Genomic DNA, 57671 nt, shown 5'->3' on the forward strand with positions numbered 1-57671 from the left:
AATCAATAGTTCAGACAATAATTCTGAATTTTGTTAGGTTGAGCGAAGTCGAAACCCAACCGACACACATCAAAAAATGTAGGGTGGGTTAGGCGGGTTTTAAACCGAAGCGATAACTATTTAATCAACGCTCCGCCGTAACCCACCGATGTTAACTGGGCAAGATATTATTCAATCAATAGTTCAGACAATAATCCTGAATTTTCTTGGGTTGAGCGAAGTCGAAACCCAACCTACAACTCCTAAAATTCAGGAATAGATGGCACGGTTAAATCGGGCGCACGCCATGCGCCCCTACAATTTCTAAACCTTTGATAGAACAGGGTTTGTGCTACTGGCTATCATGTTGCCTACCCCTTCTTACCGGAAGAACTTCAGTGCGTTGCCGAACCTGTGGTTAAATGTTATGGTAGCTCCTTTATTGAGGATTACAAGGGACTCTATTACATTGGCTGGGGACTATCCTCACTTTGAGAACCGTCCACTCCCGGCTAAACATTGACCGAATAAAAGTAGATGGTTCCAAATGATTTATCCTCAATTGTAGGGAAAAATTTAGCCAAATTGTAGGGGCGGGTTTAGGGATTAAATTCAGCTATTCAGAAATAAATGAACAACAAAACCCGCCCTGATTAAGTTATCACTTAACCGGGATTTGGTATAACAAGTTGTCAATATACTCAGAGGTTAACGTATGGTTTATACTTCATCTCAACTTCTAAGTTTTGAGGAATTTATCGCCCACTATAGCAACAACCCTCGCTATGAATTGGCGGATGGAGAATTAATTGACATGGAACCCACTGGACTTCATGAAACAGTCGCGGGAAAGTTAGCCAGTAAACTTAGTGTTGAGTTAGAACGACAAGGACATCCTTGGTTTATTCCGCGCACCTGTATTGTTAGACCTTTTACAGATGCGGCTACGGCGCGTCGTCCTGATGTCGTGGTTTTAGATGAGACAGCATTAGTGAATGAGCCATTATGGGAGCGAGAACCTGTGATTACTTTGGGAACTTCGATTAAGTTGATTGTTGAAGTTGTCAGTACAAATTGGGAGACAGACTATGCTCGTAAAGTGGAAGAGTATGCTTTATTGGGTATTCCAGAGTATGGGATTGTTGATTATCGAGGCTTAGGCGGCGTTGCTTTCATTGGCAGACCCAAGCAACCAACTATTACAGTTTGTCAGTTAGTCGGTGAAGACTATGTTAAACAGCAATATCGACTGGGAGAGTTAATTGTTTCATCGATGTTGCCCAGGTTAGCGTTTAAACTTGATGATGTGCTGCCAAGATGATGCTGTGCGATTAACTTTATGTCCCAATGGTGAGACATGGTGAAACGCAAGTGCAGCATAATTATTTACTACCGCCAACTGAGTGAAAAGTTAGACAATACCTTACAACAACACGAGGAAAACTGGGAGATAATTGCCGCCGAATTCATCCGACTCGCTCAAAACGTCCGCGCCGATGAAACCGAAACCAGCGATAACCAACCCAGTGCCAAAATTCGCCCCTTTTACAACGCCTTAATCGATGCCCTTGACTCCCCCTCAGAGGAGATGATATGATGTCTGGAAAATTACCCTTAATAAAAAAAAGCCCGAAACCCTTGCTGTTACAGCATTGTTATTATGGTTAATTCACCGGACTTGATATGAAAACTCAAATCCCAATCTTAGCCACAGAATTGGTGGAGTTTACAGCGTTTTCTACTCTGGTGAGGTACAGTAACAGCAATGAGTGAACCATCCTTATTCCATTACTCGTACCTCATTAGCCTGAAAAACGCTGTATTAACCAAGAAACCCAAGTCGTCAGCTTCTGGAACAATTTAGCGCTGAGGGAGGAACTGCGTAAGCGAATTTGGCTCAAGTTTGAGTGTACGCTATTGTTTGCTGATGAGGAAGTAGACAGACTTGCTGACGATATCACTCAGTTAGCGGAACGACACGCTTAAGGGAAAGGTTGAGGTAGGTTATGTCTTGATTGAAGGATGCGATCGCGTCATTGAACGGCTTTTGACCACCCCCATAGAGAGTAGTATGTATTAATGAAAGCAAACGCGGGTTATAGTGCAGCTATTGACGCTATAGAACGCGACCTCTACCCTAGAGGTAACGTTCCGCAAACAATTATCGAGAAATTGGATTAGTTGAACAAATTAGGAGTTAAAAAAATGAATGATATTACAGTTATTATTAAAGGTTTATTACAGCAAAAAACAGCACCATCTTTACATCAGTATATAATTAATAACCCTGAATTATTGAGCAACCAAGTTGATGCATACTTAGTTAGCATACTTGATAATCTTCAAGAGAAAGATAGGGGCTTAGTGTCTTTTTTCGCTAATCATATTAGGACGCTTCGATTATGCAGATTAATAGGAGTTGATCAGGCTTTAAAGCAAGAAATAATTGAAAAGTTTATTTTGATTGGTTATTTCCTTGATAAAAAAACTTGGGAAGAATCACAAGAGTTTTTGGAAAGCCATCCGGAGTTAATCCAAGAACAAGTTGAGATGTTACTTGGTTATCTAGCTCAAGTTCAACTAGATCAAAAAAGTCGCGAACTTGTCCAAGAACATCGTGAATTACTTAAACGTTGTCGAGAAGTAGGGATTGATGAAGCCTTTCAGGAAAAAATTAAAATTTTAGACCAGGAATATAATAGATCACTTCATCCGATCGAGGTTACTCTATCAGAAGTTAAAGTAGATGTTGAAACGGCAATTACAAGAGACAATAATGTATCATGGCTAGATAAAATTAGTGCCAATGTGACTAATAATAACAAAAACTTATTATCTTCAGAAGAGTATTTTTTTATAAAAGGTTTACAAATTAGTTGGAATTATTATAATGAACATCCGCAAGTTGTAATTAAGTTTTTAGAAAAAAATATAGGTAGCTTAAATAATAATTTAATTCAGTTTTTACGTAATTTTAACGAAAATATTTTATCTAGTCTAAAAATAGAAGAACTAGCAAATTTTGCCAAAACAGCCCTAGATTTTTTTGGACTAATTGAACACTACTTTTATAACAAGAAGCAAATTGATAAATATAATAACAAGGAAGAGGATAATAATAAAAAAGAGGAAGAAATTAATAAAGAAATTGCTATTGCAGGCTATGAAATAGTAACAAGTTTAATTATTCGTGAAGCAGCTCTAGAGGAATGGGTCAGATCACAAGTTTATCTGGCAACTGCTTACAGGGATAGAATTAGAGGTGATAAATTTGAGAATCTAGAAAAGACAATTTTAGCCTGTCAAAATGGTTTACAAGTCTGTAATAACGGAGCTTTCCCAAAACGAAGAAATAAGCTTCAATATGAATTAAAAAAGGCACTTAGTAAAAAGAATTATGGCAAAGAAAAAAGCCCTGAGCAAATAATCTCTGCTTATTCAGGTATTTGGTTTGCATATTCTCATCGAGAAAAATATCCTAACCTTTTAGAAGAAACAATAGAATTCCACTTTCAAGAAACACCTTATTTGTCTGTTAAAAATATATCAAAATTTGATTTCTTTGTAGGGGCGCTACTTGAACTAAGTTCTGCTTATTCTACTAGTGTTATAGGTAATCATTCAGAAAATCTGGAAAGGTCAATTTCTTGTTCTAAAGATATTTTAAACATCGTTAACTGTAAAACTAATCCCATAGACTGGGCAAAAGCTCAAAATACCTTGGGATTTGCATATACTGAGCGTATACAAGGAGAACATGCAGAAAACGTAGAAAAAGCAATCAGGTATCATTTTGCTGCTTTGGATAAGTGTACCCGTGAAGTTTGCCCTGAAGAGTGGGCAAGAGGTCAATCCGATCTAGGAGTAGCTTACAGAGAAAGGATTTTAGGAGAGAGAGCAGAAAATTTAGAAGCTGCAATCCAATGCTACTCTTCAGCATTAGAAGTATATAGTCGTGAAGTTTATCCTTTTGAATGGGCAAAAACCCAGTACAATTTGGGGGTTGCTTATAATTTTCGTATCCGTGGAAACAAGGCAGAAAATTTACGATCTGCTATTCAATGCTTTTCCTCAGCAACAGAAGTGTATAACCTTGAAAATTATCCCCAGAAGTGGGCGACTACAATGCAAGCTTTAGGAGGCTCTTATATTAGTCTTTCCTCCGTATCAGAAAGTGCAGAAATGATAGAAGCTGCTATCCAGTGCTTTTCTTCAGCATTAGAAGTATACAATCGCGAATTTTCTCCTTTTGAATGGGCAAGAATCCAGTTTAACTTGGGTAATGCTTATACGGTATTAAGTGTGCAAAAAGATAAAGCAGAAAATTTAGAAACTGCTATAGAATTCTTTTTACGATCATTAGAAGTACGCCTTCGCAAAACTGACCCGAATCGATGGGCAATGACTCAATCACAGTTAGGTCAGCTTTATAGTATACGAGTTAATGGAGAAAGAACTAGAAATCTCCAAGTCGCAATTCAATATTTTTCAAATGCATTAAAAGTACATACTTATGAAGCTTATCCTTTGAACTATGCAAAAAATCAATATCTTATTGGAACCACTTATCAGAAAGCCGATCAGGTTGAAAAAGCTTATACGGCTTTTAAAAATGCGATCAACAGCATAGAATCTATACGTGAAGAAATAGTTACGGGAACTGGAATGGAGGTAGACAAACAGAAGCTAGCTGAAGAGTGGAATGACCTTTATCAAAGTATGATAAAAGTCTGTCTAGAATTAGAGAAACCTGTAGAAGCCATAGAATACGTTGAGCGCAGCAAAACCCGCAACTTAGTTGAACTTATTCTCAGCAACGAGTTCGATGTCATCTTTTTTCCAGATGTGGTGAGTAAACTAAAAGAACTCCGAGACAAAATCGCCAGTGGTCAGTACGAACTTCAAAATGCCAGAGCAGAAGATCCAACTACATTAGCCCAACATCTGCAACAGCTTCGACAGCAGCGCAACGAATTACAAGATCGATACCTGCCTATCGGTTCTGGCTTTCAGTTTGAGCCATTCCGATCAACTCTCTCGCATCGCACCGCAATTGTTGAGTTTTACATGGCAAGCGATAAACTGCTTGTTTTCATTGTTACCAAACAAACCAAACAACCTATCGTTTTATCACCCAATTTAATAAACCTAAAGAAAATAGAAAATTTAGTAAACAGCTATCTGAAAGCCTATCGTAAAAACCACTCTCACTGGCAGCGCCGCTTAACTACCCGTCTGCATGTGCTGGCAAAAATTCTGCACATTGATGAAATTATTCAACAAATTCCAAAAGAGTGCAACCAGTTAATTCTAGTTCCCCATCGCTCTTTGCATTTGTTACCACTACAAGCTTTGTCACTTGCGGGAGAATCCCACCTTTTTGATAGATTTCCTGGAGGAGTCAGCTATGCGCCAAGCTGTCAACTGCTGCAACTCGCTAAAACTCGACAACGCCCCAACTTTACCCACCTGTTTGCCATCCAAAACCCCACAAACGACCTTGCCTATACCGACTTGGAAGTGCAAGCCATCACAGGCTACTTTAACCCCGTTAATATCTTCAAACACAAAACCGCTACATTAACAGCCATCAATCAGGCTAACCTAAACGCAATCCACTGTGCCCACTTTAGCTGTCACGGCTACTTTAACTTAGAAAATGCCCGCAAATCTGCCCTCATACTAGCCGATGCCCCCCTCACTACCGTACCCACCAATGCAGACACAAAACGATATCTCAACGTGCGCGAGGGTGAAACCCATGACTTGGATAAGTGCCTTACCCTCGATGCTATCCTCAGCCTCAACTTAGAACAATGTCGCCTCGTCACCCTTTCCGCTTGCGAAACCGGATTAATTGATTTCAAAAACACCAGCGACGAATACATAGGCTTACCCAGTGGCTTCCTCATCGCAGGTTCTGCCTGCGTCGTTAGTTCCCTCTGGAGAGTAGATGATATCGCATCAGCATTTTTGATGATTAAGTTCTATCAAAATCTCAAATCCGGCTCAACCGTCGCCCTTGCCCTCAACCAAGCCCAAACCTGGCTCAGAGATGCTACAAAAGAACAATTGGAGCAGTGGGCAAGCCAACTCCCCTTGGATGATGAACAGGAACTGCAATTGGATACTTTATTCTATAATTTACAACCAAGTAGCAAACCCTTTGAATCCCCCTACCACTGGGCAGCATTTTGTGCCATCGGTCAATAACCCGTGAAAACTGATAGCATCTTCTACAACCTGTTCCAAGCCTTTCCCAGCATCTTCTTTGAACTCATCAACTTTTCCCCTGAAGAAGCCGCTAGCTACGAATTCACTTCCCGCGAAGTTAAACAATTAGCCTTTCGCCTAGATGGTTTATTCCTACCCAAAACCAACGCACCTGACAAACCGTTCTACCTCGTGGAAGTTCAGTTTCAGCCCGACGCCTCCTTATACTACCGCGTATTTGCTGAACTCTTCCTCTTCTTAAAACAATACCAACCCCCTCACCCGTGGCAAATTGTTATCATTTATCCCAACCGCTCTACTGAACGAGAGCAACCCTTACATTTTGGCAACCTCTTAGCCCTAAACCAGGTGAGACGAATTTACCTGGATGAATTAGGAGAAGCCGCCGAACGCTCATTAGGGGTAGGAGTTGTTAAGCTTGTAATCGAGCCGGAAGAAACAGCCGGACAACTAGCTCGACACTTAATTGAACAAGCGCAGCAACAGCTAAGGGATGAACTTGTTCAGCGTGACCTGATTAATCTCATTGAAACGATTATTGTCTACAAATTACCACAAAAAAGCCGCGAGGAGATTGCCGCCATGTTGGGATTAAGCGAACTAAAAAATACCAGATTTTACCAAGAAGTCTTTGAAGAAGGGAAACAGGAGGCAAAATTAGAGACAGTGCCAGCATTGCTCCAGTTAGGATTAACTTCAGAACAGATTGCTGAAGCGCTCAAATTACCGTTGGAATTAGTCCAGCAAACTGCACAACAAATAACCAGTCAAGCCATGTCATTCTCTGAACAAAATGTTGCTACTTTAATTGAACTACTAAACCATCAACGTTCCCTATTTACCCCAGAAGACTTAGCGGAATTGGAGCAGGTAGTCGAGCCGTTACCAGATGATATTACAGAAATATCGAAGGCATTGTCATCATGGTTAAAAAAACACCCAATAATTCGCGAGGCGCAATTAAAACTTCTCCCCGACAAGTCAGGACAGAGAACACAAGGTAGCAAAGAAGACGTGGTTAAAACTCCCAACTACGAACTCAATAAACAAACCCTAAAAAATGCCATTCAGCAAAGCTCTTCTTCCCAGGATTCCCAGTCGTCAAACTCTAGCTCATGAAGGCTGCTAACCCCAGACTGACACTCTATGCCTTTCATCTACGTAACAATTTAGCTCAAGGTGAAGAACAACCCGTTGATGATGCGAATCACCTGTGGGAGCAATGTCAACAATTGGGTAAAAAGCTTAATGTTCCTAGACTTGAATCTTTGCTTGAGCGTCTCCAAGATAACCAGGGCAAAATTGCGATAAGTCCAAGTTGGGATAACCGAAAAAACGACTATATAGAATTACTCCAATCAGAACGTTGGTTAAGTTTTTCCGCGATTCCTAACGGGAGTGTACTACAACTCAGAGGCGCAGTTTATCCCCTCCAAATCCACGATACCTATGCCGTTGACATTACCTTGCGCTATCCTTATCCTCATGTTGAAATTGACCAATTGGCAGGATTAAATCCTCAAGGTTGTCTAAAAATCGCTCAAAGCAACTCTTTACTGGGGCAAACTCTAGTCCTTTTTGCCCAGCCAGAGGGGAAACTCAACGACATTCAAGCCTTTACGGATAACTGTCTGAATGCAATTGTGCCAGAATTAGACAGACAAAATTACAGGCTTTCTGCTCAAGGTAAATTTTTAGGTAGTCCAATTTTTGAATATAACAATATTCAAGAAAATCTGGCTCAACTCAGCCATATTCTCATCTGGCTCAATTACCACCCTCAAACGGAAACCTTAGAAACAGCCGTAGATTACGGTCAACCTCTGATTAATCTACTGTGCTGTCGCCATAAAATAATTTATGCCTACTCTCAATCTCGATGGTGCAATCAGCAGGAACGAAAGCTCTACAGACAATTAGATGGTAAAGCCAAAGGATTGCAGCACTTGCCCTCGGAGCCTACTCAAAGGCTAAAAAAACTCAAAGAATGGCTCACCGAACTTTCTCAAACTGCCTTTGACTACGCTAACCACCTGCGAGATTTAGAACTTCATCGTACCACCATTGAAACGAATAACAAAAACTATCAATTTTGGCTGAATCAGCTTAAGGTTATTAGCCTTTATAAAGAGGATAATCTGGAATTATGGCAACAATTTATTAGCCAAAAATCGGAAAAATTTATTGAACAAATCAACACGGATTTATCTTATCTTCTCCCCAGTCAGCAACTATTCCAGCAGATGATAGAGACAATCCGGGGAATTGTTGAAACAGAACAGGCTGAGAGCGATCGCGCTACAGAATCAGCGGCTCAAAAACGACAACAACGCTTAGAACTGATCATTACCGTTGTCAGTACAGGTTTAGCCGTTAGTGGAATCTCGTCTCAAGTCACTTCTGAACCTGTAAAAACGCTCATCACTAAAAATCAACCCTCGGATAGCCCTGAAGCTGCCATTCCCCTTTATCTTTCCTACTACAATTTCCTTGACGTGCTGTTTCACATAATCGTGGGAGTTCTCATAGCGCTTCCTGTAGGTCTAATAGTTTGGTGGATGCAAAAACGCTCAAATCGCATTCGTTAACTTCGTCCGCTGACCCTAAATAGGATTGCTATAGACAGCTTGCGGAATAATGATGGTTTTATAGAGTTACCGCAATAAATCGAGCACTATCCATTCTATGCACCATCCCTTCCTCATCCTCTCCTTGTCAAGGGGAGAGAACTCGAATGGCTTTATCCCCATCTCCCCCACACCATAAGCCAGATGCCCGGAATTATGAAGTAATATTAAGAAGAGATGTTAATCCTATCAATATTGTGAAGTCTAATCTCGCATTCCCCTTCAGCAAAACTCTCAAAGGCAGTCAATGGCAAACCATCCTAGCCGATAGCCTCACCGTATTCTGGGGCGAGTGGTTAAAGCTGCGGGTGAGAATCCTGCAAGTCGCGGCGGCTGGACTCATCTCCCCAGTGATTTACATTATCGCATTTGGGTTGGGATTAGGTAGCGCCCTCGATTCAGCAATGGAACCTGCGGCGGGTGACAACTATTTAGAGTTTATCCTACCGGGAATGATTGCTCTATCGTCAATGACGATTAGCTTCAGTGGAACCACCTTTTCGATATGCGGTGAACGGCTTTACACCAAGACATTTGCTGAAACACTACTGATGCCTGTACACCCGTTAGCACTGTATTTGGGTAAAATTCTAGCTGGAATCGTGCGTGGGTTGATGACATCCGGTTCGGTGATTATTGTAGCGGTTCTGTTTACAGGTAAAGTTTTCAGCTTTATCAATCCCTTATTTTTGCTAGTGTTACTGCTGAATTGCGCCGTATTTTCTGGTTTAGGGGTAATTGTGGGATTGAATGTCAAGTCTTTAGAATCCGTGGGACTGTACAACAATTTTTTGATTGTACCGATGTCATTTTTGGGCGCAACGTTCTTTGATCCGAGAACGTTACCCTTGGCATTAAAAGTTATCGTTTACTTGTTACCCCTCAGCTATGCCAGTACCGGATTACGGGCGGCTGCTTATTTACCTCTATCCCAGTTTCCCTGGTATTCTATCCCAGTGTTATTAGCCTTCGCGATCGCACTATCGTTTATCGGGGCTTACAAATTCGCCCACCAGCAGGATTAGATCTAAATTTTAATTCCCTGTTCTGTGTTCCCTAAGTAGTCGGACAAAAGAAAACGGCACGCTCATTAATTTATGTAAACAGCCCTCAAACTCTTACTGTTGCCTGTTCCCTAATCTCAACCGTTAACTTTAATTGTGTCTTGTGTTCTAACGTGTCATTCTGAGCCAAGTTAGCTACTCACCAGCCGCTTGGGCTCTCCCGTACTTGTGGTGGAAAAGCCTATATTAGTGATAGCTTCCCTAAAAACATTGTTTTGAAAGTCTTGCCCCACAAAGTTTCCAAGAATAATCAGGTTTGCTTATCACCCTAGGTACGGGAGAGCCAATCGAGCCGACCAATTGCTGCCAGATTGGTGATGGGTGAGGTATCACTGACAACAATCATAGTAAGCCCATTGACTGCAAGGTTTGAATATCTGACTGAAAATCTTCTACATCATAGTTGATACAAAGTCCTCGTTTCCCTAATTCGTGTTGGAACTCAATTACGCTCAGTCCAGTCCAGGCGCGGACTTTGCCACTGCTGATTTTTTCTTGTTTGTACAGCATGATGGCAATCTCTAGCTTCAGTTCATCCTCAGTCATCTTGGTGGCTTGGAGGATGTCATTCGGTATGACTAGACTCATCGGTTTCGGTTGGAGGACATTGAATTATTCTGATTCTAAGGATAAGCGATTCTGCATCACAAAGGTTCTGGGGTTTGGCTCAGTGTCCACCCACTTATCCCAATCTCCCCCACACCATAAGCCAGATTCCCGGAATCATGAAGTAATATTAAGAAGAGTTTCCCTGGTATTCTATCCCAGTGTTATTAGCCTTCGCGATCGCACTATCCTTTATCGGGGCTTACAAATTCGCCCACCAGCAGGATTAGATCTGAATTTTAATTCCCTGTTCTGTGTTTCCTAAAAAATGACAAATGACTTCATTACGTTAGAACTGCGATGGTTCAATCGGGGTATTTTACCAACACAGGTAAACGATTGGTTTGCCACAGATTGTCCAGGCGAGACATTAGGATTGCCCGAAACAAGGGAGGATATCTATCTTTATATCCCCGATTGTCCTTATCTGAATATTAAATTTCGGCAAGGCAGTTTAGAGGTTAAGTGGCGTAAGGCGGAATTGGGTATGCGGCAATTTGGTGGCTTCGGGGAAGGCAGTATTGAACAATGGATTAAGTGGAGTTGTCAAGACTCAACGTCTGAGAGTCTAATGCCCAAAGGCGGCTTGATGCAAGGATCATGGGTGCAGGTGAAGAAAGCGCGATCGCAACGTTTTTACCAAGAGATTACCTATGAATTAACCCAGCTTACAGTTAACAATGAGAATTGGTGGACAATTGCGTTTGAGGCACTTGTTGAAGTTGACACTATGAATTTGGAGGAATTTGATCAGGGTATTAGCGAAATAGGTCAGACTTATCAGGGATTATCCTTACAAAATCACCAGTCTTGTGCCTATCCTACTTGGCTGAATCAGGTTGTTTAGAGGTTTAGTATAAACATTCATTTGTAGGGTAGTAGGGGTTTGGTAACCAAACCCCTACTGATTTACATCATTGATCCGCGATGTGACAAATCGATCCATCCAATTTTCCAAATATGCCCGATTTTCTGCCTGTTGTTCCGGTTGCGTCGTATCCAAGGGATGAGGCGCTAAACCTAAAATTGCCGCCGTTGTGACACAAAACATTGACTTCTGAAACGTTTGGCAAATCTGCACCCGCAAGTCATCCTCTCCCCGACGCGATCGCTGATACACTTGATGCAGATAGTCGGGTAAGTAATGACGCATATCCTGCATCAATAATGTCGGTGGAATCCCCGCCCCCCCAATCGGTAACGGATCAGCATATAATGCTCCATAAGTAAACTTACCTTGTTCTGGCGGAATCTGATTAGCTTGGGCGTTATAGGAAACTGTCCCCAAAAACGGCGTTCCCCGAAAGAAAATCGCCTCCACATAGGGTACCGCTGTATCCATCAGAAACGTTAACCCAGCGGATTTAGGAATTATCTCATACTCGCGATCGCGAATTTTCACGCTGTATGTAATCGGTTTATTCGCCGCCGCTACTAACCCATTTAAAATATGTTCGACAACTTGCGGAATTGTCTTAATTTCCCCATTGTCATAGCGATTAGATAACTCCATAAACATATCACTCATCACCCGCCAGAATTGCCCCAAGCCACTGTAATATGCCATCTGACGCACTTGTTCGGTGAGAAAATCGGGAAATAATTCATTTATCCCTTGAACAAAAGGATTCCGCTGAAACTTTGCCTGAATCGCAGCGGCACAGTGTTGCTCAAATTCTGGCGTATCTAGATAAGCATCTAATTTTCCACCCCCATGCCAAAACATGGCTTTCATACAGTATTCCGCATATTCAAAATTAATCCGATCATGCCACCAGTGCTGCAATAGCTTCTGGACAGAAACCTCCCCGTTGAAGTATTTAAAAAAGGGAAAAAAGACTAAAAACTGATTCTCAGAAATATAAATTAGATTGCGGGAATAGGCATCTAGGACAATACCATAACTATGTAAAATACCCACAACCTCTAGCACATTCTCCGGTGAATCTACTAGCAGGGCTTGACCTGAATTCAGGCGTTTAATGTAAGGTTCTAGGGGATGATTTTTAAGTTTATTTTGACTAATAACCATAGCAATTACTTTTGAGTGTGTAGGGGCGGGTTTTACTCTTATCATTTCTGACTTAACCCAGATGTAACTAAACCCGCCCCGACTGATCCGTTAGAATGACGAATGACATAATACAACTGACCCAATTATTATCGACTCACCTCGACGCCTAAAGCCATTGTTGGTGAATTCGTCACCATCGTCGCTGTGGTTGTTTCACTCAACCGCACTAACCATCCCGGTTGAATGCCAAAAATTACAATCAACACCGCTAAGACAATCGCCGGTATCCGTTCACTCCAATAAACACGGGGTAAATCAATCACCTGCGCCGAGAGACGACCAAAAAAGGTGCGATCCAGCAAAATTAAGAAATACACTGCCGTTAAAACTGTCCCAATCATACACAGAAGGGTTTGCACCGGAAACGCTGGAAAACTACCCCGAAATACCAGAAATTCTGAAATAAATCCTACCATTCCCGGAATTCCCGCACTCGCCATCACCGCTAATACCATGAAGCTACCAATCAAGGGTAATCCCCGTTCCCGATTCAATAGTCCATTGAGAACATCTAAATCCCGCGAACCCGTCTTCTTATAAACCACCCCCACCAGGAAAAACAATAACGCCGAGATTAACCCATGACTCACCATTTGCATCACCGCCGCCACCAGCGAAATTGATGTCCCTGCGGCGGCTGCCAGTAGAATATAACCCATGTGCGCCACTGAACTAAACGCCACCATCTTCTTCATATCCCGTTGCGCGATCGCATTAAACGCCCCATAAAGCACACTGACAACCGCCCACGTTGCTAACCAGGGGGCGACGACTGTCCAAGCTTCTGGAAATAATCCTAAACCAAAGCGCAATAATCCATAAGTGCCTAACTTCAGCAACACCCCCGCCAACAGCATGGAAATCGGCGTAGATGCTTCAACGTGGGCATCGGGTAACCAAGTATGAAAGGGTACTAAAGGAATTTTAATCCCAAAGGCGATCAGAATTCCGCCTAATAACAGCAATTGACGACCTACAGGCAATAATGAAGCTAAGTTTTGCACATTACTGTAGGCAAAGGTATTTGCCCCACTCAAAAAGACCAAGCCTAAAAAGACAGCCAAAACCAGCGCCCCAGACGCTGCTGTATATAAGAGAAACTTGGTTGCTGCATAGCCGCGCCGTTTTCCGCCCCAGATGGCAATTAACAAATATAAGGGAATTAATTCCAATTCATAAAACAGGAAAAACAGCAATAAATCTTGTGCCAAAAACGCCCCAGCCACCCCAGCATTTAATAACAGAATTAGCGTGTAATAAAATCGAGGGCGTTCTAAATCCTCATCGGTACAGTAAACCGCCATCGCGGTAAGTAAACCATTCAACACCAGCAAGGGCATTGACAACCCATCGATGCCTAAACTGTAGGTTAACCCAATCGACTCAATCCAAGACCAATTCTCTTGAAACTGAAGACTCATCTCACCCGGATTAAACTGCGCGAGTAGCACCAGTGACCAAATAAATAGACCACTGGCAACGATGAGTGTAACTTGACGCGCCCCTTTTGCCATCAGTCTAGCGGGCAAAAATCCTACGACTAGGGCTGTTAATAGCGGGACTAAAATTAAAGCACTTAGCATAATTTGGTCAGTTGTCTTATGTCATTCGTCATACTCGCTTCCCTTGAGAAGCAAACCAAATCATTTTCATTGGTCATGATCCTCTGCGTACCTCTGCGTTAACCTCTGCGTACCTCTGCGTTAAAAAAATATAACTTTTGATACCAACAAATCAATCAGATCAGGTTTAGCCACACTTGGGTTAAGTCATAAATAGTTAAACCCACCCCTACAACCGACAACATTTTTATTGCCCATTCAGAAACAACCACCGTTCCCAGGACCACTGACTGAGGGGCCAACTCATTAACACTGCTAATACGCTGACGCCGATGAGAATCGTTAACAGGTAAAACTGGGATTTCCCCGAAACACTATATTTCAATGATTGACCGCCAACGACAGTAGCCAGACCAACTAAATTCACCGCACCATCGACAATATGACGATCAATCCAAGCGGTCAGTTTAGAAAATAGGTCAACGGCAAATACCACAGTCAGGTTGTAGAGTCGATCGACGTAAAAATCATAAGCTAAAAGGTCTTGCAAAAATCTCACGGGTAAGCTAATAGATCTTAGTCCAGTTCTGGGCAGATCAATTAAACCCCCGATCGCACAACCGACTACGCTGGAACCCAATAGTAATAGTTGGGGTACTTTAACCAGGTACTCATACCTATCAGGGGGTAACAAGTTTAATTGTTGCAGCAACAAAGGCATAATCAGAGTAATCAGAGTTAACCCCACCATCGGAAACGCCATGGGCCAGGCGACTTCAGGAGTGCGGCGGGTTTTTGGTTGGGGAGTGCCTAAGAATATTAAGCGAAAGACGCGGGTTAGTCCTAAGGCGGTAATTCCATTCACCACGATAAAGGTGGCGACTAATCCGGGTGAATCAGTCCACAGGGAGTTAATACCTTTACTTAATGCCCAATACCCCCCTAGGGGCAATAGCCCAATCATCCCCGCCGTTCCGACGACAAAGGCAGTGGTTGTCGCGGGCATCCGTGACCACAAGCCGCCCATCTCGGTGAGATTTTGGTTACTGGTGGTGAGAATAATCGAACCGGTACTCATAAATAATAGGGCTTTGGCAAAGGCGTGGGCGAGGAGTAACGCCGCTGCAATATCAGCGCGTCCGGTTCCGACGGCGATAAACACCAATCCTAAATAGGCACTGGTGGTATGGGAGAGCGATCGCTTAATATCAACTTGGGCAATAGCGACTAAGGATGCACCAATTGCCGTCACTGTGCCAATCACCACTAACACGGATAAGGTGACTGAGGATAGGGCTAAAATCGGCAGCAGTTTAATCAACACATAAGCCCCACAGCAGACAACCAACGAATTCCGCAAGACGGAGGCGGGGTTTGGTCCTTCCATTGCTTCATCTAACCACAAATGCAGGGGAAATTGAGCGCATTTCCCCAGGGGTCCAGCGATTAAGGCGAGTCCCAGTAACGTGGCGAAGACGGGGGAGAGGGTGGCGGTTCCTGCCCAATCATATAGGTTATTAAAGTCTAAGCTACCGGCGAGGCTTGCCAGTGTCACCACCCCCATTAACAGCAACATGTCTCCCACCCGTTTAGTGAGAAAGGCATCTCGTGCAGCGGTAACCACTAAGGGTTGAGCATACCAAAAGCCGACGAGTAAATAGGTGGAGAGGGTGAGCGTTTCCAACAGGGCGTAGCTTAAAAGTAAGGAATTACTCAACGCAATCCCACTCATCGCCCCTTCAAAGAATCCCATTAAGGCAAAAAAGCGAGCTAATGCCCAGTCTTTTTCCAAGTAGCCTAGGGCATACAGCTGCGCCAATAGGCTGAGGCTGGTAACCACTTCTACAGCGCCTGTACTCACGGGAGACACTTCTAGGGCGAAGGAGAAATTGACGCCGCCGACTTGTAGCCAGTCGAACACAAACTCGTTCACCATCGGCTGATTTACGGCAGACCGAAAAATCACTCCGCCGTGAATACAGGTAACAATCGTCATTAATATGTTAAAATAGGCAGCCGGACGGGGACCTGTGCGACGAATCACACCTGTTGCCCAAGGTAGGGTTAAAATTGCGCCAATTAACCCGTAAAATGGTACTAACCAAATTGTCTGATTCAGAAACTCTGTCATCCCGCTTGCATACCTCGTTGGTTGATCATATAGATACAGAATTTTGCTTATTAACAGGGGGATTCTCTTCTCGTGCTCACCGTTTGAGTCCCTCTATTTAAAAGTCAGCTTAATCAAAGTGATAAACTGAGCTTATACTAGAGACGCTTGACCTTCTCTCCCTGCTTCGGTTCTTCTGTCCTAACCCGTTGCCCCAGCTTGAGATGAGGTGATTACCACGACGCCTGGAAATAAATCATTCAACTTATAGAAAGATTATCAAAAAATTATAAAACAAAGCCAACTTTTGGCAAAAGCTGAGAATTTTGCCTAACCTCTCGATTATTATCGCGCTAACGTTAAGTTTTATTAAACAGTTTGATTAAGAATTATCATAATAATTTATATTGTCAATTGTGCCAAGCTTCTCTATGCTTGATTTTGGCTAGTAATTTATGGCTAGAATTCGGCATTCCCGTCCAAATTTTTGCCCAACCGGGATGGGCTGACTCATCGTCAACGTAGTTGCAAGGAGAAAATCAACGTGCCAATTGCTGTAGGAATGATTGAGACAAAAGGCTTTCCGGCTGTCGTCGAAGCCGCTGATGCCATGGTGAAAGCCGCCCGTGTCACCTTAGTGGGGTATGAAAAAATTGGCAGTGCGCGGGTCACGGTGATTGTTCGGGGCGATGTCTCAGAAGTCCAAGCCTCCGTCGCCGCTGGCGTAGAAGCGGCTAATCGGGTCAATGGGGGTGAAGTCGTATCAACCCACATCATTGCCCGTCCCCACGAAAACTTGGAATATGTCCTACCGATTCGATATAGCGAAGCCGTGGAACAATTCCGAGCCTATTAGCGATACCTCTACGCTTAGATTGGGCTAAATCCTGGCGCTGCTTAGGCGTCAAAACAGACAAACCCCTAGATTTTGGAGAAACGTTTATGTCAATCGCCGTTGGAATGGTAGAAACCCTTGGCTTTCCGGCTGTCGTCGAAGCCGCTGACGCCATGGTAAAAGCCGCCCGCGTCACCTTAGTCGGGTATGAAAAAATTGGTAGTGGTCGGGTAACGGTTATCGTTCGGGGCGATGTCTCGGAAGTCCAAGCCTCCGTCGCCGCTGGTGTAGAGAACGTCAAGCGCGTCAATGGGGGTCAGGTTCTATCCACTCACATTATCGCCCGTCCCCATGAAAACCTAGAGTACGTGCTGCCGATTCGGTACACTGAAGACGTGGAACAGTTCCGGGAAAGCACCAATGCTATCCGTCCGCTTAACCGTCCTTAATTATCCTTAAGTATAAAGAATGGGAAAGGCTGATTGGGAATTGGGGGAGCCGCAAGACTATCTCCCTTGAGGGCCGAAACTCAATCTGCCAAAATCCAACTATCCAAAATCCCAGCAGTGGAGGATAAATGCAAATTGCCAGAGTGCGGGGTACAGTGGTCAGCTCTTGTAAAGAACCTAGCCTAAGAGGTGTAAAATTTCTCTTAGTACAGTTTATAGACGAGGAGGGTAAACCTCTACCCAACTACGAAGTGGCAGCAGATATCGTCGGTGCGGGTACGGATGAGTGGGTTTTGGTGAGTTGTGGCAGCGCAGCACGTCAGGTGGGTGAAAGTGATAAGCGTCCTATTGATGCTATGGTAGTGGGGATTATCGACACGGTTAGTGTAGATAATCACATTCTCTACAGTAAGAAAGATCAATATCGATAGTGTGGGGTGAGAAGGTAATCCGAAATCGTTAACACCAATTACGAGCAAGCTCTGAGTCGGACTCACTTGTCGGTCTAAGATTACTAACCGCCAAACAGAGGACCCAAACCCTGATTTGGCGGGGAAACCCAATAAGTATTCTACGATCTTTATCTTCCCATTTGGGCAGACATCCAAGGGATTTGGATGAGCAATTTGGATGAAATGCTCTTGGTTCAATCCCAGAAAACAAAACGTTGATATACGTTGTCAAAGGCAGGAAAATATTATCATGGTAGTTCGTAGCTACGCGGCACCCCCGACCCCTTGGTCAAAAAGTTTGGCGGAACCCCAAATTCACGAAAGTGCCTACGTCCATTCGTTTTCTAACATTATCGGAGATGTCAAAATCGCCGAAAATGTCCTGATTTCTCCGGGGACTTCCATTCGAGCAGACGAAGGTGGACCATTTTACATTGCCGCTGGCTCGAATATTCAAGATGGAGTGGTGATTCATGGCTTAGAAGATGGGCGAGTGATGGGAGATGACCAAAAATCCTACTCGGTCTGGATTGGCAAGAATACCTCTATCACTCATCTATGCCTAATTCATGGTCCAGCTTTCATTGGAGATGATTGCTTTATTGGCTTTCGCTCCACCGTGTTTAATGCTCGCGTCGGTCATGGCTGTATCGTTATGATGCATGCCTTGGTGCAAGATGTGGAAATTCCGCCGGGGAAATATGTACCTTCTGGAGCAGTGATTAATAACCAGCAGCAAGCGGATCGACTGCCCGATGTCCAACAGGAGGATCTCACGTTTGCTCACCATCTTATCGCATGTAATGAGGCATTGCGATCGGGGTATCAGTGTGCAGAGGATGAAGCTTGTATTGCGCCAATTCGCAATGAGAGGGTTCAGCCGTCTGAGTCGGATACCGAAAATGGAAATCAATCTTCTCGTCGTTCTTCAAATTATTCTTATAGTTCCATGCCTTCCTATACAGCCATAAGTTCAGACCTTCAGAAACAAATTCGTCAACTGTTAGCTCAAGGATATCGGATTGGTGCCGAATATGCAGATGAGCGGCGCTTTCGGACGAGTTCCTGGAAAAGTGCGATCGCGATTCACTCAGATCGAGAATCAGAGGTACTCGATGCTCTGAGCGATTGCTTAGCCGAACATGAGGGTGAGTACGTGCGCCTGATTGGGATTGACCCGAAAGTCAAACGGCGGGTGATGGAAGAAATTATCCAAAGACCAGGTGATCAACCATCCAAGTCCACCCCCTCTAAAGCGTCTTCGAGTTATCGTTATAGTCAACCTGCGGCGAGCAAAAACCGTCAAGTTTCCAGTTCACAACCCCAATTAGAGTCTGATCTTCAGCAAACGGTGGCGGGACTGGTCGCTCAAGGTTATGGGATTGGCTTAGAATATGCCGATGAGCGGCGCTTCCGCACCAGTTCCTGGAAAAGCGCGATGTCGATTCAATCGACTCGGAAATCGGAGGTGATGGCGGCGATTACCGAGTGCTTAGCCGAACATGAGGGTGAGTACGTGCGCTTGATTGGGATTGACCCCAATGCGAAACGACGGGTGATGCAAGAAATTATTCAACGACCTGATAGTAAAGCCTTGACAACAGGGACATCGGTATCCTCCAATGGTCGCCGCGCCAGCACCAGCACTCCGGTATCCGCACCCGCAAAACCGGATTCTGTATCACTAGGAGACACCTCTTTGAGCCGAGAGGCGATTGATCAAGTCCGGGGTTTGTTAGCTCAGGGCTACAAAATTGGTACCGAACACGCTGACAAGCGTCGCTTCCGCACCAGTTCCTGGCAAAGCTGTTCTCCTATCGAATCCAATCAGGTTTCTGAGGTGATTGAGGGGTTAGAAGGCTGTATGGCTGAACATAGTGGAGAATATGTACGTCTGATTGGCATTGATCCAAAAGCCAAGCGGCGTGTTTTGGAAACCCTGATTCAAAAGCCAGAGTGAGCAACCATTACCTCAGTAACTGTTAGAAGTCCGCTTGCCGAGAAAGGGTTATTTTCGATTGGGGATTTGAGATAGGGTAAGATTTCCTAGGGATTCTTTCTCCGGAATTGTTCAATTATAAATTGACAATCTTTAATCCTCAATCCCTTTCTTTGGCAGGAGAGGTAATCCGAAATTGCCTGTTTTACAATCGAGAAACTTCTGATTCTATTGACTTGATTATCTTCACGTTTATAATGTCTATAAATATAAAATGCATTTGCCCCTGCCACTAACATTGAGCAGTAACTCTCATGTCTATGTTCAAGGTGATGTAACTATTGATCCGAGTGCTGTGATCTCATCGGGAGTAATTTTACGGGCTAATCCTGAGAGTAAAATTATTATCGGGGCGGGTGTTTGTATTGGGGCTGGTTCAGTTATTCACGCTTACCAAGGAACCTTAGAGGTAGAAACCGGAGCTAGTCTGGGTGCTGGTGTGTTGGTCGTGGGTCAGGGTAAAATTGGGGCAAATGCCTGTGTCGGTCCATTGACTACGATTTGGAATGCTTCGATTGAGCGATTACAAGTTGTTCCCGCAGCGTCTGTCATTGGCGATTCAGGGCGTCAAGTTGCTGATGTATCCTTAAGTGCGACTCCTCCGGTTAGCCCCAATCCTCCAGAAGCGGTGATCCCATCTCCTCCATCTCCTCCTAAACAGCAGGAGGTCAAGCCGCCCGTTGATTCACAGATAGCATCTAGTGAGTCCACGACGGAGGAGAAACCTGAATCTGCCAACTTCCAGGAGGAAAAGTCAGTCTACGGACAAGGGAGTGTAGACCGGATTCTCAAAACTCTATTTCCCTACCATCAATAATTTGCACGTCTTTGTAGTTTAAGATCAGCGCACAGATGGGTCATACCGATAAGTTGTTAGGGTTAAGGTGTTGGGTTTCTTAGACTGGATGAGAGGCAACACTTAACAGCCAACAACGAAATGGAGAGCCGAGCTATGGAGTCATACAACCCTGGGATTGTCCCCCACGCCCCCTCTACTCAACGTAATCGCTTTCGTAACTCCTCTTTGGGTTTGGTGTCTACGCTCAGTTTCCCTGTGATTGTGAGTACGGCTGATGCGATGCTCAAGGCGTCTGGAGTGACGTTGGTAGGATTTGAGAAAATTGGCAGTGGTCATTGTACAGCAATTGTGCGCGGCGCTACAGCAGAAGTGCGGATTGCGGTGCAAGCTGGGGTTGAACATGCTAAACGAGAAGGTCGGTTACTGTCCTCTCTGGTGATTCCTCGACCATTTCCGAACTTAGAGGTTGTCTTACCCCTTGGCTCTCATTTGTTGGAAGAGGCGCAACAGCCGACGCGATCGCGCCATAGTTCCCAAGCTCTGGGACTTTTAGAAACCCGAGGCTTTCCCGCGATCGTTGGTGCAGCGGATGCTATGCTCAAATCAGCAAATGTAGAACTGACGGGATACGAAACCATTGGCGCGGGCTTATGTACTGTTATTATCCGGGGTCGGGTGGCGGAAGTCGCCATGGCGCTGCAAGTGGGGATGGCAGAAGCACAACGGATTGGGGAACTGGTTGCTGTTACCGTGATTACTCGACCCCTAGAGGATCTCGAACAAGCCCTACCCTTGGCAAGTTACTTCATTGAAGAGGAACAGACGCCCGAACCTCTAAGATTGCCTGTCGAGGTCAAAGAAACACAGAAAGAATTAGTCGAACTCCCTGATTTAAATAAATTGCCCGCGCCGACTAAAGAACTTGACTTGTGATGTTTGACCGATAAAAAAAGCGTTGCACCCAATGCCAACGATGACAGGATTAAGCTTCCTGTAGGGTACAGGCTAAAACCAAACCGCTTATTCCTGAACATACAACTGGGTTAGGGGGCAACGCGAGATGGAAGGAAGACTGTCACTTGTTTGGTGTTATTTGAAATCTTAACCCAGAGTTACCATAGGTAAAAATACATTGTTTTAATATAAATCATAGACTATAATCTATGCATTATTCGCCTAAGGAGGAGTTATCGTTGAAGCAAGCCACGCTGCATCAGCTCAAAGTATTTGAAGCCGTTGCTCGACATAATAGCTTTACTCGTGCTGCCGAAGAACTATTTCTCACCCAACCCACCGTGTCAATGCAGGTGAAACAGCTTACCCGAGCAGTTGGTGTTTCCTTATTTGACCAAGTAGGCAAACGTCTCTATCTTACCCAAGCCGGAGAGGAACTCGTCAAGACCTGCCGTGCCATATTTGAGAATTTAGAAAAATTTGAGATGACAGTCGCTGACCTGCAAGGGTTGAAACAGGGACGTTTGCGGGTTGCTGTGATCACAACAGCCAAATATTTTATTCCCCGGTTACTCGGTCCATTTTGTCGGCGTTATCCAGGAATCGATGTGTCGCTACAGGTGACCAATCACGAACACATCATTGGTCGTCTAAATGACAATGCTGATGACTTGTATGTCATGAGTCAACTACCAGACTATCTGGATATTACCTACGAAGCCATCATGGAAAATCCCCTGGTCGTGATTGCGCCTGCGGATCATCCCTTAGCCAATGAAACCAATATTCCCCTGGAGCGCTTGGGGGATGAACCCTTTATTATGAGAGAACCGGGGTCAGGAACGCGCAAGGCGGTGCAAGAACTCTTCGATGCCCGTGATATTACCCTAAAAGTGCAGCTTGACTTGGGCAGCAACGAAGCGATTAAACAAGCGATCGCGGGAGGGTTGGGTATTTCGGTTTTATCCCGTCACACCCTAGCATTAGAAGGCATCTGCAATGAACTGACGATTTTAGATGTCGAAGAATTCCCAATTGAACGATACTGGTATGCCGTTTACCCAAACGGCAAACAACTCTCCATTGTCGCTCGCACATTTCTCGACTATCTGCTCACGGAAGGCAAAGACTTTGCCCAAAAAACTGCCCCACGCCGAACCTCGGCACAAATACCATCTAATGGAAACCCTCCCCCTAGCGCTGCAGACTCCGAGGATCAAGGGCATCCCGTAGACCATCCCCCAGCAAGTTAAAGGCTAAAACCGTCAAAATAATCAGTACGGCGGGGGGCCAAATTAACCAGGGTTGTAGCACCAAAATCGAAGCATTGGTTGCCAAGGACAGCAAATTTCCCCAAGAGGGGTCAGGTTGCTGAATTCCCAGACCGATTAAACTTAGCACCGACTCCGCCACAATAAAACTAGGTACAGCCAGAGTCGCCGAGATAATCACATAAGTCGCTGTTTGGGGCAGAACATGACGCACAATAATGTATAGCGGCTTAGCCCCCATGGCTTGGGAGGCTTGGACAAATTCTCGTTCTTTAATCGACAAAACCTGTCCGCGAATCACCCGTGCTAATCCAGCCCAGCCAATAAACGACGTAATCAAAACAATTAATAAAAATCGTTGGGCGCTGGTTAGTCCTGGTGGTAACACGGAAGCCAGCGCCACGAGTAGGTATAGGGTGGGAATCGTCATCATAACTTCAACTAGGCGCATAAGAATGCCATCGAGCCACCCCCCGAAATAGCCAGAAATTCCACCAACGATTAAACCCAGAGGAAAAGAGATCGCAATTCCCACTAAACCGATACTGAGACTAATGCGCCCTCCATGCACCAAACGACTAAATTGATCGCGACCTTGCTCATCAGTACCTAATAGATTCAGTTTACCTTCACCAATCGTACCGAATAAGTGCAAATTCATCGGAATTCCGCCAAAGATCTCCACCTCTTCAAAGTTGGGGGGTAAGGGGAAACGAAGTTGGAGAAACTGGTAAGCCGAACCTTGAACAAATAAGCGGATGGGGGATGGATTTTGCCAATCCACAATGAGTTCTCGTTCCCCTGTCTCTAAATCCGTTGGTCCTTGGGTGGTTGGATAGACGTGTGGACCAATAAACCTGCCCTCAGGAGTGCGCCAATAGACTTGGGTTGGTGGCAACAGGGAACCATTCGGTTGGGAGACATAAGGGTCATAAGGGGCTACAAAATCAGCCGCAATCACGGCAATGTAGAAAATCAATAGCACGATCGCGCCAAACCGAGCTAGGGGGTTCTTTTTCAGTTTTTGCCACCAGTTCATAGGTTAGGGGTTAAGAGTGAAGCTGTTGTGCGAGTTGTCGGTGTTCTTCTTCGTTCTTTTCGTGTTCCACCACAAACACGTTGGAGTAGAGGTTGGCGGTGATTTGCTTACCCTCTTGAGTTAGGGAAAGGTAACGCAGAGCTTCCTGAATAAAAGGAAACACTCCATTCCAGTAAAACCGAGAATAACCAGCGCGAAGGTCACCAGGATGCTCATATCCTAAGGCTTGATTGACACCTGTTTCTTCAAACTCGTAATATAGAGAACTAATTTTCTTGAGATAGCGGGGATCAGAAAGCTGACCAATTAAGTCAGAGGCACGAATCAAACCGGGATAGTTCAGGGTATCTCGATGATCCCCTTCTTTGGGAACCGGGAAACGAGTCAGTTCAATATTGAGCTTAATCAGTTCAGCGTCAATCAGTTTGTGACCGCCAAATCGCTCATCAATAAACAGTTTCGCCCGATCAACATGATGAGGCGTTAGGGATGCATCGGTAGCGCCAGGGGGCAGATGCACCATCTCACCATGTTTGCCCGTCGCGTACAGTCGTTCAGTTTCGCGATCCTGACGACAGACTCCTTTAACATAGCCAATGTCGTGGCAAACCAGAGAAATGATAAAGTGCAACCAATCTTCTGGAGTGACGCCACCTTCACGGATATGCTTGCCTCGGAGAATCTCCTGACCCACTAAGGTGACGAGGATAGAATGCTCGACATTATGATAGAGGGCGTCGCTGTTGGCAATATTTTCCATTGCCATACTGCCTGCCCAAGCAATAATGTCCTCATAGTCAGTTTTCAGCCCTCCATAAGTCCGGTGGTAGCCTTCCCGGAGTCTTTGGACAAATGAGTTTATGAGAATTTCTGTTGCGTTAAACATCCTGGGTAATCCCTGCGGAGTGCAATGGTTTGAGGATTGATGGAACAGTTACAACTCTATACTTTACAGGATGCAACGAAATTAGGCTGATTGCCATCTAAAGATTCACAACCTCAGAGTGTTTTTGGTCATTTGCCATCGCCAAAACTTGATATTCCGTAGGGTGGGCATTGCCCACCAAGCTTCAGTCAGTACCATTCGGGTTCAGCTTTTGTGTCCAGAAGCAGGCAGATATAAGACAAATTTATAGAAGGCGATGGTGAAAGCCTTCGTCCTGAGCTGGCGAAGGATCTATCCGAGGGATGAAACCGAGCAAGGCGTTTCAGCCGAGTAGGGATTTGGTATGCCAAGCCCCTACTTTAGTTGCCTAGTACTCTGAATATATCCTTTAGACGGTTAGACGGTCATAATCTGAGCTTTGTTAAAAGTCTGAAAGCCTAGGGTAAGCAAGGAATCCAGATCTTGTTGATGTGTGAGGTGTGCCTGTTCGATAAAAGAGGAGATAGCGATCTTGAACTGCGAAAATCCAGGCTAATATAATAAAATCACACCACTGATGACAACAAAATACATTGATTCTAGAGGTGGAAAATCAGAAGCTTTTAAAGCAACCCGAACATCAAGACAGTACCAAATAAAGTACCAAATAAAATTGCTAGAATATACTCTTGATTTTTATCAGCAATTGCAAGTTCAAATTGAAAATTATTTAAAATCACGAATAAAAAATAATAATGTAGTGATCGAGTTGGCTCTCCCGTACATAAGGTGATAAATTTTCCTTATGTGTGTGGCGATTGGCTTGATTTGAAGAAAACCTAGCTTAATAGCTTGATTCGTTGGGAGTCCTTGGTCAACCCTCTACAGGGAAGCTCTTGACGCACTTGGGATGAACGCGGGTATAAACATACACTGCTAAGTTTTGTCCGATTGTTCCAGTTTTAGGGACATTTTTTCGGGTTTTTAAAAGCAGTATCAATGATATAATATTCTGTAGGTTCTCGTTGAGAGCTACTTGCGGGTGTAGTTCAGTGGTAGAACGTCAGCTTCCCAAGCTGGATGTCGTGGGTTCGAGTCCCATCACCCGCTTTGTCTAAAACCTAATCATATCAAGCTTTTCCGGCATTAAGTCGTGCCGCGCAGCAAAAAGAAACTATGGCAACGTGTTCATGAGTGTCAATCACCGGAGCAGTAAGCATTAAGATTATCAACTAATTGCTTTTCTGGGGTCGTTGCTTGCTGCAAATTCATCTCTGCCGCTTCCGCCGCTTGGCGGTCTTTCTGCTCAAACGCCACGGCGAAATCACGCATAGCTTGACTTGTATCGCGATACATATTAGAGAAACTGGTTTGATAGTCCTGTAACGTCTCATCGGTTACGTCTATCGCGTTCATTTCTGTAGATGCCTTATCCATGACCGCCGCCGCTTGTCGCATTGCCTCGGCTTGCGGATTTTCCTCTTGAACACCATTGGTCACAACTTTGGCATCACTAACCGCCTGATTCGCTACCTGAATCATTTGGTTACACTGAGAAACCTTGCTCTGACCACAGCTTACCGCTAATAGGCTAATCACAGCCGTGACAAAGAGCCTGAGGAAATTTCGCTGAGGACAATACATAAATGCTCTGGGTTTCCCTGGGGGATGTTGTCCATTTTTTCTCGACTGGCACGTCGATGTCGTTTGAGAAACGCTCATAATTTAGGATTAAGCCGTCCAAAATTGTAACGCTACTTCTAGCTTACTGACTTCTGCTGAGCTTCGATGGCAGCAGCAAGGCGTTGGAGTGTTTCCGTGAGTTGTCCAAGTTCTGCGAGTGACTCATTTTGATTTTCGGCTAAGGTTTGCACCGCATCACTCAAAGCGAAGAGTTGGTAACCCTGTTGTTGAACTTGATGCCCTTGGTGTTGTACCTGCACAGCCAAAGCATCAACCCGCTTTCCGAGACGGTCAATAGTCTCAGTTGTGGCAAGCACCGCCTCACCAATTTGTCCAACAATGGATTCCAAGCGGCTGATTCGAGCTTCCAGGGAAAGAGTCCCTTTGTTGGTAGAGTTGAGGTTGTTTTTAGCCTTTCCAGTCTGGGTGTTTCTATTCACCGATAATTGTTTCACTGCTTCTGCTTCAAAAAACTGACGTGAACTCCGAGTTTCTTAGAAAATAGCAGATGAACTACCCAGCCCTACTTCATTGAGGGCTGTATTTGAGCATCCAGCCCTGTAGAACTGCGTTTTCGACGCTTCACTTGCGGACATCGGCGATTAGGTTGTCCATACTGTACTAATGATGACGCCGTTGATGCCACTGCCAAGCATCGCTGATAATTTTACTTAGCTCCGGGTATTTGGCAGACCAACCCAGAATTTTTCTCGCCTTGTCGCTACTACCGACCAAAATGGGTGCATCACCAGGGCGGCGATCGCACTCAATGATTTTAATCTCTTTTTGGGTGACTTGCCTTGCTGTTTCAATCACCTGTCGCACGGAGAAACCGTTGCCACTGCCTAAATTAAAGATTTCACTCTTACCGCCACCTAACAAATACTCTAGCCCCAAGATATGGGCATCTGCCAAGTCGCTGACGTGAATATAGTCCCGCAAGCAGGTTCCGTCTGGGGTGGAGTAGTCTGTTCCCCAAATAGCGATCGAGTCTCGTTTGCCTAATGCTGTCCACAGGACTAAGGGAATCAGATGGGTTTCTGGATAATGGTCTTCACCCAGTAGTCCTTCAGGATTCGCCCCAGCCGCGTTGAAGAAGCGAAACACAATTGAACGTAAATTATAAGCGCGATCAAAGTCGGCTAACATGCGCTCCATCATCCACTTACTCGTCGCATAGGGATTGATCGGATTTTGAGGATGGTCTTCCGTCATTGGTACGTGCTGAGGCATCCCGTAGACAGCACAGGTGGATGGAAACACTAAGGTTTTCACATCAGCGGCGACCATGGCTTCTAAGAGGGTCAGAGTGCCACTGACGTTATTGCGGTAGTACTTGGCGGGGTAGGTAACCGACTCACCCACGGCAATATAGGCGGCAAAGTGGAGTACAGCAGCAATGTTGTGGGTGGCGAAGATTTGGTCTAACAGGGTGCGATCGCCCACATCCCCGATCACCAATTTTGCTTTCAGGATCTCTTCTACGAATTCTCGATGTCCACAAACCAGGTTATCCAGTACAACGACGTTATAACCTGCCCGTTGTAGGGCTAAGACTGTGTGAGAGCCGATGTAGCCAGCTCCGCCAGTTACTAGAATTTCGGGTTGGACTTGCGACACACTCAAACTGCCCCTGTTTCTTTTTATAGACTAACTTTACAAATATTTTTCCTCTTTGTCTTTGCCTGAGAAGCAATTTTGCTCAAAACTGCCTCGAAATTGGGGAGTGGTGATTAGTGAGGAGGGGATTGGGGAATAGGGGAATTCTCCCCCTGCTCTTAGAACTCCTCGCTCCCAGAGTTCTCTTACCTTATACCCCTCTTGTGGACAAAAGCACACAATTGCGTTCTACGCAGGGGTTGCTCAAACCCAAAGTAGGTAGTTGACAGGTTTGCATAAGTTTGACTGTCCGAAATGGAACTATAATGCCCGTGTTAGGGTAGTTTGAACCGTGGTTCTCCCTAGGTGATACGTTACACAAAACTTGATCCCAATCCCCCCTAACTTGTTAATGGTTATTTTGGGGAGTCAGACGAACCCGTCACAATTCCTCGCTCACCATCAAAACGTTACACCCTCAAAACACAATGTTTTTACTATTGACTCGAGTCCTACTTTGGCTGCTGATTGCAGTTATTCTTTACAACCTGTTTAAGAAGGTAATCCCCAAGGAGTATTTTACCTTGCTTGGGGGTTTATTTCTGTTTGGCTTCATTGTTGTGGCGTTTTTCTCTCCCAACAATGATGTGGTATCAACGATTTGGGAGGTTCTCTCGTTTCCCTTAAAGCCTGTTGGTGCGACCATTGTGCTGTTGAGTTTTGCCCTGCGCCAAGGGCTGGAGAAGTCAAAGAACCAGGTTTTGGCAGCCTTACTAATCTTACTTATAGCCAGCACGCCTTTTTTCTCGAACCTGTTGGCGGCGACTACAGAACAAGCAGTGGTTACACCTGAAGCGGCAGGGGCTCAAACCGCCTCAGCGATTGTGGTACTCGGACAAGGAACCACCCAACCTGATGAACCACCTCGAACCCAAATTCAACTTACCGATACGGGCGATCGCATTCTATATGCGGCTCAACTGTATCGACAATCGGGGAATAACCCTTTAGTCGTGGTTAGTGCTGGTCCTCGACCTAACCTGCAAGGAACTCAAGAGCAAATTGTCGAAGCCAATGATATCCGCGCCTTACTGGTTCAGTTTGGGGTTCCCCAAACTCGGATTGTGGTTGAACCGACAGGGACTAATCTCCGCACCAGCGCCGAAGAGGTTGAGGATATTTTACGCGATCGCGGAATAGCGGACAATCGCGTTTTTCTGGTTACTTCAGCCTATAACAGCCGTCGCGCTCAACAGGTGTTTAGAAGTGTCGGTTTAACCAATGTCATTGCTAAACCGACTGGCTTCTTTACTGTTCAACCGGGTTCAAGATCCACAGTTGACCAGTGGATTGCATCCTTTATCCCCTCTGTAGAATCACTGGCTATCACGACGCAAATTGTGGAGGAATTTTACACTTCGGTTTACTATTATTTGCGCGGTTGGCAAACTCCCACCATTATTTAACCCTTTCAAGAATCGGAAAAATCCGTGAGGAGGGGAAGTGCTGCGTTTTTCCGAAAGTAGGGGTGGGTTTCTATCATTTCTTCCCTCATCCAGATGCGGAGAAACCTGCCCCAATCTAGAGTTTTAGCTGGCGTTATCCCAGGTAGCTGTCAAAAGAAGTAATAAGTCATAACCTGAAATATTTGGCAGTTTAGGTTATCTGTTTAATCGAAAATGTGACAGTTTCTATTGATGGGTGCATACTGATTCGATTACTGAACTTATGTTCTAGTGCCAGAATTAACTCCCCTTCCCCATTTCCCCTATCATTCGATACTTTATGGATAATTCGATAATTTGGCGGATAAGCTGAAACATTATATAACCTAAGGTCGATGACAAGTCAACTCAGTGAGCCAGACACTGGAGGTTAAATGTTGAATGCCCAACTATTTCTCATCGATTATGGAAACGCTCAAAGAACACAGAGACCTTTTAGAGGTTGCTGAATTTTTTTTTGATGATGGCAAATTAATACAGGCAATTAGTTATGCTACAGCTTCTCTTGACTTGACGATCAGCTTTGCCAAAGGAATTATTTTAGAACTGCAACCCAATGAGGCTTCCAGCCTTGAAGAATTTGACGGATTTATTGTTCAGGATGAATTTGGCAAACAAAAAGTTAATGTTCAAGTTTCTCAAGAATTGCAAAAAATGCAGGAAATCTTGCTATGTTATGCTATACAAATAGATTATGAGAATTACTTGAGATATAGAAACTGGGTGGGTTATGCACTTATAACTGGAGCAAATACCCCTGAGGAAAAAGTCCAACTTTCCTTGGATATTAATAATATAGAACAGGCTCAGGCGAGAGCAGCTTTAGATTACTGCCAGCAGCTTGTTCAAAAAATTGAAAACAAAATTGATAAATTTCAAATGAGTTTTATTTAAGGTTTTAAGTATATAAATGGACAGAATACGGCAATAAAAATCGCCGTGGTTCTTTTCCGCTTTAGATCCCCCTTCCGTCCCCCTTTAGATCCCCCTCCCGTCCCCCTTAAAAAGGGGGAAGCCAGAGGATGCGGGAGCTTTTTTCTATCCGGAGTAACAGCAGTCCCACTAGACTAACTATGGGTGCAAGCATAGTCTAAAACGGGTTCTTGAAATCGGTTAGCTTTAAAATAGTTTTCATCCACGGACATAGTATCCGTTACTTGACCATTTTCCACATCGCCAACTTTAATTCTAGATAACAACTCGCGTTGGCAATTCCCCGAATATCTGACATATTTGCCATTGGCGTTCACATCAAAGTTAATCGCGTCTCCATTACGACTAATGGTATTAATCCCGACTTCCCAAGGTTGGGGATTGACCCTACCTAATTCACCCCCAGACGAGGCTTTAGTCCCAGGAACGGGTCGCCATACGACACCTTCAATGGAATTTAAGCAGGCATTTTTACCACTCATATCTTTAAAGCAGTCGCCGTTCTTGTTGAAAATAACCACTTGATCAACACTATTAAACTGTTTTAGTGTGTTGGTTACCGCTTTTTGGATTACCGCATCTTCGCCAATTCCAGCCGTAGGGACTGTCCGACAAAATTGGAGTTGGGCAATTCCATTGGAGATATTAATAGTAAAGTTTTTCCCACAGGTGGATTCGCCTCGGAAGTCAACTATATTAGTAAATCCTTGCTCTTTTTCGGCGGACGTTGGTCCTTGAATAATTTGCTCAATTGCAAATTCGGCAACATCGACGCGGGATGTGGCTCGGTTAACAGGTTCAACGTAGCCTATCGTTTGATTGTTGGCGGAAGGCTTGGGTAAAAAGACTTGAATTTGCCTGAGATCATCTGCATTTTGGCTAATTTGCGATTGTGAGGTGGCTGGAGAGTTCTCTGGAGGGGTTATTGAGGTACTCTGGGCTTCCTTAGTCGCTGCGGTGGTGAAGGATAGCGCCAAGACAGCACTCATCAATAGGGATTGGTGTTTCAAATTGATTTTACTCCGATTCATAAAGTCAGTCGCTCCTTAGTCGCCTACTGTTTTATGATCAAAGTCAATTCAATTTTATTCATCTTGCTAAAGTAATACTATTGTTCTGATAATGTTTTTAAAGTCCTGGTTCCGTCAAGTAACCGCATAGCCAGTCATTGGACGTACTTCAGGAGGTTTAAACCCCAATACAATATGATCTTTCGGAATTCCCGCATTTTCCAAATCTAGTGCAATTCCATCTTCCGTTCCATCTCGTTGAATCCACACTTTATTACCAATAATATCAATCGTTAACTTTAATTGTGTTCACCTCCTCTCAGTATGCCGCAAGCTTGATGGCAGCAGCTATACTTCTCTGACTTTTCACGGGAAGTCTAGAAACCTGAGTCGGGGCGGGTTTAGTCACATCTGGATACAACCGAAAAGATAGTAGTGAAACCCGCCCCTACACACATTGCCCCAAATACCGTGAAAAGTCTGATACTTCTGCTTTTTTTCACTAGGATTAATTTGGCTCGCCTGCTGATTTTCTCAGATCAGGTGCTGATTTTGGGGTTTGGTTCAATTGCTGCAAGATGCTTTCTAGTTCTTGTTGATATTGACCATATTTTTCCCAATTGCCTTGACGCATGGCTTCCTGTGCTTTTTGATAAGTTTCTAAAGCAGATTGGGCGAGTTTAGAAACTCCTTCTTTTGGTGGAGCAGATGGTGGAGCAGAAGTAGGTTGTTGCACCTCTGGTTGAGTTCCACCAAAGATAGTAGCTAAGGCTTGCTCTAAGGTTTCCTCCATGACCACTTCTTTAGCATAAGCAACAATCACGCGCTTCAATTCCGGAAGTTCCCCTTGTTCGGCTCGCAGATAAATGGGTTCGACGTAAAGTAATGATTGATCAATGGGAATCACTAATAAATCGCCGCGAATTACCCGCGAACCTTCCTGACTCCATAGGGTTAATTCTTGGGAAATTTGCGGATTTTGGTCAATGCGAGCTTCAATTTGTGAAGGACCATAGACAAGTTCTTGTTTAGGGAATTCGTACAAAAGCAATTTGCCGTAATTTTCCCCATCAGAACGCGCTGCCATCCAAGCAATCATGTTATCTTTATTGACGGGTGTAAAGGGCAGAATTAGAATAAATTCTTCCCTCGACTCTTCGGGTAAGCGCATGATCACATAGTAAGGCTCCATGATCCGCTCATTCCCTTCATAGATTTCTGTCGGAAAACGCCACAAATCCTCCCGGTTGTAAAAGACTTGGGGATTATTCATGTGGTAAGACAGATACATCTGCGCCTGAATGGTGAACAGATCCAGGGGATAGCGAAAATGAGCTTTTACATCTGCTGGAATAGCCTCCTTGGCGGTAAACAATGTGGGGAATATTTTGCGGTATGTTGTCAGTACAGGGTCATCCTCATCAATGATAAAAAACTGCATTGTGCCATTAAACGCATCAACGACTACCTTAACGGAGTTGCGAATATAATTGATATCGCCTTGGGACATTTGGGCGATATTCCCGCCTTGGAATATGGCGTTTGCATTATGACTTTGGGAAACGGGTTCAGAATAAGGATAGCGATCGCTAACGGTATAGGCATCGATGATCCAGTGTAATCTACCATTAATTAGGGTAATGTAGGGGTCATTATCAAACCGCAAAAAAGGTGCAACTTGGTTCACCCGTTCCTTAATCTGGCGGTGGTAATGAATGCGGGAGGTGTTGATAAAGTAATTGGAAATTAAAATTTTGAGATCGCCCAAATCATAAGCATACGCCAATCGCTGCCAAAAAGAAGGGATTGGTACACCACCTTTCCCGTCGTAGGTGGTGAAGGCATTTTCATCGCCACGGGGATAATCAAATTCTTGGGTATTTGTACCTGTAAAGATATAGTTATCGGTTTCTTCGCCGTAGTAAATGGCGGATTCATTCACTTGGAGATCGATTTGGGAAATCGGTGGAATATCTTGGATAAACAGTTCAGGTAAGCCATCCTCTGTGACGACATTGACTGGACTCATTACCAAACCATAGCCATGGGTATATTTTAGCCTTTGGTTGACCCAAGTCTGAGCGCGATCGGGAACTTGAGAATACAATAGTTCCCGTGGTGAGAGCATGACTTGTCTATAGTTATCGTCAATGGTATAACGATCAACATCGACATCATTGAAGCGATAGTAAAGACGAATTTCTTGCAGTTGGCGATAGGTACTCAATAAAGGTCTATAGTCCCACAAGCGAATGTTACGAATCGTAGATTGGTTCTCTTGTAACGCTTGGCGACTTAATTGTTCTTCCGCTGGATAGTCTTGTGTTGGTACTTCGTCTAAAGCGTAAGCCTTGCGAGTATAGGCGATATTATGTTCAATGTAGGGTTTTTCTTTTTCTAACTCATTGGGTTCGACAATAAATCGTTGTTGAAACCAGGGAAAAAGACCACTGAAAACGAGCCAAGCAATGAGATAAATCCCGATTCCGTAGGTGGGTAAGGTAATATTGTTTTGCCAAATTGCCAGGATAAACGACAAGCCTAGCATTAGTGATACAATGCTCATAATCCAGAATGCCAGACGCTGAGCATGATCATCGGTATACCCAGCACCATAGACGACACCATCGGTTGTGTAGAGTAATTCATAGCGTTCTAGCCAGAAGCCGATCGCGACAACTAGGGCAATCCCTGCTAACAGTAGACTGAGGTGAGTTTTTACGTCTTTGGTTATGAAATTTTGCCAGTAACGATCTAACCTTATTTTACCTTTTAAAACATAAACAGCAACGGATAATCCAAACCCCCAGAACAAAAGATTCAATAACCAATCTTTTAGCCCTTCATAGAAAGGAAACTGAAACAGGTAAAAACCAATATTTTGTTGATAAATGGGGTCAGTCAGATTAAAATCTGTGGCATTCAGGTATTTTAATATTGTCTCCCAAGCTGATGCACTAGCTGTGGCGGCGGCTAAACTGACAAGGAACGTTACAACCAGGGCGGCGGAATTGGCTATAGTATCGGTATAGGGAGCTAAATCACTACCCTCTAGGAAACGAAACGCGCGATCGCGAGTTAGACGCTGCGCCATCCAATAGTTAAACCACAAGAATAGTCCGTAAATAATAAATGTCCCCACCCAAGCCATAATTTTCCAGGTGATCCGCGTCCAGAATACATCTGAAAAGTTAACGGAATCAAACCACCAGGCTTCTGTAAGAATGTGAGCCAGGGTGTGAGAGAAGGGTAAGCCGATGATGACGACTAATAGAAAGCCTATGATAATTTTATTGGCTGATTTCATATTTTTTTAATTAACTCACCGGAATCCGTAAGCCATAATCCAACCCTAACACGAATGTTACGGACTAACCTAAGTTCGTAGTAAGCGCTTTAGGGCTGATGGCACGAAGCGTGCCAACTACGGACTCTAACGCCAGTGCCATTCTTCTTCAGCATGAGATTATCAACTCACTGCTAAGATATTAGAGCTTTCCATTATAGTGAAGAGACATAATTTTTTCCTCTAACAAACGGTATAAAAATTTTATTAGGGTGATTCAGTTGTCACATCCTTACACTGTGTTAGTTCTAAGAAGGAAACCAAGTTACCAATCAAGTATCAATAAAAATGTCAATTTCTCATAGAATTGATATTTTTTACTCAAAGCGTGGTTTTGTTCATCTGCAACAAGGAAATATTCAACAAGCCCTCACTGATCTTAACCAAGCGATTGAAATTAATCCTAACTACACCTCAGCCTATTATCATTGCGGATTTACCCATGTTCAATTAGGTAAAAAAGAAGCAGCGATCGCGGATTTCCAAAAGGCAGCAGATTTATCTAGACAACAGGGCGACATGACGCTTTATCAATCATCTCTTGACCAAATTCAACAGATTCAGCCGTAAAGAGGTACATACGGTAAGGGTACGGCATTGCCGTACCCCTACGATTGATATAGGTTTAGGTAATCTTTGTACTCCTTCGACAGCAAAGGTTCCCACCAATCCCGATGGATTAAATACCATTCAACGGTGCGAGGTAATCCCCCTTCAAGTGAATTGATTCATACATAATGGAGGCTGATTTAACCATAAATTTGTCGGTAATAATCTTGATACTCCTTAGAAAGCAGGGGTTCCCACCAATCACGATGAGTCAAATACCATTCAACGGTGCTACGTAATCCTCCTTCAATGGTTTCTTTAGGCGTCCAACCCAATTTTGCTTTAATTTTGCGAGCATCAATCCCGTATCGGCGATCATGTCCGGGTCTATCTTTGACCAAGGAGATTAAGTCTTTACTTGGATAAACCGGCAAATCTGAGGCTAATTCATCCATAAGCTGGCAAACCATCTGTACCAAATCCAGGTTTTTGATTTGGTTATTACCGCCAATGTTATAGGTTTCGCCAGGAATCCCTTGGTGAATGACTAAATCGATCGCCTGACAATGATCGTTGACATAAAGCCAATCTCGCACCTGCTGTCCATCCCCATAAACGGGTAACGGTTGACCCAGCATGATGTTAATGCACATCAGAGGAATCAGCTTTTCAGGAAACTGATAGGGACCATAGTTGTTCGAGCAATTGGTAATTAGCGTCGGTACGCCGTAGGTATGATGATAAGCACGGACGATGTGATCACTACCTGCTTTAGAAGCGGCGTAGGGACTGTTTGGCTGATACGGCGTCGTTTCACTAAACAAAGGGTCATCTGGCTCTAAGCTGCCGTATACTTCATCCGTAGAGACATGGAGAAAGCGATCGCTATCCAAACTTCCCCGCTTTTTCCAATGCTGGCGAAAGGCTTCCAAGAGAGTGGACGTACCTAAAACATTGGTTCTGACAAATGCTTCGGGTCCCAAAATTGAGCGGTCAACATGGGATTCAGCCGCAAAGTGGGCAACTGTATCAATTGCCTCAGTGCGGAGTAAAGCATCAACAAGAGTGCGATCGCAAATATCTCCCGGTACAAACCGAAAATTGTCTCGTCCCTCGACTGAATCGAGATTACGACGATTACCGGCGTAACTGAGCAAATCGAGGACAATCACCCGATCCTGGGGATAGCGATCGCACCAGTGATGGACGAAGTTGGAGCCAATAAACCCCGCTCCACCTGTTATAAGTATGCGGCGAGGTTCTCTTGAAGGCATAATAACTTGAGTTCCTTTTTGCTGTAATCTTGGAGGGGACAGTTCTAACCGTCGATCATCTTAACATCCTGTTAGGGATCAAGCATTAGACCGATCAAAAATTGATAGCGAATGGCCATCTTAAGCTAGAGTGTCGGTACAATAACCGAATTATCAACTGGCTTTGAGGCTTCGGGTGTCTCCTCCGGTGATGGTTGGGGATTGGCTGACTCTTCCGGTTTGACTTTTTTCGGATCGGACTCTGAGGTTGTTTGTGATGGTGATTGTTGTCCAGAATTGACCGGATCACGATCAGACGTTTCCTGATTGGAAGAGGGAGAGTTATTAGAATTCGATTCCTCAGACGTCTCCGGATTCACGGGTTGGGGCGTTGGGGAATTAGAACGCTCAGGATTTTGATTCGAGGCTTCTGGAGGTGTTGGCTTCGGGCAAACTTTTTCTTGACCGAAAAACTGGACAGATACCCGGTATTCCTGCGGCTGTTCCGTGCGATTTAGAAAACGCTGAGCGTTAATTTGCTCCTGTGCTTTTTGATCGAGAATGGGATCACCAGCCCGTCGAATCGGTTGTAAATTCGTCGGTTTGCCATCAGCGCCGACAACGACGCTATAAATGGCTGTGCCGTTAAGCTGCTTCTGGCAAGCGTCTTTGGGATAGGAAGCAATTAATGTTCTTTGGAGTACGGGCGGAAGTTCTACTTTATCCCCTTCAGCGCGAGTGCTATCTTCGGCTTGCTCAGGCTGTTTATCCGCTATGGGATCGCCTGATTCTGATGCAGGTTCTTCCGGATCGGGGGTTGGAGGGTTTTCATTGGCTGGGGGATTGGGATCTTGATTAGTAGCAACTTGCTCTGGGGGGGATTCCGGTGGTTGAGATCTTGCATGATCACTTGACTCGTGATTGGGTGATCGTGCCAGACGATCAATACTAGGCTGAGGCTCTGATTCTGAGGATATAGAGTCTGGGTTTGTTGCTCCTAGGGGAGGCGATGAAGGAAGTTGGTTGCCAAAAACCGGGATTCCTAAATTTCTCCTCAAGGGTGGAAATGGAGTACTCGGTTGACTTCCGGGCGCAATCGTTCTTATGGGTTTCCGGCTTATCGATGATGACGGAATTCTTAACGATTGTGGAGGGGGCGTCATTGAAATGTTGCCATCGAGGGGCAAAGAATCTTGGGTGGGCAGAGGTGGCAGAGGTGGGAATGGCGATGTTAATGGTGTCTGCTGATAAATATACGGGGGCAAAGTTGGCACCGAAAGATCAGGTAAGCGACTTAAATCCGCTTCAGTTAATTCCAACAGTTGTACAGTGCGCCGAGTCGGAGGCGCTTCACTAGAAAAAACTGGTACATAAAAGGGTAAGGTTAGCCCCAAGACGACATGAATACCAACCGATGCGATTACAGCAATACCAGTTGGCTGATTGAGTTTCTCTGAGACAGTTTTAATTAAGAGATTAGACATAGCTGTTATCGTTCTCTCGGTTGCGGGGTTGTTGGGAATTCTATTGGTTTTAATAAAAATAATCTAGAGTCTAATTGAACTCAGGGATTGGGTAACGTTGACAATCATTATGGAAAAGTAGGGTAATTTTAGGGTTGAGCGATCGCGTAAATCTTGATAAATGACTTGATCCGGTAGGGTAGCGCGTTCGACTACCCAGGCGGTGTCCAATAACTGGCGGCGATGCAACACCTGCCATACCTGTTCATACACCGAACTCACTTTCATCAGGACTATGACATCCGCCCAATCTAAAATAGTTTCCAGTTCCTTTACATTATAGAGAGCAGGTAGCACCACCAAGCGATCGCGCTGTACGGTTAGGGGTAATCCTAACACTGAGGCGGCTGCCATGGGTGAACAGACGCCTGGGATCATCTGCACAACGGCGGTTGATTGCTGCTGTTGTAAGGTTTGCGCCAAATAGGTAAACGTGCTGTAAAAACTGATATCCCCTTCACAAACAAACGCCACATCTTGCCCTACCTTCAGATAATGCCAAACCTGCTTGGCGGCTTCCTCCCACGCTTGGGTAAGAATGTCTTGGTCTTGCACGTAAGGAAATATTAAGGGAAGTTGAACTTGCTCAGCGTTTAACCATTGCCCCACAATTTGTTGAGCCATACCCAGTTTACCCCTCACCCCAGCCGGAAAAGCCACCACAGGAGATTGTTTCAGGATACGTAGGGCTTTGAGCGTGATTAATTCGCGATCGCCAGGACCTACACCCAGACCGTAAAGTGTGCCAACTTGCCCCATCACTATTTGTTAACTTTGATTAATAATTCAAAAATCTCAAATTCCAAATGCCACTACCGACTGTCATTGTACCGGGTTTTTTTGCCGGGGCAACTGAATATCGAGGATTAGAAACCGCTTTAAATCAGTTTGGGTTTCCCACCGTTACTGTACCACTACGACAAGGCGATTGGATTCCCACTATAGGCGGTCGCTCAGTTGTGCCAATTTTACGGCAACTTGATCAAACCGTGAAACAGGTTATGGCAGATTACAGCGCCACTCAGGTTAATTTGATTGGTCATTCAGCCGGGGGCTGGATTGCCCGAATCTACCTCGGCGAAAAACCCTACGATATTCATCGCAATGTGACTCTTTCAGTTCCAGGATTATGGAATGCTCATCCAACCATTGCCACACTGGTAACACTGGGGACACCTCATCTTTCTTCCTCGTGGAGACCCCCGCTATAAACGAGGCGGATATATCGAAGCTCCCGCGAGTACCGCCAATGTTTTAGCGGCGGGAGGAAACGAGGGATATTTTAGGGGGATTGACCCCTAAAATATCCAAATCACTGTATGTATGAATACCCATCCTTTTTGTGAATATGTGTGCAGTATTTGTGACTGATTCCTTGAACTAGCCCATCAAGTGTTGAGATGTTGAAACTCCCAGTGGCGCGAGTGGCTACTCGACCAACGTAAGTTCCAATCTTTTTGCCAGAAGTGACAACAGCTTTCACGATGTCACCCGTCTGAAAGCCTTTGTGAAATTTGGTTCTAGAGCAATAACGCACCGGGAAGCCCCACTTGTCAGTACGACATTGTTGGCGGGTTCCGTGACCCTTAGCAGCAATCAGCAGTGGCTTAACACCTGACGTGATTAATTGTTCTGGTGTTGATGCTCCAACGCAAACAGCGTCCCAATAGTGAGTCTTCTCTAATCCTCGAATGGTTCTGTTGTACTTAGTACGTCCACCAGTGCCAACCTCAACAGGTAAGCCTGTTTTCTGAAGATTTTCGTACAGATTCCATCGGGTTGCATTGACGGCGGCTGTATCAGCCAGAGGTCTTTTGGCTTGTGCCAAGATTCGCTTAAGCAGGTCAGGTTTACCTATGATAAAGTCCTTGATACCCTGATTCCCTTTTTTCTGATTGCAGGGCGTACAAGCTAAACATAGGTTGCTGACACGATTAGAACCACCCCTTGACCGAGGTTGAATATGCTCAATCTCAACAGGCGTGTCTTTTGCGCCGCAGTAGGCACAAGCTCTGTTCCACTTTTCCAGCAGAAACTCACGTACTTCGTAGCAGAAGAGAGTCCCTTGTTGATATCCCACCCCGCTAATTTCTGCATCCTGCATCTGTTGTGTATCAAATCGTACCAACTCTTGCGAGATGGCTGTAATTTGACTCAGTGATGACAGACGCTTCACCCAAGTCAGGATGTTAGCCACCCGACTGTTAAGAGACGGTGGTAGCCATCCCTGGGGACGGGTACGGTTAAGAAAACGAGGTTTGCGATAGCGGGTTTTACGATTACGTCGTGACCGCCGTAGTTGACGACGTGAAGTTAAAGCATCCCGAATTTGAAGCCCACGATGTTGTAACTCGGCTACCCAAACAACCTCACCCGTATTGTCGTTGATTAATGCTAATCCAGTGGTTTTTGCTCCTGGGTCAATTTTGACTCGAAGCGGTTCGATTTTGGGGTTTAGCACCTCCTGTTTGAGTATTACGGTGAAGGGATAGCGGCGGAATACAGCAGCTTTCCCTTGAGACAACAGCATTCTTGCTCTACCTGGATGGACGGGATTAAGAGGCTGTTTGTTGGTGTCTAGAACGAAAACTTTACTCAAAGCGTGAGTCTCCTTTCGGGTAATGTTAGCTTCGACAAAGTTTAAGGTCGGTACTGTCTCAAAAGCACTGCCTCCCAAATGGCTGTTTAACTTCTGAGTTCTAGAGCTTGGAACTAGCTACGCATTCCAAGGTAGGAACTTGAACGCTTACCTTAAACGTAGGTATTGCTACCTGAGCCTGGTCAACGAGGGCTGTATTTCAAGCCCCCACTAGAATCGGTACTCCGATTTAGTGGTGGGTTGTTGACAGTAGCCAAGAGCGCTGGACAAAACGCAATCTGGATTTCGTGGCAATGAACTATCCGGGAGCGTTTTATCCCCATGTCAAGTATATCTGTGTCGCCGGTAAAGCTATCTATGGTCAACGGCGCTTGGGTCAATGGTTAGCGTATAACAGTTATCAGCAAACCTGTGGAGTTGGAAATTGTTGGGGAGATGGGATTACTCCGATTGAAGCGGCTCATTTAGACGGCGCCGTGAATCTTACCTTGGAAGGGGTGCTGCATTCACCTCGGCGACAAGGACTTTGGTATGGTTCCCAAGAAACGATGAAATTATGGATTCCCTATTTAATTTAATGTGTTCGCGGGAGTCCCCACCCTCATTCGCTTTTTAACCCGACCAAAAGGAAGAATAAGGTGTAATTGCAGTAAGGTGTACCTTCCGGATTGAACACCTGACTTCCTACCAGGTTCCCTCTGGCAATCCCTGTCCTCACGGAGTAGGGCGGGGTTCATGAACCTTCACCTCTTCTTCAACTTTAGATTTATTGACAATTTCTTTAATTGCTTTCTCTTCCACAGGCTCTGAAATCGGGATTTCCTCAACTTCTGGCAACTTTTCTACCGCCAGACGGGAAGACGAACTGCCACCGGATAAGCGTTTCAATAGTTTAGGTCTAGGATCGTGCAGTAGATAAATAATTTGATCATTAGCCTGCCAGGTTTCATTCGCGCTAGCCACTTGTATACTGCCTTGCCGTTCGATTAACAAGGGAACCAGTTCTCCCGCCCGGATCAACGCTTGCAAATGCGCTCGCTGAAATGCCAATCCCGACTCTTTTAACGTGGTTGTGCCTAACTTCACTTGCCCCTCAGTAATATACTTATTCCACGTCTTAATCGGCAGTTGAGAAACAAATGCTTGATTGACTTTCGTTTTATTATTCGTGGCATTGGCTTGGGGATCACGAGGAAAGACGGCAATCACTCGCGGCGGGGCAAACTCTTCAACCGCTCGCTGAGCCAAGACCAAGTTCACCTCACCATTGTTGGTCATTGCCAAAAATGTACCCACCGATTCAATCCCAGCTTCTTCTAAAACGTCAACATCCAGACCACTGCTTTGGAACACCCGCAGATTTTCTTCCTCGGCTTGTTGGCAAGCTTCCGGGTCAGTGTCGATGAGGACAACTTCTTCTCCCTGCTCTTGAAACAAACGCGCAATCAGCCGACTCAAGGGATTACAGCCAACAATCACCGCACCTGTTGCCTTGTCCTGGGGATTCAGTTGCAGCCATTGGGCAACCCAACGTGCTGTTAACCCTTGTACAAATACTGTCAGCATAATCGTCAGGAAAACCAGGGCTTTAATCGAATCCCCACCATTAATCCCGCGTTCGGTGAGGAGAATCGCAAACAAGGAGGCGACGGAAGCGCTGACAATCCCTTTGGGAGCAATCCAGGATAAAAAGATTTTCTGTCGCCAATTTAAGCCGCTATTCCAGGTACATAAGCTGACGCTAATCGGGCGCACCGCCATCATTAATGCCAAAACGGTGAATACACTTCCCCAACCTAAGGCGAAAACACTGTCAATGGACAAATCGGCGGAGAGCAGAACGAATAGCACGGAAACCCCAAGCACCGTTAATTGTCCTTTAAACCGTCGCAACAGTCGCTCTTCGGGTAGAGAAGACGCACCGACAACGATTCCGGCGACGACGGTTGCCATCAATCCGGATTCCGAGCGAATCGTTTGTGCCAAACCAAATAAGCCCCACATCCCGGCTAGCACAACCAGATTTTTCAGGTCTTCTGAAAGAAATTCAGCTCGTTTGAGAAACAAACCCAGCAACCAGCCACCGATACCGCCAATCAAACCACCAATACCGAGGCGTAAACCTAGACCGACAATGGCAGCAGATGCTCCAGCCTCGCTGTTGAGAATTGTATCAAGTACGACAACCGCTAGAATGGCACCGACTGGGTCAATTAAAACCCCTTCCCCTTCTAAAAGGGCGGCGACTCGTCGATCAACTTTCACTTGTTTGAGCAGTGGACCAATAACCGTCGGACCGGTCACAACCACCAGAGCAGCATAGAGAAACGCAATCGGCCAGGGAAATTCTCCTAACCAATGGGCTGCCATCCCACCGCCCAGCAGCGTAATCAGCGTTCCCAGGGTGACTAGGTTTCTCAGAGAACCCGATACTTTGCCTAAGTCGCGCAGGTTGAGGTTAAGCCCTCCCTCGAAAAGAATTACGGCGACTGACAAGGCAACAATAACTTCCAAACCCACTCCCAGTTCTTGGGGGTGTAATAAACCCAAACCATCGGAGCCAAGGGAAACGCCAAAGATCAGTAGAAAGACAATGCTGGGGACTTTCAGGTACTCGGCAATCACCTGAGCGCTGATTCCAGCACAGACAGCGATGACCATTTGTAGGGTTAATTCAAAAGATCCTTCCATAGGTTTGCCTGTCGCAGGTGAGAGACTTGGGTCTAGATGCCTAATGATTGGCTCTATTTAACAAAGCCTACCTATATTACTGTGAATAAGCAGCAGGAGTGGTTCGGTTGACCCGTCGTGTGTGATTAACGTTGATCCTAACGCGGCTACATCTATCTATAGCTATTGGTTAAAGTTTTTTATTTTTAATTGAAAAGTCATAATTGAAAAGTCACCGTTTGATTAGGTCGCGCCACTGGTTGAGTTACGGTGCAGGCACAGGCAACCCGTTGGATGGCAGAACTACTCGCGACCAGCAGCACTCTAAGTTGTTCGTTTAAAGATGAATCGTCAAACATTTATTTGGGGACACTCCGGGAGCAGAATTCGCAGAACTCAACGCTGGGTTGAGCGGATGTGGGTGTTTAGCTTACTTTTAGCCGCGCTGCTCTTATTTTGTATTAATCTGGATAGCCCACCTCTATTAAATGGGGGTGAACAAACGGTTAATCAGGTTGCTCGTGAATTGAGTAGCACGCCTTGGGCATCTTGGCAATGGTTTTATCCCACATTTAGTGATCAATCTTATGTTGAAGAACCACCCTTGCTTTATTGGCTAATTGCTTTAGCTTATAAGACAGGAAATGATAGCACCTTGATGACACGCTTACCGACTGCTCTGCTGAGTGTTCTATCTGTTCCCCTCTTCTATGGAATCGGTCGGGAAATTTTTCCATCCCGTCAAAACGCGCTTTTTTCGAGTTTCATTTATTTAACCGTCTTACCTGTTGTACAGTATGGACGACTCGCCATCCTCGATAGTACGGTGCTATGCTTTGTCATGCTGATGATGGTATGTCTGTTGCGATCGCGTCGTGATTTTCGTTGGTCTTTGGGAGCAGGCATTGGATTCGGTTTAATTTGCCTCACTCAAGGAATTGGATTGGGATTTGTTTTGTTGGCGATCGGTTTTATCTTTATTGCCTGGGATACCCCTAGACTACTCAGATCTGGCTATTGGTGGTTGGGTTGGGTGTTAGGTATCATACCTGCGTTGGTTTGGTATACTCTACCTTGGGTTTATAGTCAAGGGTTTCTCACCGCCAATCTAGTTAAAGAATCATTACAACCGTTTTGGCATTCAGTAGAGATTAACCGGACTCTTAAGAGCGATTACGATTACCTATTGGAACTCTTAAAATTCTCGGTTCCCTGGTTACTATTTTGGTCTTATGGATTAGGGCTGGCGTGGAATAATCGCAATTGGGGTTGGGCAAAATTCGTATTGGTTTGGACGGGTGTTTATGGGGGAGCTGTTTGTCTGATGGCGTTTCCTTTACCGGAGTATAGTTTGCCACTCTACCCAGCTTTAGCACTAGCGGGTGGCGCTCAGCTTACCGCTGTGTGGAATTTGCCCCGCTCTCAGTCCTATCCTCGTTTATGGATCTTTGGGTTGAGTTTCATGTCCTTAGGAGCAATCGCCGCGACTATTTATTTAGTCCTAGAAGCCTCCCAAAGCCTTTTCCCGGTCGTTTCCAGCTCAGTAGCATTAACCTTAGCGATCGCAGCTATCCTCGTGGCTCGACGTGACCTGCAATTTATTTTCATTTTGTTTTGGGGAATGTACGTCTCTCTATTATTGTTGATGACCTCTCCCCATTGGATTGTGTCTTAGCCATTGCACTTACATCCTGGTCAAGACAATCCGTTCACAATAGCAATGTATCCCCCGCTGAATCTTCCAGATGACAACGGGGGGTTTTTTTGCCAACTCCAATCAAAATCATATCGCCCAACCATTCGGTTGGGACGAGGACTTATCAAGTGTCGCTACTTTGACTTAAGACCATTGAATTTTGGGTAAACCGTCAGTATCTTTAGCCTCTGGAGTTTTCCTTCGCCATCGGCTGAGCCTTACTCTTCGATTTCGTCTTCTGCGCCAAGTTGCTTGAGATGAATGTGCTTGCGACCTAAGGAGATTTCAAATTCATCCCCAGGTTGTAAACCCATCTGTTTTGTGTAAGCAGAACCAATCAGCAGATTGCCGTTAGATTGCACCGAGATGCGATAGCTCGCACTCCTACCACCCCGTCCATTGCCATTGGCTTTGCTATCTAATTCAATACCCTCAGCATCAATCAGTGCATTGAGGAATTTCATCATATTGACGCGCTCTACATCGTTTTTCGTCACGGTGTAGTAGCCACAGGCTCTAGCTTTTTCTTCTTTGCTGAGGTTACCTAGCTCTCTAACTTTCTCAAGCAGTGCTTGACCCTCTAAGGGTTCCATCTTGGGCTCCATTTTTTTCTTTTTAGCCATCAACTTGAATCTAAACCTAAACAGTGAAGTCTCGGGTAGCGCTTTCGCTATACTGACACATAACCAAGATAACAAAATCTTGATCTTATATCACCCTCTATAAAACTATATTACACCCATACTGTCAACTTTGTTGGTTATATTTGTTGAATTTATCTTTGTAACAAATCAATCGCCGACTGGAGAACGTGTCAGTAATGGAGACGGGGCGATAAGGTGGGGCGTTTCCAGTTGATCGAGTCATCAACAAAAACCAACGATGTGTAAAACTCAGGATTGATGGAAGGCGTTATCAGGCTTCAGGAAAAACCTCTCAGGTTATAGTTGACAGTACAACCTTCCTGGGACAGCCATAAAAACCATTCAACTCTTAACCCTGTACGACTCAACCAGAAATTAGCTGGACTAGACTCCAGCTAAGAGCCAACTCCAAGCTAGGATAGTTTGCCATCCCTATGAAATTGACAACTCGCGGACATTATAGTGTTAAAGCGCTACTTGATCTCAGCCTACAGCCCGGTTATGGACCAACATCCGTTAAAATGATTGCCCATCGTCAAGCTCTACCAGCTCCATATTTAGAGAAACTACTGATTGAAATGCGTCGTGCTAATTTAGTGAATTCAGTACGCGGCTCTCAAGGTGGCTATCAATTAGCTCGCGAACCTTCAAAAATTTCCCTAGGTCAGATTTTAGAAGCCGTTGGCGAAACAATCGAACCATTACACCATCACACAGCAGATGCGACTGTTGCCGAAGACTGGGTAACCTTAACTTTGTGGCATCGACTCCACCAAAAACTGAAAGATGCCTTATATAGCATTACCCTTGCCGATCTTTACTATGATGCTCGGAGTTGGCAAGCTGCTCAAGGAGAACAAACCAGTTTTGTGATTTAATAGATGCTTTGCTGGGAAATGACCACCATGAATCAACAAATTACCTATCAAGGGGGCTGTCACTGCGGCGCTGTCCGTTTCAGTGTGACAGTTGACCAGCACGAGGCAATCGATTGCAATTGCTCAATTTGTCACAAAAAAGGCTTCATCCACCTAATTGTACCCCCTGAACGGTTTACTCTATTGAGTGGGGCTGATGTTTTAACAACATATACGTTTAATACTAATACGGCTAAACATACATTTTGTCGTATTTGTGGGATTCACCCCTTTTATCGCCCCCGTTCTCATCCCCAGTCGATTGATGTTAACCTGCGTTGTCTCGATGATGATGTACTGTCTCGATTTGCCAGAGTGTCGTTTGACGGTGCCAATTGGGAAGAAAATATAGATACGCTCAAAAGCGACTACATTGACTAGAAGTGCTATTGTTTTGTTACTTGCCGCCCGTCTAGATTACTGGATAGGTGATCCTTGGGGTTGGCTTCATCCAGTCCAAGTCATGGGTTGGCTGGTTTCTCACCTCAGCCAATGGATTATTCACAATCTTTATCGCCCATGGAAACGTCGCCTCGCCGGAATTGGATTGGGGTTAGGATTAATTATCGGTAGTGGAGTGGCAGGATGGGTAATCGTGCTGGGAGCAAACTGGCTTCATCCTTGGGTAGGGATTGGGATTGAAAGTATTCTGCTGGCAAGTTGTTTGGCAGGTCGCAGTTTGCGAGATGCGGCTAATGATGTGGTAGAACCATTAACCGATGGAGAGTTAGAGCAAGCGCGTTCTCGTTTGAGTCGATATGTGGGTCGAGATACGGAAAAACTTACAGCACCAGAAATACTCCGGGCTGTTCTAGAAACAGTCGCAGAAAATGCTACCGATGGTGTTACAGCGCCCTTATTCTATGCTATTATCGGTTCATTTTTTCCGGCGGTGGGTAGCGCTCCCTTGGCTTTAGCCTATAAAGCGGCTAGCACTCTGGATTCAATGATTGGTTATCGACGCGAACCTTACACAGATTTAGGTTGGTTCAGTGCTAAACTTGAGGATTGCTTAACTTGGTTACCCTGTCGGCTAACTGTAATAACGTTAGCCCTTTTGTCAGGAAAACCCCGTAAGGTATGGAGTTTATGCTATCGGGATGGGACTAAAGATCCTAGCCCAAATTCAGGTTGGAGTGAATGCGCTTATGCTGCTATTCTGGGCGTACAACTGGGGGGAACTAACTGGTATCAGGGAGTTGCTAAATATAAACCCCTTTTAGGTGATCCGGTTGACCCGATTACACCGACCAAAATTGACCAAGGGTTACAGTTGACCCGATACTGCTGTTTGATTTGGCTGGTCATCGCGATCGCACTACTTGAGTCTTCTCAATTGTTCCCATCCTTATATATATGGCTGATAATTAAAGACGATACCCGATTATTCCCCATGCTTCCTCTAAACAATATCCTAGATTTTCTCCCCTAGTCCCATCCCATCCGCCATAAAACCAGTAACGAGAATGCCAACTCAAATTATTGAAATTCTCTCCGCCGAAGAACTGCGCCGCACTGTCACTCGTTTGGCATCTGAGGTGATTGAACGCGCCGGAGATGTATCGAAACTCGTGCTTTTAGGCATTTATACTCGCGGAGTTCCTCTTGCCAAACTGCTAGGACGCCAAATTGAAATGTTAGAACAGGTATCGGTCGCGGTGGGTGCGATCGATATTACCTTTTACCGCGATGATTTGGATCAGATTGGCGTTCGTACCCCGGCTAAAACGGATATTTCCTGTGATCTTTCTGGCAAAATTGTGGTACTGGTCGATGATGTTATCTATAGTGGGCGCACAATTCGTGCCGCTCTAAATGCTGTGACTGAATACGGCAGACCCCAAGTGATTCAGTTATTAGTTCTTGTCGATCGCGGACATCGCGAGTTGCCGATATGTCCAGACTTTACGGGCAAACAGCTACCAACCTCCAGAGACGAACAGGTAAAGGTTTACCTGCAAGATTTTGATGGACGAGATGCTGTGGAGTTGATCAAAGTCTTCTAAGGTGTCAGTTGGCGTAACCAGTCATGCCTTCATGTAGAGAGGTTCCATGACACATCTGTCAAAAATTCGGAATTTTGGTAGCAAATATTACCGTTTTTCTGTTGATGACTTAACCGATGTTCTAGGTTTTGCCGCAAATCCTGATTACCAATCCCCTCTTTCCCTGTTCCTTTCTATTTCCCAGCACGATGACAGAAACCCAGACGCGCAAAGCAGACCACATCAGGATTTGTCTCAATGAAGATGTCCAGTTTCATCAAATTACCAATGGACTGGAACGCTATCGCTTTACCCACTGTTGTTTACCGGAAATCAACCGCCGTGAGATTGATATCTCCACCAGGTTTTTGGGTAAAATCTTAGGCGCTCCCTTGCTAATATCCTCTATGACTGGGGGGACCCAACAGGCGCAAACTATTAATTTTCGCCTTGCTCAAGTAGCACAAGAGTATCAATTAGCCATGGGTGTGGGTTCCCAGCGAGTCGCGGTGGAGAATCCTCAAGTGGCGGATACCTTTGCCGTGCGATCGCTGGCACCGGATATTCTATTATTGGCGAATCTTGGTGCGGTTCAACTCAATTACAGTTACGGCTTGGATGAATGCTTGCGCGTGGTTGAACTTTTAGCCGCCGATGCTTTAATTTTGCACCTGAATCCCTTACAGGAATGTATTCAGACGAACGGGGATACAAATTTTCACGGCTTACTTGACAAAATAAATAAAGTATGCAGTAAGTTACCTGTACCTGTGATTGCCAAAGAAGTCGGCAACGGCATCTCAGCACCCATGGCACAGAAGCTGCTTGAGGCGGGCGTGAGCGCAATTGACGTAGCCGGTGCTGGGGGAACATCTTGGGCAAAGGTGGAAAGTGAACGGGCATTAAATCTCAAGCAACGTCGCTTAGGACAAACCTTTGCCGATTGGGGATTACCCACAGCCGATTGTATCACCAGTATTCGAGAAATTGCCCCGGATGTTCCCCTAATCGCTTCCGGTGGATTACGCAATGGGTTAGAGGTTGCCAAAGCGATCGCGCTGGGTGCGGATTTGGCAGGATTAGCATTTCCCTTTCTCCAAGCCGCATCAGAGTCTACAGAGGCGGTGGATGAACTCGTACAGTTACTAATCGCTGAGATAACTACTGTACTTTTCTGTACAGGGAATGTCAATCTGTCTCAACTCAGACAATCTGGTGCCTTACAAAAGTTAGGATGAATGTTTGTAGTAAGCACGAAGCGTGCCAGAAGCGAAGACAGCGCTTACTACAAACTCTTAGTTCAGTGACATTCAAGTTAGGATAGAGGCAGTTGTCTGTCAAGATGGCTATAGGATCTTTGTCCGAAACTCAACGTTGGTTAAGTCAAGCCGATACAGAGTATCTTATAACGGAGCAACAAATTAATCAAGTCAAACCCGTGATTAGGGAACTCGAATCTAGTTAAACTCTTATCTTAAATCAATCGGAAACGTTCAAAAAAAACACTAAAAACAGACAACGGATAACGGACATTTCACAACAAACAACCCGAAAATGCGTCAATTTATTAAGCAAACCTTCGCCAGTGTAATTGGTAGCCTGATCGGTTTTACCTTGTTTTTCGGCATAGGTACAGTTGGACTCATTAGTTTAATTATCACCGCCGCATCTAAAGATACGGGACCACAAGTCAAGGATAAATCGGTATTGGTTTTTGATTTATCCTTAAATATTAGGGATACCGATCCCACATCCAGCACCAGTAGAGCCATTGAAGAAGCCCTATCTGGAGAAGAAACCGCCACAATTACATTACGCACTGTTATTGATACCTTAAACGCGGCAGTTGAGGATTCCCGGATTGTGGCGCTTTACCTGGATGGATCACGTACAACTACCAGTAGTGACACAGGGTTTGCCACGCTAAAAGAAGTCCGAGAAGCTTTAGAACGGTTTAAAGAAAGCGGTAAAAAAATTATTGCCTACGACGTTGATTCGGGAGAAGGGGAATATTATCTGAGTTCAGTTGCAGACACCATTATCCTCAACCCGATGGGAAGCCTAGAAATGAATGGCTTTAGTTCTGAACCCATGTTTTTCACGGGAGCCTTAGAAAAATTTGGCATTGGGATTCAGGTAATTCGGGTAGGTAAATATAAGTCAGCGATAGAACCGTTTGTCCTCAAAGAACTGAGTCTAGAAAACCGACAACAGATACAAGCATTATTAGAGGATCTGTGGTCAGAATTTCGGACAACGGTGGGAAAAAGTCGTCAGGTAACGCCCCAACAGATACAAGCGATCGCGGATAATCAAGGTATCGTCTTGGCATCTGATGCGATTGGACGTCGCTTAATTGATAAAGTGGGGTATTACGATGAAGTAATCGCCCAACTTCAGGAACTCACCGGTGAAAGTGAGACAAAGGAATCATTTCGTCAGATTCGCCTATCTACTTATGCGGATATCGCCGATAAACCTGGAACCCAACGCTTTTCTCACAATAAAATAGCTGTACTTTATGCTGAGGGTGAAATCGTCGATGGTGAAGGGAGCATCCAACAGGTGGGAGGCGAATCCTTTGCGGCACAAATGCGGGAATTGCGCCTGGATGATTCAGTGAAAGCTGTCGTATTACGGGTGAATAGTCCAGGTGGTAGTGCTACCGCGTCTGAGATTATCCAACGGGAAGTCAAACTCACACGCGACTCCAAACCTGTGATTGTTTCCATGGGAGATATTGCTGCATCTGGGGGATATTGGATTTCCACCTATGGTAACCGGATTTTTGCCGAACCCAATACAGTAACGGGTTCGATTGGGGTGTTTGGATTACTGATGAATATCCAGCAAATTGCCAACGAGAATGGGATTACGTGGGATGTGGTGAAAACGGGGCGTTTCGCAGATACCCAAACCGTTTCTCGTCCCAAAACCCCCCAAGAGTTAGCCCTGAGTCAAAAAATAGTTGATCAAGTTTACTGGAAATTCTTGGCTAAAGTCGCCGAGTCCCGTAAGCTACCCCAACAGAAGGTGGCACAAATTGCTCAGGGGCGAGTTTGGTCGGGTATTGATGCTAAACAATTGGGGTTAGTGGATGAAATTGGCGGATTAAATGATGCGATTGAGTATGCAGCACAACAGGCAAATTTAGGAGAAGATTGGGAATTAGAAGAGTATCCCAAATTTCAAACCTTGGAAGAACGTCTGCTTGAAGAGTTTATGGGAAATAGTAGTGCTAAAACGCGACAGCCTGATCCGTTAATGGCAGAGTTTCTGAAGTTTAAAGAGGATTTGGCAATGTTACAAGCGATGAATGATCCAAAAGGCATTTATGCGCGTCTACCGTTTAATTGGCGGTTCGATTGAGAAAAGTAATCCCCTTTTTGCTAGGGCGATTTAAATCGCTGTTACACAAACCAAGTCCGCCTGCGCGGACTGGATTATAAAAGGAGTCGTTAACCCAGATTTTGTATAAATCAATGCGACTAATGTTAATTTTGATGGCACTGCAATAAGCATTTTGGAATCGCCGAAACCCTTGATATACCGTATGGTGGGCATTGCCCACCAGCATACCAGTCAGATATGATATACCGTATGGTGGGCATTGCCCACCAGCATACCAGTCAGTACCATTCATTTTAAGTTGAATAAATCATGAAAGAGTTTTGATTGTAGAGACGTAGCCTGCTACATCTTAGTTTTAAGTTTTAATAGAAGGAGCCAACGATGCAACTTGAGGACTATTTCAATATTCTCGCCCCCAATGATATTCGGCTTAAGGATTCGCGTATCGGAATTGAGACTATCTTGTATGAGTACATTTATCGCGCTCGTACCCCAGAAGAAATTGCCAAAATTTATACCTCACTTACCCTAGAACAAGTCTATGCTACGATCCTTTATTATCTACATCATAAAGAAACAATTAGTAACTATATGGCAGATTGGTTAGAGTGGGGACAAAAAAGGAGGCAGGAACAACAAAGGAATCCATCACCTGTGGTGAGAAAACTCATGGAATTAAAGGCGGACAAAAGCACATTATATCCAGAAAATATGTAGTGGCGTGGCACACCTAATTTGGTGTATTAGAATTCTATCCAGAAACTGTAGGGGCGCATGGCGTGCGCCCATAAAATCTGCAAATCTAATCCATCATTTTAGCTGGGTCACACCGCCATCGTGAGGAGAGCGTAGCGTAACGCACCATTGCCACTATATATGATGTACCTGCGTAAGTTATTTTTATTTTAAACCATGATATGGATATTGGTGAAACAATGGATGAATTGATACTTATTGCTGGAGGAGCTTTAGATAACCAATATCAAGACTAAATTATTTATCTACCCATTTGAATTTTTAGAAATATTTTCGTCAAAGGTATTCTTTAAGTCCAAAGCTTGCTCCATATTAGTCAAAGAATCATGGTTTAAACTTTCTGAAGAGGATGTGGTAGGTATGCGTAGATTAAATGCGATTACGATTTGATTATTCTCTATACTAATATTACTGATATTAACTACACTTTTTTCAGCCAACAAATCACTGACGTTTAAGTCAGCAGGTGACTGAACTTTATAGCCTGCCTCCTCAAGCCATTCTGTAATATTTCTCCAATTTTCTATTTTTTCATTACATTTGTTGACCAAACTTTTAACATATCGATACAAAGTGGCACAGAGATCGGTTTCAACTCCCTTAACATTCTTGCCTAGCTTCTCTGCTATTTCCGCCGGACTATAACCGCAAAGCAAACCCCGCAAATGTAGCTTCTCAACGGGTGTCAGACGCTTTCCCTTAGCCGAAGCGAGGTCTGTGTACAGCGTGTCTAAATCCCAGTGGTTTGACGCCTGGGTAAACTGCTCATCGGTGGATGCCATAGTTGAAGCACTCTAAATTCCTGATGTGATTCTAGCGTAATTACTGACGTTTATCAGTTAATCACTAAGTATAAGTAGTTTATTATAAGTAAAAACGCCTAATTTCTTGGGTTAGACAGTAATTATACTCAGAGTTCTCAAGAAAAAGTAAGCGATCGCTAGCCAATAGCAAATAGGAGACAGGAGAATGTCAGTTTTCGACCAGCGTGGTCAAAAGGTAAATATTCAGAACAACGCTGCTGGTAACACAAACTTCAGTGCTGCTGGCAACATAAACTTAGGTGCTGTTGAAAACCGCGCTGATCTTGTTGGTGAATTAGAGAAGATTAAGGATGAGGTAGCAAAAGCAAGAGATGCCGAGGTTATCGATGCTGAACTAGCTACAGATGTCAATTACCACATTACAAAGGTTGTTCAGCAAGCCAACAAGCCTGAACCCAGTAAAACCACTATATTGAACCACACCAATACGGCAAAGAATCTGATAAAGGGAGTCGCTGGAGCGGGTGGTCTTGTCACAGCTTTAATGAAGGTTGCTGAACTGGTTCAAACCTTATTCTAAGAACCAAACAATCTTTTTTGTAACTAGATTGTGGCTAAGGATTATGGCAAACTATGACCAGCGAAATCAGTGGGTTGATACGCAGTTTAACGAGTTTAACGAGTTTAACGTAAATATTCAAAGCCCTTCTGAGCCTGATCCAACGATGCTGTTGAGTCAGGGGATTAAGTTGCTGGAAGCAAAAGCCTATCAGCAGGCGATCAATGCATTTAGAGCTGCTATTGAAACAGGTCATGCAAGCAGTGATGCCTACTATTACCTAGCAATAGCATTCCTGAAAGGTAAGCGACCCAAGGTATTAAAGCGCAGTGAAGTGGAAGAAATCGATCAACTTCTCAACGCCGCAACTGCTATGGGAGACTCAGATGGTACTGTTCTGTGGTTTCGCGCTCTTGTTCGAGATGACTATTTCAATAGTAATGGAATAACGCATTATCCACCACCATCTGTTAATGATATTATCACGACTGCTCTCTCTTGCAACATCAATATAAATAGGTTGATTGCCTTATTAGAAAAATTGCCAATGTTTGACAACCAATTGTATGCACTACTTGTTCAAAAGCTTGTCTAAAGGGAGATAATAGCGATGAATGCATTTCAAAATAGTTCAGAAGATGATAAAAGGAGACGAATTAAAAATTATTTCGCCAAGCCCAAGTTAAAGTGGCCCATCATACTGATGGTAATTGGCTTAATTATATTAACGCAATCTTCAATAGGATTAATTTTTGTGCTGGCGGGAGGAATATGGTTATTCATAGAAGTCAAACCTTTGTTTGATGCGCCTGGTGATCAGACTATTGATGCTTGGTTAATCAATGATATTGAATCTCTTAAAAAACGCTCACTTCAACGTCTCAATATAGATGAATCTGAATTAATCAGAGAGTCTATTTCTATTAGAGGTCCTATTCTATGGGAAACCAATGGGATTGACACTAAAGAGTTAGCTTGCAAGAAGGGTAAAGATGGTCGTATTCGATTTAGTATCAATGCGATTACAGTAGTGCATTTAACAGAGCATAGACTTAGTTCCTATCAGTGCAATTATAACTTTATCAAAGGGGTTCCTCTTAATGAACAAGATGATGAATTTCACTACAGAGATGTTGTAGCTGTTTCTACCCGTGATGAATCTACTAACTATACTTTGCCAAACGGAAATTTAATGAAGCAAGCTCAGCTTTTTAAGTTAACTGTATCCAGTGGCGATAGTATTGCAGTGATTGTCAATTCTGACGATATCCTTAAGTATGCAGGTGGCACTGGCACTATTGTTGAAACAGGACTTGATAATGCTATCAAGGCTCTACGTAAGGTTTTGAGCGAGAAAAAGCTTTAAATTTTATTGATTGTAATTTAAGTTGAACCATAAAATTTATAATCAGGGAGTTACGAATGAAAGTATTAGGAATACTTGTCAATATTTTTCTGCCTGGAGTAGGCACTTTAATCGTGGGAAAAGTAGTACAAGGAATAATCCAGATCGTACTAGCAATCTTTGCTATTGCACTTGGTTTTACAGTATTTGGAGCTATTATTGGTATTCCAATATATTTAATTGTATGGATTTGGGCAATTGTAAGTGCCGCAACTGTAGTTGATAGAAACCAAAGGAATCGTTAAACTCTATTCAGCAACCTCCCTTTTTTACCCTGACGATTGGAAATTGCGAAACTATAAAAACGCAGTTTGCCTGGGCGGACTCAATTATAAAGGGAATGGCTAACCTGGATTGGTATAATGTATTGGAGGGCGCAAGCCTTGCGCCCCTACAAAAAAAATAATATTTTCTTTTTCTATAAATGATTTTTTATAACAATCATTAACTTATATCTTTACTGTTGATTAATCCAATTGGCAACAACAGAGACAAAATCAGCCGTTGACTCATAAGGCAAAACATTTCGACCCGGAATTTTACACCCCTGACCTTGGGGCAAATACTTGATATAGTAATCTAACCGTTGCTCTGGTGTTTCTAATTTACCCTCGCGACTAATACTGCTGGCTTCTTCGCCTACTACCACAAATGTCGGTTGCTGAATGGAAGCAATAACCTGTTGATAGTCTTGTCGCCAAAACCCAGCTAGGAAAGAAAAAACAGCATGGCGACTAGCGGTATCAGCAGCACCTTCTTTGAGACTGTCTAACCATTGTTCATCAATATCTTCTGGTTTAGCAAATAGCTGCTTCGAGGAAAACGAACGCAAAAATTGACGACGACGGGCGTAGCGATAGAATAGACGACCAAAAGGTGAATCAAATAGATTCCAGGCAAGTTTGTGCTTCAATGTAGACGTTTCCTGAGTCATTACAGCCCAAGAAGGCGGACCCGATAATACGCATCCTTTGATATAATTAGATGCATCTGGTAATTGGACTAGAGAAAGGGCTACGGGTAACTCTGCACCTTGCACCACTATAATGGCGGGTTTTTTGACAACAGTCTGTAAAAAATAACCTAACTGTTGCGCCCAATCTGTAGGATGATAAGCAACATGGGGCATATCACTTTCACCACATCCGAGTAAGTCCGGATTATAGATGGGTTGAGAATATCCCGCTTGATACCACTGTTGACAAAAGCGATGCCAAAACCAACCTGATAACCCAACGCCAATCGGATGCAGTAACACCAATGGTGTATCGCTAGCCTGATTCGGCTGATAATATTCGTAAGCACAACGATAATTACGCCAACGGTAAAACTCAGTTGTTGCTGACGGGATGGGGGAGTTTGAAGTAATCGTCATAAAAAGTCAACAGTCAACAGTAATAAATTATGTAGGGACAGGTTTAGCCACAATTGTAGGGGCGGGCTTAGGAACTACAGCAGTTATTGGTGAAATAACTGAACAAGAAAACCCGCCCTAACTTATTGATAACATATCAACAAAACCCGCCCTGATTCAATTATTGGGGCGTGACACAGTTCGTAGTAAGGGCTTTAGCCTTTGGTTTTGTTGGGTTTGGGAGCATGTCAGGGAAAGCACATAATGTTCATGCTAATCCTAGAGTTGGGTTTCGTACCTCAACCCAACCTACAACCTCCACTATTAAAGACAAATGACATAAGACGAATTACCAAATCAGAGACGATATTGGCGAATCTGTCGTTGTGAGGCTTCACCAGTCCGCACCCAAAGACTAATAGGGACGGCATTTCCAAAACTATCCACTTTAATTTCCATAACAATAGGCGGAAGTTGTTGGGTTTGTTCCGGATTAGCTTGTCTGGCTGTCTGCAGATCATCATTAATCTGATTGCGTTCGGCTTCAGGCATATTATAATTTTCGAGTCCATACTCAATTAATCCTCTTTGGGCAATCCCTCTGAGAACAACCTGATTGTTGGTGAGAGAAGTAGGACGTTTGAGGGTAAG

The 57671-nt window shown here is 44.4% G+C and carries 49 protein-coding genes, 1 tRNA gene and 5 pseudogenes (1 of these 55 running past the window's edge); 34 read left to right on the plus strand and 21 right to left on the minus strand.

Features of this window, described 5'->3' with window-relative positions; all coding sequences use genetic code 11:
- Nucleotides 1-324 precede the first annotated feature (324 nt).
- The 7 genes and pseudogenes from ACLGGO_RS04645 to ACLGGO_RS04675 form a co-directional block, all read left to right on the plus strand.
- Nucleotides 325-459, plus strand: a pseudogene (locus ACLGGO_RS04645) (flavin-containing monooxygenase); the annotation flags it as partial.
- Nucleotides 460-694: 235 nt separating this feature from the next.
- Nucleotides 695-1300 carry a Uma2 family endonuclease gene (locus ACLGGO_RS04650; RefSeq protein ID WP_446418439.1) on the plus strand — a complete coding sequence of 202 codons (606 nt, stop codon included), beginning with the start codon at nt 695-697 and terminating at the stop codon, nt 1298-1300.
- A 36-nt stretch (nt 1301-1336) separates the two neighbouring features.
- A complete protein-coding gene (locus tag ACLGGO_RS04655) occupies nt 1337-1576 on the plus strand; it encodes a hypothetical protein (protein WP_446418440.1) in 240 nt (79 codons plus the stop codon).
- Nucleotides 1577-2184: 608 nt separating this feature from the next.
- The gene (locus tag ACLGGO_RS04660; protein WP_446418441.1) at nt 2185-6192 is read left to right on the plus strand and encodes a CHAT domain-containing protein; all 4008 of its coding nucleotides are present in this window, start codon (nt 2185-2187) and stop codon (nt 6190-6192) included.
- 3 nt (nt 6193-6195) lie between these two features.
- Nucleotides 6196-7332, plus strand: a complete 1137-nt coding sequence (locus ACLGGO_RS04665; RefSeq protein ID WP_446418442.1) for an Rpn family recombination-promoting nuclease/putative transposase — start codon at nt 6196-6198, stop codon at nt 7330-7332.
- A complete protein-coding gene (locus tag ACLGGO_RS04670; protein WP_446418443.1) occupies nt 7329-8801 on the plus strand; it encodes a hypothetical protein in 1473 nt (490 codons plus the stop codon). Before ACLGGO_RS04665 ends, ACLGGO_RS04670 begins: the two co-directional genes overlap by 4 nt.
- A gap of 146 nt (nt 8802-8947) precedes the next feature.
- On the plus strand, nt 8948-9865 hold the full coding sequence (locus ACLGGO_RS04675; RefSeq protein ID WP_446418444.1) for an ABC transporter permease: 918 nt from the start codon (nt 8948-8950) through the stop codon (nt 9863-9865).
- 381 nt (nt 9866-10246) lie between these two features.
- Here the strand turns inward: ACLGGO_RS04675 and ACLGGO_RS04680 are convergent, their stop codons facing one another.
- The gene (locus tag ACLGGO_RS04680) at nt 10247-10492 is read right to left on the minus strand and encodes a UPF0175 family protein (protein WP_446358094.1); all 246 of its coding nucleotides are present in this window, start codon (nt 10490-10492) and stop codon (nt 10247-10249) included.
- Between the two features lie 155 nt (nt 10493-10647).
- On the opposite strand from ACLGGO_RS04680, the pseudogene ACLGGO_RS04685 reads away from it, so the two are divergent.
- A pseudogene (locus ACLGGO_RS04685) lies at nt 10648-10740 on the plus strand (ABC transporter permease); the annotation flags it as partial.
- Nucleotides 10741-10778: 38 nt separating this feature from the next.
- Complete coding sequence (locus ACLGGO_RS04690) at nt 10779-11357, plus strand: hypothetical protein (RefSeq protein ID WP_446418445.1); 579 nt, start codon at nt 10779-10781, stop codon at nt 11355-11357.
- 54 nt (nt 11358-11411) lie between these two features.
- On the opposite strand, the gene ACLGGO_RS04695 is transcribed toward ACLGGO_RS04690, so the two are convergent.
- The 3 genes from ACLGGO_RS04695 to ACLGGO_RS04705 all read right to left on the minus strand — a co-directional run bounded on the left by ACLGGO_RS04695 (nt 11412) and on the right by ACLGGO_RS04705 (nt 16277).
- Entirely contained in the window at nt 11412-12542 is a 1131-nt protein-coding gene (locus ACLGGO_RS04695) for a CO2 hydration protein (protein ID WP_446418446.1), read from the minus strand.
- 128 nt (nt 12543-12670) lie between these two features.
- Nucleotides 12671-14167 (minus strand): NADH-quinone oxidoreductase subunit M, encoded by a 1497-nt coding sequence (locus tag ACLGGO_RS04700; protein ID WP_446418447.1) that lies wholly within the window; start codon nt 14165-14167, stop codon nt 12671-12673.
- A 226-nt stretch (nt 14168-14393) separates the two neighbouring features.
- Complete coding sequence (locus ACLGGO_RS04705; RefSeq protein ID WP_446418448.1) at nt 14394-16277, minus strand: NAD(P)H-quinone oxidoreductase subunit F; 1884 nt, start codon at nt 16275-16277, stop codon at nt 14394-14396.
- Nucleotides 16278-16800: 523 nt separating this feature from the next.
- Between ACLGGO_RS04705 and ACLGGO_RS04710 the strand changes: the two genes are divergently transcribed.
- From ACLGGO_RS04710 to ACLGGO_RS04740, 7 genes are all read left to right on the plus strand, one after another.
- The gene (locus ACLGGO_RS04710) at nt 16801-17112 is read left to right on the plus strand and encodes a carbon dioxide-concentrating mechanism protein CcmK (RefSeq protein ID WP_446339170.1); all 312 of its coding nucleotides are present in this window, start codon (nt 16801-16803) and stop codon (nt 17110-17112) included.
- Between the two features lie 86 nt (nt 17113-17198).
- Nucleotides 17199-17540 (plus strand): carbon dioxide-concentrating mechanism protein CcmK, encoded by a 342-nt coding sequence (locus tag ACLGGO_RS04715; protein ID WP_446339169.1) that lies wholly within the window; start codon nt 17199-17201, stop codon nt 17538-17540.
- Nucleotides 17541-17668: 128 nt separating this feature from the next.
- Complete coding sequence (locus ACLGGO_RS04720) at nt 17669-17971, plus strand: EutN/CcmL family microcompartment protein (protein WP_446339168.1); 303 nt, start codon at nt 17669-17671, stop codon at nt 17969-17971.
- A gap of 271 nt (nt 17972-18242) precedes the next feature.
- Entirely contained in the window at nt 18243-19952 is a 1710-nt protein-coding gene (locus ACLGGO_RS04725) for a ribulose bisphosphate carboxylase small subunit (protein WP_446339167.1), read from the plus strand.
- A 277-nt stretch (nt 19953-20229) separates the two neighbouring features.
- Nucleotides 20230-20808, plus strand: coding sequence for a hypothetical protein (locus ACLGGO_RS04730; RefSeq protein WP_446418449.1), 579 nt, complete (start codon nt 20230-20232; stop codon nt 20806-20808).
- A gap of 135 nt (nt 20809-20943) precedes the next feature.
- Nucleotides 20944-21723: a BMC domain-containing protein gene (locus ACLGGO_RS04735; protein WP_446339165.1), complete on the plus strand. Its 780-nt coding sequence runs from the start codon at nt 20944-20946 to the stop codon at nt 21721-21723.
- Nucleotides 21724-21983: 260 nt separating this feature from the next.
- Entirely contained in the window at nt 21984-22997 is a 1014-nt protein-coding gene (locus ACLGGO_RS04740) for a LysR substrate-binding domain-containing protein (RefSeq protein WP_446339184.1), read from the plus strand.
- Here the strand turns inward: ACLGGO_RS04740 and ACLGGO_RS04745 are convergent.
- Nucleotides 22939-24054, minus strand: coding sequence for an ABC transporter permease (locus ACLGGO_RS04745; RefSeq protein ID WP_446418450.1), 1116 nt, complete (start codon nt 24052-24054; stop codon nt 22939-22941). The two genes, ACLGGO_RS04740 and ACLGGO_RS04745, sit on opposite strands and share 59 nt — an antisense overlap.
- Before the next feature lie 10 nt (nt 24055-24064).
- The gene (locus ACLGGO_RS04750) at nt 24065-24940 is read right to left on the minus strand and encodes an Npun_R2479 family HD domain-containing metalloprotein (RefSeq protein WP_446339163.1); all 876 of its coding nucleotides are present in this window, start codon (nt 24938-24940) and stop codon (nt 24065-24067) included.
- Nucleotides 24941-25957: 1017 nt separating this feature from the next.
- Between ACLGGO_RS04750 and ACLGGO_RS04755 the strand changes: the two genes are divergently transcribed.
- Nucleotides 25958-26029, plus strand: a tRNA-Gly gene (locus tag ACLGGO_RS04755).
- A gap of 87 nt (nt 26030-26116) precedes the next feature.
- On the opposite strand, the gene ACLGGO_RS04760 is transcribed toward ACLGGO_RS04755, so the two are convergent.
- From ACLGGO_RS04760 to galE, 3 genes are all read right to left on the minus strand, one after another.
- Nucleotides 26117-26641: a hypothetical protein gene (locus ACLGGO_RS04760; protein WP_446418451.1), complete on the minus strand. Its 525-nt coding sequence runs from the start codon at nt 26639-26641 to the stop codon at nt 26117-26119.
- A gap of 38 nt (nt 26642-26679) precedes the next feature.
- Entirely contained in the window at nt 26680-27057 is a 378-nt protein-coding gene (locus ACLGGO_RS04765; RefSeq protein WP_446418452.1) for a hypothetical protein, read from the minus strand.
- 166 nt (nt 27058-27223) lie between these two features.
- Complete coding sequence (gene galE, locus ACLGGO_RS04770) at nt 27224-28222, minus strand: UDP-glucose 4-epimerase GalE (RefSeq protein WP_446339160.1); 999 nt, start codon at nt 28220-28222, stop codon at nt 27224-27226.
- 479 nt (nt 28223-28701) lie between these two features.
- On the opposite strand from galE, the gene ACLGGO_RS04775 reads away from it, so the two are divergent.
- Nucleotides 28702-29667, plus strand: a complete 966-nt coding sequence (locus ACLGGO_RS04775) for a YdcF family protein (RefSeq protein WP_446418453.1) — start codon at nt 28702-28704, stop codon at nt 29665-29667.
- 444 nt (nt 29668-30111) lie between these two features.
- Nucleotides 30112-30600: a hypothetical protein gene (locus ACLGGO_RS04780; protein ID WP_446418454.1), complete on the plus strand. Its 489-nt coding sequence runs from the start codon at nt 30112-30114 to the stop codon at nt 30598-30600.
- A gap of 173 nt (nt 30601-30773) precedes the next feature.
- Here the strand turns inward: ACLGGO_RS04780 and ACLGGO_RS04785 are convergent, their stop codons facing one another.
- The 3 genes and pseudogenes from ACLGGO_RS04785 to ACLGGO_RS04795 form a co-directional block, all read right to left on the minus strand.
- A complete protein-coding gene (locus tag ACLGGO_RS04785; protein WP_446418455.1) occupies nt 30774-31670 on the minus strand; it encodes a GerMN domain-containing protein in 897 nt (298 codons plus the stop codon).
- A 114-nt stretch (nt 31671-31784) separates the two neighbouring features.
- A pseudogene (locus tag ACLGGO_RS04790) lies at nt 31785-31940 on the minus strand (element excision factor XisI family protein); the annotation flags it as partial.
- A 217-nt stretch (nt 31941-32157) separates the two neighbouring features.
- Complete coding sequence (locus ACLGGO_RS04795; RefSeq protein ID WP_446418456.1) at nt 32158-34956, minus strand: UPF0182 family membrane protein; 2799 nt, start codon at nt 34954-34956, stop codon at nt 32158-32160.
- 327 nt (nt 34957-35283) lie between these two features.
- On the opposite strand from ACLGGO_RS04795, the gene ACLGGO_RS04800 reads away from it, so the two are divergent.
- The gene (locus ACLGGO_RS04800) at nt 35284-35565 is read left to right on the plus strand and encodes a tetratricopeptide repeat protein (RefSeq protein ID WP_446418457.1); all 282 of its coding nucleotides are present in this window, start codon (nt 35284-35286) and stop codon (nt 35563-35565) included.
- A 179-nt stretch (nt 35566-35744) separates the two neighbouring features.
- Here ACLGGO_RS04800 and rfbB read toward each other — a convergent pair whose 3' ends face one another.
- From rfbB to ACLGGO_RS04815, 3 genes are all read right to left on the minus strand, one after another.
- Nucleotides 35745-36818 (minus strand): dTDP-glucose 4,6-dehydratase, encoded by a 1074-nt coding sequence (rfbB, locus tag ACLGGO_RS04805; RefSeq protein ID WP_446339154.1) that lies wholly within the window; start codon nt 36816-36818, stop codon nt 35745-35747.
- 125 nt (nt 36819-36943) lie between these two features.
- Nucleotides 36944-38281: a TonB family protein gene (locus ACLGGO_RS04810; protein ID WP_446418458.1), complete on the minus strand. Its 1338-nt coding sequence runs from the start codon at nt 38279-38281 to the stop codon at nt 36944-36946.
- 63 nt (nt 38282-38344) lie between these two features.
- Nucleotides 38345-39079: a precorrin-2 C(20)-methyltransferase gene (locus tag ACLGGO_RS04815; protein ID WP_446339152.1), complete on the minus strand. Its 735-nt coding sequence runs from the start codon at nt 39077-39079 to the stop codon at nt 38345-38347.
- Nucleotides 39080-39126: 47 nt separating this feature from the next.
- Here ACLGGO_RS04815 and ACLGGO_RS04820 point away from each other — a divergent pair.
- Nucleotides 39127-39507: pseudogene (locus tag ACLGGO_RS04820) on the plus strand (esterase/lipase family protein); the annotation flags it as partial.
- A gap of 125 nt (nt 39508-39632) precedes the next feature.
- Here ACLGGO_RS04820 and iscB read toward each other — a convergent pair.
- The gene (gene iscB / locus ACLGGO_RS04825; RefSeq protein ID WP_446418459.1) at nt 39633-40919 is read right to left on the minus strand and encodes an RNA-guided endonuclease IscB; all 1287 of its coding nucleotides are present in this window, start codon (nt 40917-40919) and stop codon (nt 39633-39635) included.
- A gap of 251 nt (nt 40920-41170) precedes the next feature.
- Between iscB and ACLGGO_RS04830 the strand changes: the two are divergent.
- A pseudogene (locus tag ACLGGO_RS04830) lies at nt 41171-41497 on the plus strand (lipase); the annotation flags it as partial.
- Between the two features lie 136 nt (nt 41498-41633).
- Here ACLGGO_RS04830 and ACLGGO_RS04835 read toward each other — a convergent pair.
- The gene (locus ACLGGO_RS04835) at nt 41634-43610 is read right to left on the minus strand and encodes a cation:proton antiporter (protein ID WP_446339150.1); all 1977 of its coding nucleotides are present in this window, start codon (nt 43608-43610) and stop codon (nt 41634-41636) included.
- Between the two features lie 322 nt (nt 43611-43932).
- Between ACLGGO_RS04835 and ACLGGO_RS04840 the strand changes: the two genes are divergently transcribed.
- Nucleotides 43933-45264 (plus strand): ArnT family glycosyltransferase, encoded by a 1332-nt coding sequence (locus ACLGGO_RS04840; protein WP_446418460.1) that lies wholly within the window; start codon nt 43933-43935, stop codon nt 45262-45264.
- A 239-nt stretch (nt 45265-45503) separates the two neighbouring features.
- Here the strand turns inward: ACLGGO_RS04840 and ACLGGO_RS04845 are convergent, their stop codons facing one another.
- Nucleotides 45504-45908 carry an AbrB family transcriptional regulator gene (locus tag ACLGGO_RS04845; RefSeq protein WP_446339148.1) on the minus strand — a complete coding sequence of 135 codons (405 nt, stop codon included), beginning with the start codon at nt 45906-45908 and terminating at the stop codon, nt 45504-45506.
- 455 nt (nt 45909-46363) lie between these two features.
- On the opposite strand from ACLGGO_RS04845, the gene ACLGGO_RS04850 reads away from it, so the two are divergent.
- The 7 genes from ACLGGO_RS04850 (at nt 46364) to ACLGGO_RS04880 (ending at nt 52899) form a co-directional block, all read left to right on the plus strand.
- Complete coding sequence (locus ACLGGO_RS04850; RefSeq protein WP_446339147.1) at nt 46364-46807, plus strand: RrF2 family transcriptional regulator; 444 nt, start codon at nt 46364-46366, stop codon at nt 46805-46807.
- Between the two features lie 27 nt (nt 46808-46834).
- Nucleotides 46835-47227, plus strand: a complete 393-nt coding sequence (locus ACLGGO_RS04855) for a GFA family protein (protein WP_446418461.1) — start codon at nt 46835-46837, stop codon at nt 47225-47227.
- On the plus strand, nt 47220-48278 hold the full coding sequence (cbiB, locus tag ACLGGO_RS04860; RefSeq protein WP_446418462.1) for an adenosylcobinamide-phosphate synthase CbiB: 1059 nt from the start codon (nt 47220-47222) through the stop codon (nt 48276-48278). Before ACLGGO_RS04855 ends, cbiB begins: the two co-directional genes overlap by 8 nt.
- Before the next feature lie 34 nt (nt 48279-48312).
- On the plus strand, nt 48313-48852 hold the full coding sequence (pyrR, locus tag ACLGGO_RS04865; protein ID WP_446339144.1) for a bifunctional pyr operon transcriptional regulator/uracil phosphoribosyltransferase PyrR: 540 nt from the start codon (nt 48313-48315) through the stop codon (nt 48850-48852).
- A gap of 188 nt (nt 48853-49040) precedes the next feature.
- A complete protein-coding gene (gene fni / locus ACLGGO_RS04870; RefSeq protein WP_446418463.1) occupies nt 49041-50069 on the plus strand; it encodes a type 2 isopentenyl-diphosphate Delta-isomerase in 1029 nt (342 codons plus the stop codon).
- A gap of 316 nt (nt 50070-50385) precedes the next feature.
- Entirely contained in the window at nt 50386-52200 is a 1815-nt protein-coding gene (sppA, locus tag ACLGGO_RS04875) for a signal peptide peptidase SppA (protein WP_446418464.1), read from the plus strand.
- Nucleotides 52201-52563: 363 nt separating this feature from the next.
- A complete protein-coding gene (locus ACLGGO_RS04880) occupies nt 52564-52899 on the plus strand; it encodes a DUF433 domain-containing protein (RefSeq protein ID WP_446418465.1) in 336 nt (111 codons plus the stop codon).
- 284 nt (nt 52900-53183) lie between these two features.
- Here ACLGGO_RS04880 and ACLGGO_RS04885 read toward each other — a convergent pair whose 3' ends face one another.
- Complete coding sequence (locus tag ACLGGO_RS04885; RefSeq protein ID WP_446418466.1) at nt 53184-53720, minus strand: helix-turn-helix transcriptional regulator; 537 nt, start codon at nt 53718-53720, stop codon at nt 53184-53186.
- Between the two features lie 187 nt (nt 53721-53907).
- Here ACLGGO_RS04885 and ACLGGO_RS04890 point away from each other — a divergent pair, with 187 nt between their 5' ends.
- Genes ACLGGO_RS04890 through ACLGGO_RS04905 form a run of 4 tightly spaced genes read left to right on the plus strand, consistent with a single transcriptional unit; the run spans nt 53908 to nt 55911 of the window.
- Nucleotides 53908-54282, plus strand: a complete 375-nt coding sequence (locus ACLGGO_RS04890; protein WP_446358053.1) for a hypothetical protein — start codon at nt 53908-53910, stop codon at nt 54280-54282.
- Between the two features lie 43 nt (nt 54283-54325).
- Nucleotides 54326-54856, plus strand: coding sequence for a hypothetical protein (locus ACLGGO_RS04895; protein WP_446418467.1), 531 nt, complete (start codon nt 54326-54328; stop codon nt 54854-54856).
- A 15-nt stretch (nt 54857-54871) separates the two neighbouring features.
- Nucleotides 54872-55627, plus strand: coding sequence for a hypothetical protein (locus tag ACLGGO_RS04900; RefSeq protein ID WP_446358049.1), 756 nt, complete (start codon nt 54872-54874; stop codon nt 55625-55627).
- Nucleotides 55628-55683: 56 nt separating this feature from the next.
- Nucleotides 55684-55911 (plus strand): hypothetical protein, encoded by a 228-nt coding sequence (locus ACLGGO_RS04905; RefSeq protein ID WP_446418468.1) that lies wholly within the window; start codon nt 55684-55686, stop codon nt 55909-55911.
- 212 nt (nt 55912-56123) lie between these two features.
- Here the strand turns inward: ACLGGO_RS04905 and ACLGGO_RS04910 are convergent, their stop codons facing one another.
- Together ACLGGO_RS04910 and ACLGGO_RS04915 are read right to left on the minus strand one after the other, a co-directional pair.
- Complete coding sequence (locus tag ACLGGO_RS04910) at nt 56124-57041, minus strand: alpha/beta fold hydrolase (RefSeq protein WP_446418469.1); 918 nt, start codon at nt 57039-57041, stop codon at nt 56124-56126.
- Between the two features lie 336 nt (nt 57042-57377).
- Nucleotides 57378-57671: the 3' end of a GDYXXLXY domain-containing protein gene (locus ACLGGO_RS04915; RefSeq protein ID WP_446418470.1), read on the minus strand. The gene runs 369 nt beyond the window's last position; 294 of the gene's 663 nt are visible here — the last part of the coding sequence; the start codon falls outside the window, past its right edge — the gene reads right to left on this strand; its stop codon occupies nt 57378-57380.

The sequence above is a fragment of the Coleofasciculus sp. genome (assembly GCF_046565525.1).
Lineage (GTDB): Bacteria > Cyanobacteriota > Cyanobacteriia > Cyanobacteriales > Coleofasciculaceae > Coleofasciculus.

Bases quoted from the DNA above. Each gene is read 5' to 3' on its own strand.
- ACLGGO_RS04855 (WP_446418461.1), top strand. From the start codon at position 46,835: ATGAATCAACAAATTACCTATCAAGGGGGCTGTCACTGCGGCGCTGTC.
- ACLGGO_RS04885 (WP_446418466.1), bottom strand. From the start codon at position 53,720: ATGGCATCCACCGATGAGCAGTTTACCCAGGCGTCAAACCACTGGGAT.
- ACLGGO_RS04670 (WP_446418443.1), top strand. From the start codon at position 7,329: ATGAAGGCTGCTAACCCCAGACTGACACTCTATGCCTTTCATCTACGT.
- ACLGGO_RS04795 (WP_446418456.1), bottom strand. From the start codon at position 34,956: ATGAAATCAGCCAATAAAATTATCATAGGCTTTCTATTAGTCGTCATC.
- ACLGGO_RS04785 (WP_446418455.1), bottom strand. From the start codon at position 31,670: ATGAATCGGAGTAAAATCAATTTGAAACACCAATCCCTATTGATGAGT.
- ACLGGO_RS04880 (WP_446418465.1), top strand. From the start codon at position 52,564: ATGCAACTTGAGGACTATTTCAATATTCTCGCCCCCAATGATATTCGG.
- ACLGGO_RS04800 (WP_446418457.1), top strand. From the start codon at position 35,284: ATGTCAATTTCTCATAGAATTGATATTTTTTACTCAAAGCGTGGTTTT.
- rfbB (WP_446339154.1), bottom strand. From the start codon at position 36,818: ATGCCTTCAAGAGAACCTCGCCGCATACTTATAACAGGTGGAGCGGGG.
- ACLGGO_RS04910 (WP_446418469.1), bottom strand. From the start codon at position 57,041: ATGACGATTACTTCAAACTCCCCCATCCCGTCAGCAACAACTGAGTTT.
- ACLGGO_RS04675 (WP_446418444.1), top strand. From the start codon at position 8,948: ATGGCTTTATCCCCATCTCCCCCACACCATAAGCCAGATGCCCGGAAT.
- ACLGGO_RS04735 (WP_446339165.1), top strand. From the start codon at position 20,944: ATGGAGTCATACAACCCTGGGATTGTCCCCCACGCCCCCTCTACTCAA.
- sppA (WP_446418464.1), top strand. From the start codon at position 50,386: ATGCGTCAATTTATTAAGCAAACCTTCGCCAGTGTAATTGGTAGCCTG.
- ACLGGO_RS04660 (WP_446418441.1), top strand. From the start codon at position 2,185: ATGAATGATATTACAGTTATTATTAAAGGTTTATTACAGCAAAAAACA.
- ACLGGO_RS04840 (WP_446418460.1), top strand. From the start codon at position 43,933: ATGAATCGTCAAACATTTATTTGGGGACACTCCGGGAGCAGAATTCGC.
- ACLGGO_RS04895 (WP_446418467.1), top strand. From the start codon at position 54,326: ATGGCAAACTATGACCAGCGAAATCAGTGGGTTGATACGCAGTTTAAC.
- ACLGGO_RS04695 (WP_446418446.1), bottom strand. From the start codon at position 12,542: ATGGTTATTAGTCAAAATAAACTTAAAAATCATCCCCTAGAACCTTAC.
- fni (WP_446418463.1), top strand. From the start codon at position 49,041: ATGACAGAAACCCAGACGCGCAAAGCAGACCACATCAGGATTTGTCTC.
- ACLGGO_RS04900 (WP_446358049.1), top strand. From the start codon at position 54,872: ATGAATGCATTTCAAAATAGTTCAGAAGATGATAAAAGGAGACGAATT.
- ACLGGO_RS04760 (WP_446418451.1), bottom strand. From the start codon at position 26,641: ATGAGCGTTTCTCAAACGACATCGACGTGCCAGTCGAGAAAAAATGGA.
- ACLGGO_RS04845 (WP_446339148.1), bottom strand. From the start codon at position 45,908: ATGGCTAAAAAGAAAAAAATGGAGCCCAAGATGGAACCCTTAGAGGGT.
- pyrR (WP_446339144.1), top strand. From the start codon at position 48,313: ATGCCAACTCAAATTATTGAAATTCTCTCCGCCGAAGAACTGCGCCGC.
- ACLGGO_RS04780 (WP_446418454.1), top strand. From the start codon at position 30,112: ATGGAAACGCTCAAAGAACACAGAGACCTTTTAGAGGTTGCTGAATTT.
- ACLGGO_RS04680 (WP_446358094.1), bottom strand. From the start codon at position 10,492: ATGAGTCTAGTCATACCGAATGACATCCTCCAAGCCACCAAGATGACT.
- ACLGGO_RS04815 (WP_446339152.1), bottom strand. From the start codon at position 39,079: ATGGGGCAAGTTGGCACACTTTACGGTCTGGGTGTAGGTCCTGGCGAT.
- ACLGGO_RS04725 (WP_446339167.1), top strand. From the start codon at position 18,243: ATGGTAGTTCGTAGCTACGCGGCACCCCCGACCCCTTGGTCAAAAAGT.
- ACLGGO_RS04905 (WP_446418468.1), top strand. From the start codon at position 55,684: ATGAAAGTATTAGGAATACTTGTCAATATTTTTCTGCCTGGAGTAGGC.
- ACLGGO_RS04720 (WP_446339168.1), top strand. From the start codon at position 17,669: ATGCAAATTGCCAGAGTGCGGGGTACAGTGGTCAGCTCTTGTAAAGAA.
- ACLGGO_RS04655 (WP_446418440.1), top strand. From the start codon at position 1,337: ATGGTGAAACGCAAGTGCAGCATAATTATTTACTACCGCCAACTGAGT.
- ACLGGO_RS04850 (WP_446339147.1), top strand. From the start codon at position 46,364: ATGAAATTGACAACTCGCGGACATTATAGTGTTAAAGCGCTACTTGAT.
- ACLGGO_RS04750 (WP_446339163.1), bottom strand. From the start codon at position 24,940: ATGTTTAACGCAACAGAAATTCTCATAAACTCATTTGTCCAAAGACTC.
- ACLGGO_RS04890 (WP_446358053.1), top strand. From the start codon at position 53,908: ATGTCAGTTTTCGACCAGCGTGGTCAAAAGGTAAATATTCAGAACAAC.
- ACLGGO_RS04810 (WP_446418458.1), bottom strand. From the start codon at position 38,281: ATGTCTAATCTCTTAATTAAAACTGTCTCAGAGAAACTCAATCAGCCA.
- ACLGGO_RS04690 (WP_446418445.1), top strand. From the start codon at position 10,779: ATGACAAATGACTTCATTACGTTAGAACTGCGATGGTTCAATCGGGGT.
- ACLGGO_RS04650 (WP_446418439.1), top strand. From the start codon at position 695: ATGGTTTATACTTCATCTCAACTTCTAAGTTTTGAGGAATTTATCGCC.
- ACLGGO_RS04745 (WP_446418450.1), bottom strand. From the start codon at position 24,054: ATGAACTGGTGGCAAAAACTGAAAAAGAACCCCCTAGCTCGGTTTGGC.
- ACLGGO_RS04705 (WP_446418448.1), bottom strand. From the start codon at position 16,277: ATGACAGAGTTTCTGAATCAGACAATTTGGTTAGTACCATTTTACGGG.
- ACLGGO_RS04715 (WP_446339169.1), top strand. From the start codon at position 17,199: ATGTCAATCGCCGTTGGAATGGTAGAAACCCTTGGCTTTCCGGCTGTC.
- ACLGGO_RS04835 (WP_446339150.1), bottom strand. From the start codon at position 43,610: ATGGAAGGATCTTTTGAATTAACCCTACAAATGGTCATCGCTGTCTGT.
- ACLGGO_RS04700 (WP_446418447.1), bottom strand. From the start codon at position 14,167: ATGCTAAGTGCTTTAATTTTAGTCCCGCTATTAACAGCCCTAGTCGTA.